The organism is Gemmatimonadaceae bacterium (assembly GCA_016720905.1).
GTDB lineage: Bacteria > Gemmatimonadota > Gemmatimonadetes > Gemmatimonadales > Gemmatimonadaceae > Gemmatimonas.
Map to the genome: position 1 here is coordinate 1 of JADKJT010000002.1, position 57671 is coordinate 57671.

Consider the following 57671-nt stretch of genomic DNA (forward strand, 5'->3'; position numbering starts at 1 on the left):
GGCGTAGGATCGCCAGGATCTCGCGGACCGTCAGCAGTCCGTCGTTCTTTGCATCGGGTGACAACGCGATGAACGAGTTGCGTGCCAGCGCCTCGCTCGAATACGCATATCCGTGCGACGCTATGTGAATCACGCGCGCCATTGGCAACCGCTGCCGCACCATGCTCTCCGTGGCGGCCATCCCCTTCACCGCGGTGGTGGAAAGTCGTCGCGCAACATCCGCTCCTTCCGCCTCCGCACCTGGAAGCGATCCCAGTTGCACGCGCATTCCCGACGCGCTGGTCGCCTGCGGCATGGTCGGGTTGCTGACGATGAGCATGGACTGCGTCGTTGACAATGCTTGGTTTTCGGCCGCTACCAGCGTAGCGATGCTCGGTGCGTAGCGAATCGCCACCACGTCCGAGAGGACGCCGTCGCCGTTTTCATCCGGGAGAGCCGTGAAAGGCACGACAGCGATGGCGCCAGCCGGAATGATTACGACCTGGCGCCCTTTGGTAAACAGAGCGCTCACCGAATCCGGCAGCAGAAGCTGTCGCAAGCGGCGCCCCGCCGTACGCCAGTCCGCGTTGGCCGCGACGGCCGCTACACTGCCGCGCTCGAGCGCGTCACCCCGTGCCGCGAGCACCCGCGTGGCTTGGTCCACGCCCAGGAGCATGCGAAAGCCGCCGACGAGGAGTGCAAGCGAATCGGGACTGATGAAGATCGTCCGCACCTGCAGCGTACCGTTCTTTTCCATCGTCCACACGGCGATGGCGTCGTCGAAGATTTCATAGGACACCACCACGTCCGCCGTACGAAGCACCTGCGCGACCAACTCGCGGCCCTCGACTGCGAGATCGGCACCCGGTGACACGATACGACTCGAGTCAGTCATCAGGTCGAGCAGCGCCCGGGCGCGGCCGCGCTCACTCGCGGCCAGCGCTGCGAAAGACCGCGCGCTCGCCTAGCGTGGAACGAAGCTGCACCCACGAGTTCGTCCACATCTTGTACATCGTCGCGTCATTGTCACCGAAAGCCACCCGGAAGAAATCACTTCCAGCATTCCGTCCGATGCGAGAGTGAAGCGCGGTCGCCGTATCGGCGTACGCGGAAGATGCAGCAAAGTTGCCGACGGCGTAGTTCACCACCGCGTTGACCGCAATCACCTGATACAACATCTCCGGAGATAGTCCTGCCCGGGGTATGCCAGCCGCAGCTTGGCCGTGGAGCAACGCGGAGTCTCGTTGTTGTAGTCCCGCATGGGCAATCGCGAGCGCGAGCAACGCGTACGCCCGGCTTGTCGTGTTGGCCGCAGTGGTACGGGCGAGCGCGAGGCGTGCGTGTACCAGCGCGGAATCCGGTTGCAGCTTTGCAAAATTGATCCCGATCTCACTCTCCAACGCGGCCTCGGCTTCACTGTTGCGCAGGCGCTTCGCCAGCACCAGCGCCTCGCGCTCGTTCGCAACCGCCGAGTCGTACTGCTGCTTGCGTGTGAAGATGATGGCGCGACCGCGAAAAGAATTCATTAAGGCGGCAAACATCGATCGCGATCGCTGCATGTCGATGGCGAGCCCCGAATAGGTAAGCGCCGAATCGAGCAGGTTCAGTCTATGAAACAGCTGCGATAGCTCGGAGTGCACGGTGCTCAGGCCAACTGAGTCTTTGACGGCTCCGAATACTGTTTGGGCAACTCGGTAGTAGGCGAGCGCCGAATCAAGTCGCCCGGCCTTGCCGTGACCGCCCGCCAGGTATCGGTGCGCATGCGCGTATGCGACGGCGTCCTTTTGTGTTGCCGCGAGTTGGGCACCCTTCACGAGCAGCGCACGCGCCGAATCCGACTTCCCGGCGTTGCCCAGCATCACGCCGTATTTCAGCAGCACTTGGATCTGCTCACTTGGACCCAGGCGGGACTCCGTTAGTGACAGCGAGCGGCCGAGCAGCACGAGCGCGGAATCCCGTTGACCCATGTTGCCCAGTGTCGTGCCAAGTTCGGTGAGTGCGAGCGCCTCGCCGGAGGGATCATCGACACCGTGCGCGAGTGGAATAGCGCGCCGGACGTAGTGGACTGTGGAATCGAGCTGACCGAGAATTCGGTAGCCCATGCCAGTGAAGAGGAACGCACGTCCGGCGATAAGGCGGTCCAGCTCGGGACTGTTGGCGGCAGGAGGCGTTGAACCGCGCACGGCAATGAGCGTGAGCGCAGTGCGGGAGACCCGGATGGCCTCCTGCGCGCTGGCGATGGTTTCCCGGCCGATGGCTGCGTCGGCGTCGCGGAGCAGTGATTGGGCGCGGTCGCGCGGGGATTGTGCGGCGGCGGGCAGGGTCCAGAGCGCGAGGCCAAGCGAAATCGAGATCGCAGTTCCGAGATGGTCACGGCCCATACCACGGCCTTCGTTAGCGACGGCGAGGCATCTACCAATAGGGGCATACGAAGTGTTGGTCACGATCCGGACGCCTCCTGAGAGCTGTGTGTCCGTCACACGCAGATGGAGCAGTTCCTGTTACCCCGCAGTGTACGCGCATGGAGCTGGTGGCCGCGCGATAAGCGCTCCAATTACGGAGTCCGGACACGGCGCTCACGGAATCTTGTACAGGGCGATCTCCGAGATATAGAGAGGGACTCCCAAGGGGCCGAGCACCTTGCTGATGGCGGCATACGGATAGGCAGTGCTTGGAGTTGGAATCACCAAAACGCTTGCGTAGTCCCACCAACCGTGGCTAGGCGGCTGAGGGATCAACGAACGCCCCCCGAACAAAGTCTGAAATCGAGGCCACATAGTGACATGGCTTGCTTCGGCAGTTCCGAGCACGTGGCGTCCCCACGCACGGATATTGAGCACGTATGTGCCGACGTCCAAGTTGCGCATCAATACCACGATTTCCGGTTGAACGATCGACACCCGGTTCGTGAAACAGTCAGAAGGGCTGGAGGCCGCCGTCGGGGCGCCGTAAACGAGGTACTTCTGGCCGATATCCTGTAGAAGACTGCTCGAAACGGTTGAATACTGTTGCCCCATCGTGGTTGTGGGGTCTGGCGAGAACGAACAAACGCTCTCGACATCAACTGTCCAGGAATCGCGATTGGCGGGTGTATGAACGGCAGGTGCGATCCTCACGAGCCCCATTGCCGGACCCGTACTGCTTGGCGCGTATACAGTGTTCATGTTGTACAACGGGCCGCCGGTGTAATCACCGCGACTGGCGTGGTGGTCTGGTTATTCACGATCGCGAGTCGCGCGATGCCCGCGTCGCTGTCTTCCACTCGGTCCTCGAACGCGCCTCCATCGGCGGCTTTGAACCCAGCGCGCCGCGAATGGCGCCCGCCCGTCGCAGCGAGTCCAGCATTCGCATTCCCTCCGGGCGCCGCTCGATCTCAACCAGCAACTCCTCCACGTGCTTGCGTCGCGGTGCCGCAGTGCGCGGCGGCTCATCCGCCGGCCCAGTGGCCATGGCAGCCGACGGCGCGCTGCCCGTGGCTGGAGGCGATGCCATCGCCTTCGGCGGGCGCAACGTGTCGGGGCGGATCTTGAGCTGCTGCAACAACTGCCTGCGCCGTTGCCCGGGGCGGCGGTGGCGTCTTCGGCGGACCTTGATCAACCTGCGTCTGCGTAAGCATCGAGGAAACGAGCATTGCGAAGATCATATGGTGACCTCTCGGATTGGTGTGATACTTTTGATCTGTGGGCTACGGCCAACCGCGCTTCGGCAGCGGCGTAGTTCCTCCGATCGGAAGTCCTTTAGCGCCAGGAGCGATCAGTGAGATGTCGAAGTCCGTACGCAATTCGTCTCCCAGACACATGGCTCGGTAGTCCGTGCAGACATTTGAGAAGCGCGACCGCGCATCAGCGCGCGCTCGGTCACGCAAGGTGACCACGGTTGAGCGGTCAGCATAGCTACAATCAGCTCCCGTGCCGTCTTCTCCCGCGTGTCGTAGTCCGGTAGCTAGTGAGCAGAGAGTATTCTGATAACTCTTGAAGGCGCTTCCGCTCATCAGGGCGGTCACCACAGCGATAGTGCTTGCGGCGTCGCAGGAGGAAGACGTCGACTCCGGACTCGGGGTGACGATGTTTGGATTGGCCTTGGTGCGAATCTCCTGTCTGCACTCCCACGTCATGCCCTTCTGCTTGAGACCACTGATCTGCGCCGCCGCAATGCCGCCACGATTGCAGCCGTCGCCGCCGCTGGAGCACGACTGACCGTCGATGCAGTATCCCCTTCCGCCAGTGACCGCGTTGCCGGTGTATGGACCAACGAAAATCTGTTCGTCCGATGCACCAAACAACTTGGCGACGGAATACATGATCTTTCCTGACCAATACTTCACCTCAGAACTCGCGCTTCGCGACGCTCGAACTGTCTTGGTTGTCTCCGTACCAGCCGCAGGATCGGTTGCCTTCGTAGTTACCGTGGTTGTGGACCCATCCGCACTATTCGTGACAGCAACCGTCGTGCTGTTTCCTGTGGCAGTATACGTCTCCGCACCCGGATCACCCGTCTCCATCATCCCCGTTCCGGGATTCCCGCCTTGGCCACGCGTCGCCATGCACTGCGCGAACGACTGGTAGCCCGCACTCCACGCCGCGACCGCATCGCTACCTTCCGAGTGCAGCCCATCGAGCGCCGTCTTGAGCGACTCGCGCGCCGCTGATGCCGCTGTCGACAGGTTCGCGCCGCTGCAGGTTGCGCCAAGCGTGCGCGCACCGGAAATGCTGGTCTGCACACTGACCCTGAACTGGCTCGGTCCTACGTCTCCCACTCCGCCAAACGAGCCACAGCCGAGGTCGATACCGCCCCCAATCACTGACGTCAGATATTCACTAGACGTGGGATTGATGCGCGAACCGAGCTGCTGAGCCCGATCAATGAAGAGGTCGGCAAACGCCACGCCCGTGCTAATGGCGAGATCGTTTGACACATAGGCCACCTGCCAGAGCGGGTAGCACACCAAGCGGCCGTCCGACGTGCGCGCGAGGCAGGCGAGTACGGTCTTGCTACCCTTCTTCAAGGCCGTCAGCACCATCCGCCGTGCGGTGGTGTCCTGAACGACCCGTGTCACTGGAGCCAGCTCAGAAACATTTCGTGTCGGAGCCGAAGCGAGCGCGAGGACAAGGAGCATACCGACCATGAGAACCACCTCCGATCAGGTTGAGACTTCCATCGCGGTTCCACCTGACAATGCGGCCATTTGACAGTGTGTCAAGCGACTTCCAATCAACCTCTGCTGTAATGATATCCGACATAAGTACTCATAGATCCCATTCACGCTGAGGCACTGCACAGAGGACTGCCCTCGCTTCACGCAGCGATCAGTGCGCGCGTAAGGTCAACCATCCGCGCATACGAGGTTACCTGCAAATCGAGCAACGCGAGCGCCAGCGCATCTTCGGCTGGGCTCACGGGGGCATTCAACGTGCTTGGCACGACGACAGCGCTGTCCATCTTTTCCGAGAGCGCATCGCCGCCATCGACCCGATCGTCAGTCGTCGTCAGGCCGGCCCACGCAGGAATTGAGAACGCATGAGCAAACGGATGTCGGCCCGTCAGCGCTTGATAGTACAGCACGCCAATGGCGAGCAGATCCGCGGGGTGAGGTTCGCCCGCCGTTGTCACTTCGTCGGCGAGGAATCGACCGCGCGTTCGCGACATCGCGCGGCCGATCACGTTGGTGCCGGCGCGAAATGGACGAGCTTGGTCCGACAACGTCATGCTGCGTACGAATCCCTCCCAGTGTTCGCGCAGTGTCAGTCCCGCCGACAGCGAACAATGCGGCAAATAGTACGGAGGCAGAACTGGGTAGACCTCGGGTGTGGTGACGAACGTAAGCGCGTCGGCGCCTTCGCTCGCGCCTGCGCGCCCGCGCTGGCGAAGTACGCGCGCACCGGGGTCGATCAGCGCTACGCTCGTCTGGTCCGGCGCAACGATAAGGTTCGAGCCATGCAGATCGCCGTGCAGCGTGTCGGCGAGCAGGCGCCACAACATTGGTAACAAGCGTGGGATCAGCGCGCGTTGGTTGTTCGGCGTGAGTGCGTCCAGTTGCACCCCGTGCTGCCAACTCGTCACCAACGCCGGAATCGATCCGTACCGCGCAATCTGCTGGTGGCGAAACGACACGAATCCTGCATGCCAGCGCGCACCGTATGCCTCGAGCTGCTGAGCCTCGCTGCGCAGCAGTTCTTCACTACTCACCGGCGTCGGCCACGCCGCGGATTGATCCGCTGCTGCCGCGAGTGCCCGCTCACCCGCAGTGCAGGTCACGTTCCAGACGGTCGAAACGCCGCCAAGAGTTCGTGATGCGACAAACGCTCCGTCGTCCGACCTCGGACTCGCCAAGGGCACCTTGAGAGCGAACAACTGGCCTGCCGCGTTGAGAAGGTACACATCGAAGTACCTCCCCGCGTGCACACGTCCAGCAACCACCGCCACGCCCGCGTGGCCGAGATCCCAGATCCCCCAGATTTCATCTGTGTTCATGTGCATACGTCCGTGACCCGTATTCATTGGGTAGGCCTTCACGATCATTCGTCCTTGTTCTCGCGTACCCGTTCATCCGGCTCCGAGGTCCGGTTCAGAGTCCGTGTTTTCGGTTAGCACTGGATTAGCAGTGTCCTACGAATCGGTGACGGAACGATTACGGTCACCCCTTCCACCTTGCGCACCCCATTGAATGAGGCCCAAGTTCTGCTCAACGTGGTGGCATCAGCTGACCCAGGAGAACTCAATGGTATGCCTCCGTAGTGCGGTCGCCGGACTTCTGATTGCACCTGCCTGCCTGATCTTCCCGCGCGAGTCGGCGGCGCAAGAACCAAAGCCTGCGACGCGGATGGCGGTGGGATCAAGGTCGGCGTATCGTATCGTGACTGATGCCCTTAGCGGCAGTGTGGAAGTGCGGGGACCCACCGGCACGCTCACTCAGTCGTGGAGCGCCGCCGCGCGCAACGTGGGTCGAGCGCCTCTGGTCACGATACCGGTGGGAAGCCCGGTTGACGTGGAAGTCGTGAACGCGAATCCGCTGCTGTATCGGTACGATGTGCAAACCACAGTGGTGGCGCGCAAACCATTGCCCTCCTGCAATTCGTTGGGCAGCCGACTGGCCGCTACCGGATTTCTCACCAGCTTTGCCGGCATTGCGTCCATAGCACAGCCCGTGCTCGGCCAAAGTATGGGACAGCTCTTTCAGGTACCACCCGCAATCGTGGAAGCGGCTACGCGCGGCGATGCGCTCATCACGGCGGGAGCCGCCGAGGCCGTCCTCACCGCCCACCGGAACGGCGTAGAGCGATACGTCGGCTTTCTCAATTCCGTGCGCAAGCTGTCCACCACGCTCGACGATTCATTGGCGGTCATCGCGGAACTAGGCGAATCACAGCCGACCGATTCGTTGCTCGACGGTCTCGTGCGATCACTTGAACGCACATACACGGGACTCAGCCAATCGGCGCGCGTTCCGCTGACGATTCGGCGGGAACAGGACGAGGCTCGCCCACATCTGAGTGCACTTGCCGGCGTGGCGAAGGGAATCGCGCGTGGCAACTACGAGGGGGACGCGGCCACGGGAGCGGCGGCGGAGGTCAGTCGACTCACCGCGACGGTAAGCGCTGCCCAGGACAACCTCACCACGTCGTATCGAACGCTGCAAGCCCTGCTGCTGCGCATTGAGAACGCCAAGGTGCGAACGCGGCAAGTGTTCAGCTTCGATGCCAGCACCGACATTCGCCGGCTGACGCTGGATGTACAGCCGACGGCGGAGTTTCCGGAGGTGTTCCGAGGCCGCGTCGGGAGACAGGATCTGTACGCCGAACCATCGGTGTCGCTGCTCTGCCAGATTTCCGTCGGCGTGGGATTTGTGAATCAACCACCCGAATACGTCATCGGCAACGGCGTGATCGACAACCGGCAAACTGACCAGCGGTTCGCTGTGGCGGTCATGCTGCACGTTGCGCAGCAGAAATTTCCCATCCTCGGCGGCCTGGTCGGTTTCGGGTTTGGCCTCGGGGGCGCCAGATCTCTATGCCGGTGGCAGCCTTCGCGTGCTTGACCCGATGATGATCAACATCGGCGTGGCGTGGCAGCGATCGCAGACACTCCCAGCGGGTTTTGTCGAAGGACAACCGCCGCCAAGCCCGGAACGCATGTCTGACCTACCCAAACGGTATCGTCCATCGCTCTTCTGGGGCGTAAGCATCGCTCGTTGACTCGGAGTCACGCATGCAGCAACGCTCGCTCGTCCTCGCGGTATTCAGGGCCCTGCTGCTCACCACGGTGGCCGCGGTCGGTCGTGCCCAGGGAGGCAGACTTCCGCCTAAGCGCGCTCTCATCATCGCCATCGGGGATTACCCAGTCGAGCAAGGTTATGCAAAGATCCACGTGTCGCGTGACGTGGAGTTGATGCGCGCGACGCTCGTCGCACAGGGCTTCGATTCGTCGTCGGTGCGAGTCATCGAGAATGCCGCTGCCACGCGGGAAGGTATCCTCGGCGCACTCGATCAACTGATCGCCAGCGCCGCGGTGAGTGCCGCCGTGGTCGTTCATTATTCGGGGCATGGTCATCGTATTAGTGATGACAATGGCGATGAACTCGATGGCTATGACGAGGTCCTGGTTCCGTATGGTGCGCCCGCCTCGGTTCGGGCCGCCGGGTATCGTGGAGAACGTCACATCCGCGACGAGGAATTCGGCGCGCGACTCGATCTGCTTCGTAAGAAGATTGGACGGACCGGTTCTCTGACTGTACTCATCGACGCTTGCTTTTCGGGATCCGGCACGCGCGGCGCACCTGAGGACGCTGCCGTTCGGGGCGTCTCACAGCCGATCATTGTGGCCGGAGCGCGGGCGGTGTCTTCGGTTGGCCTCGACGAGGGAAGCGGACTGATCGACCGCTCGCCGCTGGCTCGCGGGGACGATGGGGGCGCGCTGGCCGCTAGCGGAATGGCGCCCATGGTTGTGATCTCGGCATCGCGCCACGACCAAGTCGCGCGCGAAGCGTACGACGAACAGCGGACTCCTGTCGGTTCCCTCTCGCTCGCTATTAGTCGCTTGCTACCGCGTCTGGAACCGGGCGCAACGTACCGCGACCTGTTCGATCGTGTCGGGATCGCGATGGCCGGGATGAATCTCGGCGATCAGAGTCCACAGCTTGAGGGCGTCGTCGATGCGCAGGTGTTCAGCGGTCCGGATCGTCGCGCAGCAGTCTTTCTGCGCGTGGTGGCGACCGCATCGGATTCCGCCGTTGAAGTTTCCGGAGGGGGCCTGTTTGGATTGCTGCCGGGGACTCACGTCACGTTCCACAAGCGCGGTACCTCCGATCCCACCGCGAGTACGCCACTCACGTCCGGGATAGTGAGCACGTCTTCCGAGAACCGCGCAGTAGTCGTGCTGCAGGCGAAAACGGAACCCGCCGTGCTCCGAGATAGCTGGGTGTTCGTCACAGCCTATGCCTACGGTGACTTGCGAGTCCGCGTCGCGGTCGATGAGGCACTGAACACCACGATGGCCTCCAGGATTCGAGAGGCACTGCGTCCGATCTCCATTGTCGAGATGGTGCGTGTCAAGCCCGACCTGCGAATCGCTGCGACGCCGACCGGTCGCGGCGGAGCGCAGGTCGCTCTCTTCGATGCGCTGGGAACCATTCGATTGACGGCTCCGCTCACCACTTCGTCTCCGGCATTCTCAGACCAGCTGCGCCTGGCTGTGCATGGCGTTGCGCGCGCGGATTACCTTCGCCGGCTCACACTGAGCAGTCCACGCCTGCGAGTGCGCATGGACCTCGTGCGCACCCAACCTCGACTCACCTGGTCGGGCACCAGCGCCAGCTGTTCGGGTGCTGCGCCTGCGCCATTGCCAAGTGTGCCGACGACCGAAGGCGTGCGATTGTCGCCCGGCGATGAATACACGTTGCGGTTGATCAACGACGGGCCGGAGCCCGCCTATATAGTGGTGCTTGATCTGCAGCCCGACGGCCGCGTCTCCCAGATATTTCCGCTTCCACAGTCGTCAGGCAGTGACAATATGCTTCTGGCGGGAAAGAGCTTTCTGATTCCGGATATCTGCTACTACGCGGAGGAACCGTACGGCCCGGAACTGCTCAAGCTGTTCGCGACCAGAGAACGCATTGACTTCTCGCCGGTGTTGTCCGGGGCAACGAGTGCCACGCGCAGCGCCGCCTCACCACTGGAGCAGCTGTTCAGCGATGTCTACGCAGGAACTCGCGGGGCTGCCGTCGCGCCGGTTGGTGAGGCAACAACCTACGGGGTGACCATCAGTGTTGTTCCGCGCCGGCCGGCGCGCCGCCCGGGAGGCTGAATGACTGCACGCGTTCGTACTATGGCAAGGCTGCTGCTGGTGCTGACCTTCACGACGGCGGTCGGCCTGCCCGCGCAGACCGTATCGAGGGGACCTTCGCACGCACCCAAGCGTTATGCAGTCCTGCTCGGGATCAATGAATACCCGGCTGGAGTGCCAACGCTCAAGGGGTCGCCACTCAACGACGTCGAGTTGATGCGTGATTTGCTCGTCAAGCGACTCGGGTTTCCGGTGACAAACATCATTACCCTGATGGATCGACAGGTCACGCGCACCAATGTGATCGCCACGATTCGTCAACACCTCGGTCAAGCGGGAGTGAATGATGTGGCGTTGCTGTACTACTCCGGTCACGGCATCCAAGTCAACGACTCATTGAAGCCCAGATCAGATGGCGCCACCGAGCCTGATAGTCTCGACGAAGCGCTCCTCTTGTGGGACAGCGACGAGGCACGCGCAACATACCTGTTGGACGATGAATTGGGTTTGCTGCTCGACGAGTTGCCTGCGCGAAGAACGATTGCGATCATCGACGCCTGTCACTCGGGATCAGCGACCCGGGCGAGCGGGGATGACGAGGTGTTCTGGTCCACGCTCGGCAAGGGTGCGGCCCCGCGGCTTCCCGAACGCATCGACGATGCGCGGGCCGCATTCCTGCCGAGGCGGGTGCTGCTGGCCGATACGCGCAACGTCATTGTCGCACCGGAAACTCTTCTGACCACGGGCGCCAGCGTTCCGCAACGCGGGCACTTGCTGCTCTCGGCGGCCCTCGACGGCGAGGTGGCGCTCGGCGGACCCATAACGATGCCGGATGGAACGCGTAGACCCCTCGGCCTGTTTACCACGGCCCTCAATCTGGCCATTCAGGCGTCCAATCAGCGAACGACGATGCAGGAGATCATTGTAGCCGTTCGGCGCGCAGTGTCACCTGTCGCGCGTCGGATACAAGGTGCGCCACAGACGCCCGGCGCGACCGGCGCGTGGACGATGGAGACACTTCACCAAGTGCTCGAAATTCCAGCGCCACCTCGTATTCGCCGCCCTGGTGGACGCCGAGTGCGTAGAGTATAGCGAGTCGAAACATCTGAACGACCACGATCATCAACGGAGGTCACCATGTTGGACACCATTCTGCTACGCGCGTCATGCCGCGTTGGCCTCTTTCTCGCCTTGTCGGCCGGGTCTGCAGGAGTCATTCTCGCGCAATCAGGCGTGGATCTTGCCCCGGCGCGTGTGATCGTGCCGGTCTCCGCAATGGTGGGCGATTCGATTGTCGTGAGCGTGGTAACAAAGAACTCCGGAACGATAGCGTTGTCGACAGCGTGGTCCATTCGCGTCGTGCTCTCGACCGACAGCCTGATCACTGCCGCGGATCCCGTATTGCGGGAGATTCCAGTATCCCGGATCGTCCGAGTCTCTGCTCGCGATTCCGCAGTGATCACAGTTCGCATCCCGGTGGCCACCGCACCGGGCACCTATTTCATCGGCGCCGTGGCGGATCCCACGAACGTGGTCGCCGAACTCAATGAGCGTAACAACTTGCGGTGGGCAGAGAACACGACACTGGTCGCTTCTCGCTTTGACTTAGCGGTGACCGCGATCGACAAGCCGGCAGCTGTGCAAATCGGTACCGCCATGGCGCTAGGCATTCGCATCACCAATCTCGGAACAGCTCAAACACCTCCCGGTTGGGTTGGTCGAGTTTACCTCTCCACGGATCGTGCATTTTCCTCCGATGATCACTACCTCGGCGACTTCGTCTTCCAGCAGGCGCTCGGTGCGTCGGCAACATCGACAGTGAGCTTGAGCTACCAGGCTGCCAAGCTCGGTGATTTCTACCTCGTGGCCATTGTCGACGGCGCAAACGAGGTTGGGGAAAGTGCGGAAGGGAATAACGTCGCTGCGTCGACCAGCCTGATCCACTTCTGGGAGGCATACATTGACCTCACGGCGGCGTTCGCGAGCGTACCGTCAACGGTGTTCAGCGCGCCGGCCTCGGGCGAAACGTTTCCGATCGTGCTTGAACTGCGCAATCTTGGCACTCTAAAGGCATCACCGGCAAATTGGACGACACAAGTATTCCTCTCGGACAACTCCACGATTGACGGCTTTTTGGAGACGACGAAGGATGTGCTCCTCACATCTCACACCGAGGCCAGCGAGATCCCGGCGGGAGGCTCGGTGACCCGGACACTGAACGTGACGCTACCCCCCGGCCTCACCCCCTCCGGGACGCTCCAACCATCTGGTACCCGCACGTTCTGGTATCTCGGTCTCAAGGTCGATGCAACCAGCCTCGTATCGGAGGCCAGGGATCCGGTCACCGGCAACAACAACACACTCGCCTGGGGTTTGCAGGTGACTGCCGCTCCGGACCTCGAGGTGATTTCGGCAACGGTGGCACCGCGCTCGGGATCGTCCGCCCCGATCATCGCGACCATACGTAACAATGGACCTGGCGCGGCGCCGTCCGGTTGGTCGAGCGTGACCACCATCAGTGGTCCGAATGCGTCTCGCGTTCCGGGCGCCATTGTTCGCACGATCGGCCCTTCGCCGACCCGGTTCGACCAGCGACTCCCCGGGGGCACCACCACGACGCTCGCCGCCGCCTCGCTGCCCAGTGACGCGGCACCTGGCGCCTACACGCTTGTCATTGCACTCAATTCGACGCCACAGATGTTCTCCGAGGAATTCCCGACAGCGACCCTTCGCCTCGAAAACAACACCCGTCAGCTAACGGTTCAGCTCTCCACGCAGTGGGACATCATGGTGGATTCACTAGCGGCCACTTCTGACGGCCACTGGTTTGCGTACCTTAAGAACGTCGGCGGAGGAACGGTGCCTGGGAACTGGCAAGTCAACCTCTTTGCCAGTGGGACGCCGGCCGACGCGTCGACCTGGCGCACCGTCGGTTCAGCGACGATGGTGGATCCGCTCGTCGCGGGGATTGAATGCGCGCTGCTGCTGGATTCCCGGATCAACATGACGACCGTTCGCAACGATGACTTCCTCATTGCCGTGATCGACGTGACAGACGTGATCCCGGAAACCAACGAGCAAAACAATCGAGGTGTATCAACGAAGCCGCTCAAACCGTAACCCAGTATTTCAGCTGATGCGGGTCTACTACCTACTGTGTTAATACCCTGCTCGGAACCCGAGCGTCAGCGTGCGCCCGGCTGTGACGGTCGCGTTGTCCGGCGCGCCGCGTTGCACGTTGAGCAGGTTGTCGCCCCCAAGCAGCACGGACCACTCGCGCACCAGACGATAGCTGATATTCCCGCGCAGTCGCGTCACGCCGCCATAGTTCAACCAGAAGCTCCGCAGCTGCCGGCCGTTCAACGGCTGCTCGCGGCTGGTATCCGACAACGCCGCGCCAACACCCACGCGGTCGTAGCCAATCCAGTCTTCGGCGCGTGTCATCATGGCGCTGGCGCTCCAACGCGACGCCACCCAGGTCGCACTGAGACTGTACGTGCGCGCTGGCACGTCCAGCATGCGGTCGCCCACGCGCAGGTCACCGCCGTACAAGCGGGCCAACTGATCGACCCGACTGTCCACCACGGTCATGGATCCCGCCAGCATCAGCCGATTGACAGTGGAACGCGCCTGCAGTTCCCAACCGCGATTCGTGATCGCCCCGATATTCTCCAGCGTATACGACATCCGCCGCACCAACGCCCCGTTGGCCGTGGCGTAGGTGGAGGTGCCGGCAACGGGCTGAATGAGTCCCGATGCGCGCTGATCGAAGCGCGTCACGTGCAGTGACAGCGCGCGGCTGAACAGCGCATCGATACCCGCCTCGATGCCGGTTTGTGATTCCGGCTGCAGCGAGGTGGCGCTGGCATTCACCACGCGCCCCATCCATGTCGCTCCGCGCGCAATGCTGGACGCGGGTCGAATGCCGGTACCGTACGCGGAGCGCAGCTTGACGACCACGCCGTTGACGTCGCCAACATACGCGACGCCAAGCATCGGCAGCAGCGCGTTCTGCGGCGTGTCAGTAAATCCGACCGTCCGTTCCGCACGACCGCCCGCCACCAGGTAGAGCTGGTCTCGCCAGGCCAGATTCGCCTGTGCCGTGAGTCCGCCACTGTTACCCCACCGGGTCACCAACGCCTGCGGCGTGGCGCCGCGCGCAAAGGCCTGCGCCGAGGAACCAAAACCGAGATTGACGCGAGCCACTTGTGTCAGTCCCTCGCCGTCGATCAACTCGCGCGTGAAGGCCTGCTCTCCGGCAAAGGTGAGCGCCAGCATCGTGCGCGGCGACAAGTCGTAGCGACCCACGGCGCGCAGCCGCAGCGTGCCACGGTCGGCACCGCCTTGTCCGTCCACCAATGCACTGCCAAAGGTTGACGGCATTGGCAGCCCCGCCGTCGACAACCCCTGCATGCGATAGCCGTCGATACCGACAATGACGGTGTTCGTCCAACGGAGCGATGGCATCATCGTTGCCGTGCCACCAAGCGTGTACTGGGTCATGTCCTGTCCCGTCGCGCTGTCGCCCGCCACGCCGGTCGAGTCAATCGCCGGCCGACGGACGGCCACGGAGTCTGACGGCCCCGGCGGTCGAGCGACGACGCTGTTGGCGCGCGCGGTCGTCTCGAACGACGGTGCCGCGCCGCCGAACACGAATCCCGTACTGGCGTTCGCTTTTTGCAGCGACAGGCGCCCCGTGCCCGTGAGCACCGCGCGCGATAGCACAAAGCGTACATCGCCATCGGCCAGTACGCGACGTTCCGACGCGCCTGGCAGATACGCACCAACGGTGCCGACATTGAGGCCCAGACCGAATGTGCGACGACTGCCGCCGCCACGCAGCGCGATGGCGTGCTCCTGCACGAATGCATCTCTCGGCGCGTAGTCGGTGGCGGCAACACCCGCCACACTGCTCAGCTGGATGGACGTGTTGCCGGAAGCCGTGCCATCGTGCCGCGTGAGGATGTTCACGACACCGCTGATGGCATCGGCGCCGTACAGCGCCGCACCCTGCGGACCACGAATGACTTCCACGCGCTCGACACGGGCCGGATCGAGTTGCGTGACCAACAGCGGATTCGCCACTTCAATGCCGTCCAGATACACCTTGGGCGCGCTGGTGCCAAACGAACTGGCCCCGCGAATGCTGCCGTAGCGGGCGGACAACGTGCCGGCGGTGCTGCTCCAGGTCCAGACGCCTGGCACCGCCAGATCGAGTGCCTCGCCCAGCGACGTCGCGCGCTGACGCGCCAACGTGGCCCCGTCGATGACCTCAAGCGCAAACGGTGACCCGCGTTGCGGCGCGCCATCGGGGGTTCCCGTCACCACCACACGATCCAGCACACTGGCTCGTCGAATGAGCGGCGCAATGGAGAGGCCTGATGCCACCGGCCGCGACGGCGCGAGCACGACCTGCGTACTGCCCACCACGATGGCCCGCAACGTGGTGCCCGCCAGCAGCGTCTCGAGTACGGCACCTACGGGCACGCGGTCGAGGGTCAGGCACACGCGACGGCCAGGCGGCAGCAATTCGTTGCTGTACGACAGCTCGACCTTGGACAGCCCAGCGACGCGATCGAGCGCATCGCGCAGTGCGGCATCCGGCATGCGTACGCTGACAATCCGATCCAACGGCGCCGCCCACTGTGACGAGCGATCGGTCACGGTGACACGCGAGGCACAGACGGGTTCGTCGATGGCGACGAGTCCGACGCCGGTTCGCGGCGCGTTGGAGAGCGCTCGCGCTGACGCGGCGGGCGCGATCGAGAATCCGAGCGCGCCCGCGACAATCCACCGTCGCATCCCGTGTCGTGACTGCATGCGCCTCAGGGTATCGTGCCGCGTCCCACCGAACGAAGGATGACGGTATCACCACGCTGCTCGGCGTCGGCACCAAGCAGTGCGGCAATCGTGCTCACCACGCGCGCCGAGTCCTGCTGAACCGGCATCGTCACGGTGAGACGCAACAACGCCGAGTCCGCGACCAGCATATTGATGCCATACCACCGCTTCAAATCCGCCTGCACTTCGGACAACGGCGCATCCCGGTAGGTCAGTTGACCGCGGGTCCACGCCATTTCGTCTTCCGTCACTGTACCGCGAGTGACCGCCACGGTTCCGGCACTCACGACGCCGCGGTCTCCGGCCCGCAACTCGACGGCCGGCCTCGCCGACGGCGACGATTCGCGCACGGCCACGATGCCGTGGGTGACAGACACTGAAACGCCACCCCTGGCGTCGGTCTTCACCACAAAACTGGTGCCGATGTCGCGGATTTCTGCATCCCGGGCGCGCACGGTGAACGGATGCGCATCATCGTGCTTGACATCGAAGTAGGCTGCCCCATCGAGCACCACGGATCGGTCACCGTCGGCATACCCGACCGCAACCGTCAGACGGCTTCCCGGCGCCAGCACGATCCGACTGCCGTCCGGCAACGTGAGCGAGTCGCGTTGACCGACTTGTGTGGCCAGCACCTGCGCCTGCTGCACCACCGCGCCGGCACTCCGCCAGGCGCGAAGCCCGACAAACGCCACCATCACAGCGGCGGCCGCAAAGGTGACGCGCCTCCACGAGCCCTTCGAAACGCCGTTGGCTCCCCAACCCCGCGTCGCGCGAGAACCGTCAGGCGCCCCGCCGCGAACCACCGACAGAGGCGCGGACTCGGACCGTCGAGCCCGGACCATCCTCAGCGCGGCTTCAACATCGATAGGCCGATCCATGCCGGCTTCCGCGCGATCACTGTGGGCCTTAACAGTGCGGACCAACGCGGCGTCAACAGGATGTGAGGCCAACCAGGCCTCCATGGTCTCTTCCTCGGCTGGGTCACTTTCCCCCGCCACAAGGCGAGCGAGAGCATCCCAGTCGGGCTCTTGAGCGTTCGTATCCGGCTGACGGGAATCGTCGTGCATGTCCAGTGAACACGGAAAGGAGGCGGCACCCTACCCCCACGCGAAATCGGGGCGGTCTGCTATAGTATACCCGGATGCCGCTCCCTCCGTGCTCCCCCACGGGGAGACGTCTTCCGCCGTGCCGTGGAGGCTTGCTTCGCGGTTTTCCCTGGCCTTTCCAGCGCTCGACGTGACCGATAGCCCGAATGACCGCGATCTGCTCGCACGTCTGCGCGAAGGCGACCATCAGGCGTTCGAGTCGATATTTCGGCAGTGGTATGAGCCGGTTGTCCGATCCGCCAGTCGGGTGTTGCGCGACGTCGGTGTCGCCGAGGAACTGTCGCAGGATGTGTTTCTGGAACTGTGGCGTCGTCGGGAATCGCTGGCCCCCGACAGCAGTGTCGCGGGCTACTTGATGCAAGCGGTTCGCAATCGCGCGCTCAATCATTTGCGACATCTGGCCGTCCAGAAGAAGAGTGTGGTGTACGTCGAGGCGATGAGCGAACCGACCGAGGCGGCGGATGCGCAGGTGCAGGCCACCGAATTGCAGTCGGCCCTCACGCAGGCCATCGCGGAGCTGCCGCCACGCACCCGGGAAGTGTTCGTCATGAGTCGCGAGCGCGGACTGCGCTACAGCGAGATCGCCGATGCACTCGGCGTATCCGTGAAAGCGGTGGAGGCGAACATGAGTCGCGCGCTGCGTATCCTGCGCGATCGACTGGCGGCGTTTCTGCCGGAGCATTCCGCCGAGTAACAGTGTGCACCGGTGCGGTGAGACCGCCGTCCGGGCATAGGGTGCCGCCATGTTCGTGTGTTGATGTCACGAACGCCGGATGCAATGCCACGACTCGCGCGGCCACTCGCACCGACGGCACCGAGGAACCATTCATGTCCCGTATGCGACCAATCGCCATCGCGCTGACCATGACGCTTGTTGGTTTGGCAGCGTGCAATGATTCGACGAGCCCGCAGATGCTCTCGCTGGGCAGCGCGTTCAACACGGCCCCGGCCGGATTCAACGAAGTGTCCAGTAGCGTGGCGGGCGGCGATGCCTCCGCCGGATTGCCCTGGCAGCCCGAGCGCGGCCGCGGTGGCCCCATGGGCGGACCGGGCATGGGCGGCTTCATGGGCGGCAACATGGATGTGAATTTCCTTGGTGGTGTGGCCGCCGGACGCGGACCCGATCGCGGTCCATTCGCGACCGGCGACGCCGGCAACTGCACGTTCTCGGCGGCCACCGGTGACGTGACCTGCGCACCAGTCATTCGCGGCGGTCTCACCATCACGCGCATCCTGACGTTCAAGACGGCCAATGGCACGGCGCAGGCGACGCACGACAGCACCACCAATTCAGTGCGCACACGCATGACAGCCAATGGCACGGTGCAACGCCGTGACAGCGTGACGGCGACCGTGCAGAACAGCTCGGACCGCACGGTCACCGGACTCGCCGTCGGCAGCACGCTGCGTACGGTCAACGGGACGGCTCAAGGGTCGGAGAGTGCCACTGGCAAAACCCGTGACGGCAAGGCGTTTTCGGCGCAACGCACGATGGGCGACACCACGACCGGTCTGACCATTCCCGTGGAGAACGGCCGACCGACGTACCCGACCGCCGGCACGGTCATTCGCTCAATGAAAGTGGTGATGACCGTGGACGGCACGACACATACCTCGCTGCGCCGGGAGGTGATCACCTACAATGGCACCGCCACCGCGTCGCTCGTCATCACGCACGACGGAACGACCAAGACGTGCGCGTTGCCGTTGCCGATGGGCCGCCCGACCTGTCAGTAAGGAGTGCAGGACCACCGCGGAGGGGCGGTGGGTGGGGAAGACGGGAGAATGGAGGGAGACGGGAGACGTCCAGTCAGCGCGAATTGTCGCCGGCTGGACGTCTCCCGTCTCCATTCTCCCGTCTCCCGTCTTAAGAAACCGCCCTACCGAATGCGCAATCCCACCCGATGCGCCACTGGTCGACCACCGCGCATCGGCTCCATGGCATAGTCAATCGCAATGCGATCGATCGTCACGCCGAGGCCGGCCGTCACCAACGACTCGTCGCGCTCACGCGGGAGACGAAAGCCCTGGCGCAACGTGATCGCCACGCCTTCAATGGGCACATAAGCCACTTCGGCGCCACCGGCCGGACGCACGAACAGATCGCCCTCGAGAGTCAGCGCCATTTGCGCGCCCACATCCCAGTGTCCAGCGACTGATTGGTAGCCGCCGAATCCGACGCCGATGCGTCTGGGCAGCGTGCCCTTGATGCCATTGAGTCGCGGACCCGCACCGAGGTTCTGCATCACCACGGCCAGGGTGCCCGGTCCCAGCGCACGATTCATCCCGATGTCGAACGCAACCGTGCCATCATGCGCGGCCCCCAGGCGATCCTCCGCGTACTTGACGCTGGCTCCGAGCCGCAGGCCCTTGATGGTGCGAGCCAGACCGAATGTGAACGCGGTGCTTGACGCCGACACCTCACCACCGTCTGCGAGGTGCGTGGCACCCGTCTTCACCACGTCGCCGTAGGAGGCGCCCGCCGGTGCGAGATAGGTCACGAACTGGGCACCGATTCCCACAGTGAGCGAGCCGGCCGTTGACGTGGTCCCCATCGATCCGGATGTCGCCGCAGCGCCATAGCGTTGCATCGAAATCACCGAACCGCGCGAGCTCGCCAGCATGCCGGGGTTGTAGAACATGGCGTCACCATCGGTCGAGGCCACGCCGGCATTGGCCATCGCGGCAATGCGTGCGCTCGCCGGGAGCCGAAGGACAAGCGGTCCCTCGCCAACGGGTTGCGCGGGGGCATTCGTGGCGGCGAGTGTGCCGATTACGGAGAGGCCCAGCAGACTGGAAAAGGCCTGCCTCACGTGGCGGCCCCTGGGGAGGTCTTGCGGATCGTGTGAGTCATGAGTCAAATGAACGCCATGATCCATTCCCTCGCCAGCACATCGGGACCCGACGCGTCGCAGGCACCTGTACCCACGTCCTCAGGGACAAGTGGAGTGGCGGACTGGCGCCTTGGCCCGCAAACACCCCAAACGAAAGGCTGGCTGCTCCGCCGAGTCGGCCTGTGGATACTGACGCGCGCCGGATGGCGATTCGAGGGGGCCATGCCGGACATCCCGAAATTTGTCGCGATTGTCGCACCGCACACATCGAATTGGGATTTCCCGATCGGCCTCGCCGCGAAATGGGCGCTGGGATTCGACACGCATTGGTGGGGCAAGGACTCGCTGTTCGCGCCGCCGTTGGGGTGGTTCATGCGCGCAAACGGCGGCATTCCCGTGCAACGGAAACAGAGTTCCAAGGTGGTGGAAACCACCATCGACGCGTTTCGCGCGAACGACCGGTTCGCCCTGGCGCTGGCCCCCGAGGGCACGCGCAAGAAGGTGACCAAGTGGCGGACCGGATTCTGGCATGTCGCCAAGGGCGCTCAGGTGCCGATCTGCTGCGTGGCCTTCGACTGGCCCCGCAAGGTGATTCGTCTGGGACCAACCACCATGCCGGACGAGGACGATCAGGCGGCCGGCATTGCGCGCATCCGCAGCTACTTCGCCAACGTGCGCGGCTACAATCCGGCGCAACAGGCCTAGTGCGCGCATCGAGGTGATCGTCGACAGGGCGTTGTCGACCCTCGTAGCTTTCACCATGCCTTTTCCCCGCCCCGCCATCCACGCCCGCGCGGCGCAGTTCGTCGCGCGGGTTGCCTGTGCACTGTGTCTCGCCACATCGCTGAACGCCCAGAGTGCCAGGGAGACGCCGGCACCATTCCCCGCGCCGGACTCACAGACGGTCGGACGCGCCGTGCGCGCCGCCACGGCTCCGGTCATTGACGGACGTGACGACGACGCGGTATGGCGTTCCGCGCCGGCCATGACCGATTTCCGGCAGTTCGATCCGGGCGAAAATCTGCCCGCCACGTTTCGATCCGAAGCGCGGGTCGCCTACGACGATCGCAACCTGTACGTGCTGGTCCGCGCCTTCGATCCGCATCCCGACAGCATTGTGTCGCTGCTCAGCCGTCGCGACGTGAAGACGGCCAGCGATCAACTCAAGATCATCGTCGATGCCTACAAGGATCGTCGCAGTGGCATCGAGTTGGCGGTGAACCCTGCCGGTGTGAAGCGCGATTTCTCGATGTACGGCGACGTCACCGAGGATGCCACCTGGGATGGGGTCTGGGATGTCGGCACCAGCATCGACAGCCTGGGGTGGGTGGCCGAATTCCGCGTGCCGCTCAGTCAACTGCGCTTCACCGCCAAGGACATTCACGAATTCGGATTCGGCGTGTGGCGCGATGTGGCGCGCCTGAATCAACGGGATGCGTGGCCGGCCTATCGACCCTCACGACGCACGCTGGTGTCACAGTTGGGCACGATTATGGGGATCGAGCGCATCGGCACGCCGCGTCGCCTCGAACTGCTGCCCTACACGGTCACCAAGAGCGTACCCAATCCAGCTGCGCGCGCCGGTGGCGACCACGGCGAGCTCACCGGAGGGCTCGATCTCAAAGCCGGACTGGGTTCGCATGTGACGGTCGACGCAACGGTCAATCCCGACTTCGGCCAGGTGGAGGCCGATCCCGCCGTGCTCAATCTGAGCGCCTTTGAAATCCGTTTCGACGAACGGCGACCGTTCTTCCAGGAAGGGGCCGGCCTGTATCGCTGCAACGGACCGTGCGAAGGCATCTTCTACACGCGCCGCATTGGGCGAACCCCGCAGCTACGCAGCGCCACGGCGGATCCGGTGTTCACCAACATCACCGCCGCCGCAAAGATCACCGGTCGCTTCGACAACGGGGTCGCGTTTGGCCTCGTCAACGCATCCACGGAGCGCGTGCGTGGCGTGAACGGCAACACCATTGAACCGCAGACCAACTATCTGGTGGCGCGCGCGCTGCGGGAGTTGCGCGGCGGACGTTCGCAGCTGGGCGTGCAACTCACCGATGTGCGCCGTCAACGTGATGTGGGCACGGACGCCTTCCTGCGGCGGTCGGCGACGACGCTGCTGCTGCAGGGCTTCCACCGGTTCGCGCATGACCGGTGGGAGTGGTCGGGCTACACGGGGCTGAATGACGTGCGCGGCTCGGCCAGGTCGATCGCGTTGACCCAGCGCAACAGTGTGCACCTCTATCAGCGACCGGATCACGAACAGACCTACGACTCCACGCGCACGGCGATGGGCGGACTCGTATTTTCCACCGGCATCAAACAAGTGGGCGGGCGGACGCGATACGAGAACGTGTTTCGTTACGCGTCAGCCGGCGTGGAATTCAACGATCTCGGATTCGTCAATCTGGTCAACGACGCGTCGTTCAGACAGCAGGTCGACCTGCGCCAATTGCGTCCATCGCGGGTGTTTCGCTCCGCCTTTTCCACCGCGTCGCTGGAGTCACACTGGACCACTGGCGGCGTGCTGTCGGCACAAGTCCTGTCCGTGCACACCAGCGGTGGATTTCACAACAACTGGGGTGGAGCGATCACCACCAGCCTGAGCGATTTCGGCGGCACCTATTGTGTCAGCTGCGCGCGGGGAGGACCGGCGCTCCGACAATCGTCCAAGCAAGGCATCCGTTTCGATCTGGTCGGTGATCCCCGACCGTCGGTGGTCCCGAAGTTTGCGTATCGCATCGGCAACAGCGATGGCGGCCGCTCCTGGTACCGCGGCGCCGATGCCGGTGTGGATCTGCGCGTGGCCAGTCGCTTCTCCACATCGCTGAACGTGTCGACCGACGAGATCACCAACGACCAGCAGTGGGTCGGCAACTTCGGCGCGTTTCTCAGCGACACCACCCACTTCACGTTTGCGCGCTTGCACCAGCACATCCTCGCCGTCACGGCACGGGGCAATTGGACCGCCACGCCCACGCTCTCGTTGCAGATCTATGCGCAACCGTTCGTGAGCACCGGCGACTACGCGGACTGGCGCGCATTGGGCAACGTCCGCGACGCGAACTATGACGCGCGCTTTTCCACCTACCGTACCACCGCGCCCCGTGGATTCAACGTCAAGCAGTTCAATTCGAATGCGGTGCTGCGATGGGAATACCGGCCGGCCAGCACGCTGTTCCTGGTCTGGCAGCAAGGACGCGCGCCGGACGAGCTCAACCCGGGAAGCTTCGCGCCGCGACGGGACCTCCAGAACCTCTTCGACGCGCGCCCGTTGAACACCGTGCTGCTCAAAATCAGCTACTGGTTCAACCCGTAGTAGCACGCCCCGTCTCCCGTCTCCCGTCTCTCGTCTCCCGTCTCCCAAAACATGACGGAAACGTCGCATTTCCTGCCCCCACCCCCCTTCCCTCGGACGGGGTTCCGGCGGAGTTTTCCGTATCCCTTCTTCGGAGCGATTCCCGAATGCGCGTGACGACCGTCGGCGTGGTGGGCGCTGGTGCGATGGGGAGCGGCATTGCCGCCCTCGCCGCCTCGGCGGGCTGCCGCGTCGTGCTGCTGGATATTCCTGGCGACCCGGACCCGACGTCGCCCAATCGCAGCGCCCCCGCGCGTTCGGGTCTCGCCAAATCGGTCAAATCAAAGCCGGCCTCGTTCATGGAGGCGGCCGCCGCCCAGCGCGTGCAAATCGGCAATATCGAGGATGATCTGGGTCTGCTCGCCGCGTGCGACTGGATCGTCGAAGCGATCATCGAACTGCCCGAACCGAAACAACAACTGTTCGCGCGCATCGAAGCGCTGATGAAACCCACCGCGATCATTTCATCGAACACGTCCGGCATTCCCATGTCGGTCTTGCTCGCCGGTCGCTCGGAGAAGTTCCGTCGCCGTTTTCTCGGCACGCACTTCTTCAATCCGCCGCGCTACATGCACCTCCTTGAACTCATCCCCACGCCGGAGACCGACCCGGCAGTGATCGGTGCCATCCGGGAGTTCGCCGAACGCACGCTTGGCAAGGGCATCGTGATGTGCAAGGATGTGCCGGGATTTGTCGCCAACCGACTTGGCGTCTACGGCATGGTCGGCACGATGCGCCGTATGGAGCAGCACGGTCTCACCATCGATGAGGTTGACGGACTCACCGGATCGCTGGTCGGGCGCGCCCGCACGGCAACGTTTCGGACCGGGGATCTCACCGGCATCGATGTGCTGGCGCATGTCACCAAGGGAATTGGCAGTGCGACGGGTGAAGACTTCGCGCTGCCGCCCTGGATTCTGGAACTCGTGGCCAGCGGGAAGTTGGGCGACAAGACCGGCGGCGGGTTCTACACGAAGACCAAGACCGGCACGTTGACGTTTGATTGGCAGACGAAGTCGTATGTGCCGCAGCAGCGGCTTGAGGGTGGCGACATCGGTCAGGCCATTCGGCCGCCGATTGCCCAGCGGTTGCCGGCTGCCAAGTCCATCCCCGGCGCGCAGGGCGCGTTTCTCCGCGATCACCTGCTCGATGCCGCGCACTATACGCTCACGCTCGCCTCGCAACTCGCCTACGACATTGTCGCGATCGATCGCGCGATGGAATGGGGCTACGGATGGGAAGCGGGACCGTTCCGCATCATGGATGCGCTCGGACTCGAGTGGCTGCGACAGGAATTCGATGCCCGTGGCGATGCCCGCCCTGCGTTGCTGGAGGCGGCACATGGCAGCTTCTACAAGGGTGGTGAGTACCTGACATTCGACGGCACGTATGAGCCGGTACCCGACATTCCCGGACGCATCTCCCTGGCGGGACTCGCGCGAAGTGGCCGTGTCCTTGAGGACAACGGGCTGTCGCGCCTGATCGATCTGGGAGACGGTGTCGCGTGTTTCGAGTTCCGCAGCAAGATGAACTCGTTGGGCGACGGGGTCCTGAAGGGCCTTGAGAGCGCCATCGCAAAGGTCGAAAAACTCGGCTTCAACGGTCTCGTCATCGGCAATGAAGATCCACGGGCATTCAGTGTCGGCGCCGATCTCTCGTTGGTGTCATTTGCGATATCGGCCGGGGCGTGGGATGACATCGCCGAGTCGTGCAAGGTGTTTCAGGATCGCGTCATGTCCATCCGCCGGGCACCATTCCCGGTGGTCGTGGCACCGGCCGGCATGACCCTCGGTGGTGGTGCGGAATTCACGCTGCACGCGGACGCCGTGCAGGCCCACGCGGAAACGTACATGGGCCTTGTGGAAGCCGGCGTGGGACTGCTTCCGGGGGGAGGCGGCACCAAGGAACTGCTGATGCGGTTCACTGGCGAACTCGCCAACTACGACGACGTCGATTATTTCGCGGCTGTCAAACGCGCGTTCAAGCTGATCGCGTTCGCCACCACCACCACGTCGGGGTTTGAAGCGCGGGCGTTCGGATTCCTCCGGCCCAGCGACCGTATCAGCATGAACCGTGACCAGCAACTCGCGGATGCCAAGCGCCGCGTGCTGGATCTGGCACCGGGTTACCTGCCGCCGCTGGAGCGGACGGTGCGGGCGCTGGGCCGCGAGGGCCTGGGCAATCTGGAGTATGCCCTGTGGGCAGCGAAGGAAGCAGGACAGGCATCAGCGCATGATGTGCGTGTTGGGCGCGCCATTGCCTATGTCCTCTGCGGCGGTGACGGGACACCACGCGATGTCACCGAGCAGGATATCCTCGACCTCGAGCGCGAACAGTTCCTGAGCCTCCTTGGCACCAAGGAAACGCAGGAGCGCATCGCCTACACCCTCAAGACCGGCAAGCCGCTGCGCAATTGAGCGCGCGTTCGCATACGGAGAGACTGCAATGACCGAGGTCGTGATCGTCAGTGCCGTGCGTAGCGCCGTGGGCCGTGGCAAGGCCGATGGATCGCTGGCCGGTGTGCATCCGGTGGATCTTTCATCCACCGTCATGAAGGAAGCCATCGCGCGCGCCGGCATCGACCCGGCGGGCATCGAAGATGTGCAGTGGGGTTGTGCCATGCCGGAAGCGTCGCAGGGACTCAACCACGCCCGTCTGGCCTGGTTACGCGGTGGCTTGCCCGTGGAGACGTCGGCCGCGACGGTCAACCGCTTCTGCTCGTCAGGGCTGCAGTCGGTGGCCTATGCGGCACAGGCCATCATCGCCGGCATGGGGGACACGGTCATGGCCGGCGGCATCGAGATGATGTCACAGGTACCGATGTCCGGATACAACGCGCGACTCTCACCGGAGATCACGGAGAGTTACATCGGCATGGGCTTCACGGCGGAGCGCGTGGCCAAGCGGTGGGGCATCACCCGCGAACAGCAGGACCAGTTTGCGTTTGAGAGCCAGCAGAAAGCCGCCGTGGCATTGGCGAACAAGGTGTTTGCGCCCGAGATCGTGCCGATTCAGGTCAAACGGTATGCATGGACGGGAGCGACGAAGACCGTCACCGACGTCGCCTTCGACACCGACGAATGCCCGCGCGCCGACACCACGCTGGACGGCCTCGCGAAACTGCGTCCGGCGTTCGTGCCGACCGGCAGCGTGACCGCCGGCAACGCGAGTCCGTTTTCAGACGGCGCCGCCGCCGTGCTGGTGATGAGCGCCGACAAAGCGAAGGCGCTGGGACTCACGCCGTTGGCGCGCTTTGTCAGTTTCGCCACGGGTGGCGTGGATCCGGACATCATGGGAGTCGGCCCGATCAAGGCCGTGCCCAAGGCGCTCGCCCGTGCCGGGCTGACGATGTCCGATCTCAAGCTCATCGAGTTCAATGAAGCGTTCTCGGCGCAGGCGTTGGCCGTCATCAAGGAGCTCAACATGGACACGTCAATCATCAACGTGAACGGCGGGGCCATTGCCCTGGGGCATCCGTTGGGCGCGACGGGCGCGAAACTCACGACGCAGCTGGTGCATGCACTGCGGCGCCGTGGCGGCGGTTACGGCATGGTCACGATGTGCATCGGCGGTGGCATGGGTGCCGCCGGCATTTTCGAGGTCTATCCGGGCTGACGCGCGAGGTCCGGTTCCGTCGTGAAGGTGACTTCCACACGCGGCCCATCCACGCCCAGTTGCACGACATCGCCCGAGACAAGTTCCACGGCGTCTGTCACTCGCCTGCCGTTGACGAATGTCCCGTTTCGCGTCTCCAGATCGCTCAAGGCAAATCGCCCCAGTGTCTGGTCGACCGGGACGATGCGCGCGTGCTGTCGACCCACCGCGCGATCCTCCCGGGCATCAAAGCGCACGGCTGCCGACTGCGCCCGACCAAGAATCAGTTCCCGGTGCGCGCCGAGACGGACGCTGTCCACCTGGGTTGCGCGCGACCCGGTCAAATGCTTGAAGGTCAAGAGGGCCATATCCAACAAGGCGCAAAATCGGGGGGCCATGGATCACGGTGCGCCCTGCCTTGGGGGCGTCAGACGCTTCCGGAACTGGGCCGCGCGATCCGGTTTCCCCCACGCGTCGTAGAGCGCGACGAGACGCGCGAGGGCCAACTGCGTTCGCGGAGACGCATCACTCATTTGCTCGGCCAGCACGGCCGCGGCTGGCAACAGGTGACGCTCCGCCGTCGCGAAGTCCTTCACGTTGGTGAAGTGCTCACCCAATACGCTTTCGGAGCTCGCCACCAGCCAACTGCCTGCCGGCAGGTGCTTCCGGCGCAACGCCAGACTTTCTTCCAGCGCCTCCCGGCCACCTGTGGTATCGCCCAACTGATCCCTGGCGCGCCCCATGGTCTGCAAACAGGACGCCACCGACGGGTGCGCCTCGGGTATCGTCTTGCCGCGGAATGCCAGCACTTGCCCGCAGGCCGAAATCGCACTCTGATACTTCTTCAAGTCCATCTGATTCATCGCGTAACTGAACAACGTGTACGCGTAGTCCGGATGCTGGTCTCCCAGCAGTGATTTGCGCTGTGCGAGCACGCGAACGAACACGCTCTCGGCGGCGGCGGTCTTGCCCTGCATGTCGAGCACACCAGCCAGTTGGTTTTCCGCGTCCGCCACCAGCGTGTTGGGTTCCGGGTGATTGCGACGCACGATCCCGACCACCTCGCGATGCAGCGACTCGGCGACGACAAAGTCATTCAGATCGCCTCGCGCCACGGCCACGTTGTTCAACGCAATGGCCACCCTGTCGTCCGTCGGACCCAGCAGTCGCTGCAACTCGGCCAGCGCGATGCCATGCAGTCGCGCGGCTGCCTGCAGGTCGCCACGGTCGTGCGCCACCGTTCCCATGTTGTCATAGATCAGGGCACGGATGGTGTCGGGTGCGGACGAGATGGAGTCATGCAACGACAGCGCAATGCGAAAGACCGAGTCGGCGCCCGGCAAGTCACGACGACTCAGGAATACGCCACCGAGATCGTTCAGGATGGCCACGACACCGTCGCGGCCGCGCGCGCGGCGCAGCGCCAACGCCTCGCGCAGATGACGGTCCGCATCGTCATAGCGCCCCAGCGACTGATAGCTCGCCGCGATGACGCGCTCAAGGTCCACCCGGGCCAGCGGTTGATCGGCCAGGTCGACCTTCAGTCGCGTCGCCGCCGAGTCGAGGATCTCCGAGACCGGGACATCGCGACCGCCAGTGGCCGGCTTCACCGAGCTCAGGATCGCGCGCAGGAAACCACTCACCTGCTCGGCCTGCAGCTGCGCCAACCGGGCACGCCGCGCCTGCGCGGTGGTCGTGGCCACACCGCCGATCAGCGCCAGGACCACCAGCGCCGACGCTGCGACTGCCGCGACATTGCGTCGCAGGAACTTGCCCAGGCGATAGCCGGCCCAGTCGTGCTGCGCGCGCACGGGCAGGTTGTCGAGGAACCGGCGCAGATCATCGGCGATGGCTTCAACCGACGCATATCGGCGCGTGACTTCCGGGGCGAGCGCCCGCAGCGCAATCGCGTCCAGGTCACCCTGCAGTCGCCGACGCAGGCGATCAGCCGACCGTTCGCCGCGCGCGAACACTACCTCGTCGGCAATGACGCTGCTGGGGCGTGGGGATGGCGTTTCCAGCACGGCGCGCTCGAGATCGATCAGCGCGCGGCTGCTCACCAGATGCGGTCGCCGCCCCGTGAGCAGTTCGAACAACACGACGCCCAGCGAGTACACATCGCTGGCGGTGGAAAGGACGTCGCCGCGCAGTTGCTCCGGGCTCGCGTATTCCGGGGTGAAGGCGCGTGCGGCGCCTCGCGTGATCGGCATGTCGGGATCCTCATCAACCGTGAGGAGGGTCGCAATCCCGAAATCCAGCAGCTTGACGGTACCGTCGTCGGTCACCAGGATGTTGCCGGGTTTGATGTCCCGATGCACGACCAGATTCTTGTGTGCGTGTTGCACGGCCGCGCACACCTGTCGAAACAGCGACACGCGCTCACGGATCGTCGCCTGGCGCTGATCGCACCAACTCGTCAGTGGAGCGCCTTGTACAAACTCCATCACCAGAAACGGCCGACCATCGGCCGTCACACCCCCGTCAAGCAGCGTCGCAATATTCCGATGTTCGAGATTCGCGAGGATCTGTCGCTCGCGTCGGAACCGCGTCAGCGCCAACGCGGAATCCAGTCCCTGCTGGACGAGTTTGACGGCCACCCGCTTGCGGTACTGATCATCCACCCGCACCGCTTCATAGACCGTCCCCATGCCGCCACGACCAACCAATCGCACCAACTCGTAGGCGCCAAGCCGCGCGCCCACCATGTCGTCCGCGGCTGACATCGACGCGGACAACGACCGTGCCAGCGCGCTGTCCAGCGGCGACGCCAATCGCACGTCCGTCGCGCTATCGGCGTGCAGCAAGTCCATCACCTCGGCGTGCAACGCCGCATCGCCCGGTGCAAGTTGCGCCAACAGGTCGGCGTGCTCGCTGACATCCCGATCCACCGCGGCATCGAACAACTCGCGAATCCGACGAAGGCGTGCCGCCCCGGTGGTGGCACTTGCCGACTCCGCACCGTGCGGGTTCGACGCGTCACTCATCCGGGCGATCCGGGGACACCGGCGCCCCGTCCAGCGCGCGCGCCAGCCACGCGCGAGCGAAGCGCCAGTCCCGTTTCACGGTGGCGGTCGAGATCTCCATCGTCTCGGCGATCTCCGTGATCTCGAGCCCCGCGAAGAACCGCAATGCCACGACCTCAGCCCATCGTGGCTCGGCCTCGGCGAGACGCGTGAGCGCATCGTCGAGCGCCAGCAGGTCGAGCAGTGGCGTCTCGTGCCCGGCGGCCGATTCGTCCAACGTGACCAGCAACATGCCACCACGCTTGGCCGCCTGACGCGCACGGGCGTGATCAACCAGCACGCGTCGCATCACTTGTGACGCGAGGCGCAGGAAATGCAGCCGACCGCTCGCATCGATCGCCGCCCCGTGCGCCAGACGCACATACGCCTCATGCACCAGCGCCGTTGGCTGCAGGGTGTGGTCGTCGCGTTCGCGCGCCATGTGACGTTCCGCGATGACATGCAGCTCCGCATACACCAGCGGCAGCAGTTGGTCGATCGCCGCGCGATCACCATGACGCGCCTGGTCGAGCAGTCGCGTGACCACATGATCCGTGACGGGTGCGTCGCTCATGGGGATCAGATGACCCGCGTGGTGGTGACATCCGCCGCGGCGCCGCCCAGCGCGGCGACCACGGTGCCCAACGTGGCGAAGCGCGGATCGGCCGTCAAACCCTGCACATGGCGCGCATAGATCTGTTGCGCGATGACGGCCACCTTGAACAGGCCGAACGCATAGTAGAACGCCGCATCGCTCACATCGCGACTACTCGCGGCCCCGTACGCTTCAACCACCCTCGCGCGCGAAAGGGCCCCAGGGAGCGCGGTCACTCCCAGCCCCAGCATCTTGAACACCGGCGCGTCGCCGGCCTCGACCCAGTAGGCCAGCGCCGTGCCGAGGTCCATCAGGGGATCACCGATGGTGGCCATTTCCCAATCGAGAATGGCCACGACGCGACGCATCGTCGCGCGGTCGAGCACGAGATTGTCGAACTTGAAATCGTTGTGAATCAGCGTGGCCCCGCGATCCGGCGGTCGATGGGCGGCCAGCCAGTGCGCCACGCGATCGAGGTCCGGCACGTGGTCGGTACGCGAGGCATGCCAGCGCCGCGTCCATCCATCCACCTGACGCTGTACGTAGCCCTCGGGGCGTCCCAGCGCCGCAAGCGGTCCGCTGCTCACGTCCACCGCGTGCACGAGCGACAGAGTCGCGACGAACGTGTGCGAGAGCTGCGCCAGGGTGGCCGACGCCGCATCGGCATCGCGCGGCAAATCGGACGGCACGGCACCGCGCAGGATGACCCCATCGACGAACTCCATCAGGTAGAACGGTGCCCCAATGACGTCCGGCCGGTCGCAGCGCGCGATGGCCCGCGGCACCGGCACACCCAGCGGATGCAGCGCCGCCAGTAAGTCGTGTTCCCGACCGACATCGTGGGCACTGCCGGCCTTCACTCCGCGTGGCGGTCGACGCAGGACATAGGCGCGCGCGCCGTCTTCGGCGCGGAGCGTGACGCGATACGTCAAATTGGAGAATCCCGACGGGAACTGACGCACCTCAAGCTGCGCGCCCGCCGGAACGATCTCAGGCACCACAGCGGCCAGCCACGTGCGCAACGCGTCGCGATCGATGGCTTCCTCCACGCGAACGTCAATCGTGTCCTCGTCGTGGTCAACCATGCGCGGGTGCGTCGCGACTCAGCCGCGCGGTCCGCGCGCCGACGCGTACGGCTTCAGCGCGCGTCGGGCGATCACCGTCTTGTGCACTTCGTCAGCACCGTCGTAAATGCGCGCCGCCCGCTCGTGACGATACCACCATGCCAGCGGCGTATCATCGGTCATGCCAAGCGCGCCGTGCGCCTGAATGGCACGGTCGAGCACTCGTTGCAGGGTATTGGCGACGAACACCTTGATATAGGCGATCTCCTCGCGTGCCGCCTCCTGCCCGGCCCGCGCGATCTTTGCGGCGGCGTCGAGTACCATGAGTCGCGCGGCATGGATCTCGATACGCGAGTCCGCAATCCAGAACTGGACCGCCTGCTTGCTGGCCAGCGCTTCACCGGCGCCAAGCTCGCGCGAGACGGCGTGTCGACACATCAGGTCGAATGCGCGTTCGCAGATGCCGATCCAGCGCATGCAATGATGGATGCGCCCTGGACCGAGCCGTTCCTGCGCCAGGGCGAAGCCGGCACCTTGCGGCCCCAGCAGGTTGGTCGCCGGCACACGCACCTCGTCGAATCGCACTTCGGCGTGGCTGGCCCAACCGCCACCGGCCTCGCCCATTACGGAGATATTGCGAACAAGCGTGTAGCCAGGCGATGGCAGCGGCACGAGTAGCTGACTCGCTCGTTGATGCGGCGCCGTGGCGTCCGGATCGGTCACGGCCATGACGACCGCGAAGGACGCACCGTCCGCGCTTGAGGTGAACCACTTGTGTCCGCTGATCACGAACTCATCGCCATCACGGACGGCGCGGGTCGACATCACGGTGGGGTTCGAACCGGCATGTTCCGGCTCGGTCATCGCAAAACAGCTGCGAATGGCACCGCGCGCCAGCGGCGCGAGAAACTGCGCCTGCTGTGCGTCCGTGCCGAACTGCAGCAGCAGCTCCATGTTGCCCACGTCCGGTGCCTGACAATTGCAGACGTAGTGCCCGAACGGGGTCCATCCGAGCACTTCCAACAGGCGCGCATACGCGTCCAGCGGCAGATCGACGCCCCCGAATGCCTCGGGCAGAAACGGCGCCCAGAGCCCCAGCGCGCGCGCCTGCTCCCGAAGCCCCTCAAGGATCGGCTCCGCCGTGCTCCACGAGGCGCGAAACAATTCCGCTTCCCGCGGCACGAGTTCATTGCGCACGAACGCCCGCGCCGTGGCCAGCAGCAACTCAAGCTCCTCGGGAGCCACGACGGTGCCGTGACTCATGAGAGATACCCGCCATCGGCCATGTACACGCTGCCCGTGCAGTACGCCGCGGCGTCCGAGGCAAGAAACAGCGCCAGGCCGGACACATCCGATGGCGTGCCGATGCGTCGAATCGGCTGGTGGCCCAAGACTTGATTCGAGATGTGCGCGTCCTGCCAGAGCGCCTGGCTGAACTTCGTCTTGATCAGCCCGGGGCAAATGACGTTGGCGCGAATGCCATCGGCGCCCCACTCCTGCGCCATCACCTTGGTGAGCGAAATCAGCGCCGCCTTGCTCATGCTATACAGGCCGAGGCCGGCCTCGGGCGAAACGCCGCCGATGCTGGCGATGTTGACGATGGCGCCGCCACCGCGCTGCGCCATGACCGTGTGCGCCGTCCGGCACAGTTCGAGCGGACCCTTCACGTTCACACTGAAGATCTTGTCAAACGCTTCGTCGCCGGCCTGCTGCAAGGGGCCGAAGATGGGATTGGTTGCCGCATTGTTCACGATGATGTCGATCCCATCGAAATGCTCGACGGTGCGCGCCGCCACCGCATGGGCATCGGCCGCCTTGCCTATATGGGCCACGATGCCGATCACATCATGCCCCTCGGCTTTCAGCGCTTTCACCGCGGCGTCCACATGCTCCGGCTTGCGGCTGGAAATGGCGACTTTGGCACCAGCGCGGGCCAATGTGGTCGCGATGGCCAGACCGATCCCGCGGGTACCGCCGGTCACGATGGCCACCTTGCCATCGAGTCGCAGCCGGGCGAGCGCATCAGCGTTGGGAGGGACAAGCGGTTCGTGCATCGACACGATCTATCCTGGTAGGAGTGTTGAACTCACAAGAACATGCAGGAGACACCCGGCGTCGGCTACCGGTCCAGGCGGGTTACTCGTCCGATTGGTGGCGCCACGATGCGTCCGTTCATCGCGTCCAGATGTCGAATGACCAGGTCGGCCGTGCGCGGTGACGACGTCGGGTTGCGTTCGATCGCGGCGCAGGCCGCCGCCGCTTCAGGAATTCGGTACCCGTCACCGCCACGACACGCGGGATACGTCACGAACGTCAGCTGCACGATATCGGTGGCGGTCAGCACACGCCCGTCGGTTCGCCGCAGTTCACCCACAATGCGCGCCCCACTCGGCCGTCCGGCATCAAACCCGAACTGCACCCCGCTCACCTGCGGATACGGCCCATTCGCCAATCCGCCGAGACCGACACCCACCTCGAGCAGCGCGCGCAGTCGCGCGCCGGAGATCGGAAACGTTACGGCCCGCGTTTCATCGGCGAAAAGGAAGATGCCCTCGATCATGAGCGAGGTGATCGGCCCGGCCGGCATGATATCATCGAAGCGCAGCGCACCGGAATTGATCATGGCCACGTCGGCGCGCGTGCCAAGACGCATCGCGTCGGCAATCAGATTTCCAAAGGGACTCTCGCGTTTGGAGATGGAATCGATCGCATTGATGGCGACCGGGGCCACTCCCAGCATGCGGTCGGGCCCGAGGCGACGCGACAATGAATCGCGCCAGCGCGCAACGACAGCCGCCGTTTTCGGTTCGTCACGCATGCCCGGCCCGATCAGGAAGACGCGGTCGCGCGCAACCCAGCGCGTGCCGGCGCGCGTGAAGGTCACGAGGACCGCCGTCCGGGAATTCGAAACCGCCTTGACCAAGACCCGGCCGTCGCGCACCAGATGCCGGCCATCGTGATCATGCCCCCCAAGAATGGCCGCGATGCGCGGCTCCGTTTCCAGCGTGAGCGAATCCTCTCGCATGAAGCGGTGCGTCAGCGCGACGATCAACTCCGCCCCGGCGGCCGTCGCCGTGTCCACCAGCGCCGTCGTCGCGCTGTCGGCGTTGCGGCATCGCACATACGACGGGTAGGTCACCTGCACCGTCGTGCCGATGATGCCGATCTTCACGCCGCCCAGATGCAACGTATCCCATCCGCGTACCGACGCGAACGGTGCCCCGCTCGACTCACCGCAGTTGCCCGACAGCCAACGGAATTTCGACTCACCAACGCGGGCCACCAGATTGGACCGCGACCCGTCGAACTCATGGTTGCCCAGTGTCGCATAGTCCAGGCGCGCCGCGTTGAACGCTTCCACCATCTGGGCGCCGCCGTACCATTTGCCCAGCACGCTGGGCGAGAGCACGTCGCCCGCCAGCACGAACAGCACCGGCGCGCCGGTCGCCTGCTCGATGGAATCGCGGATGGCCGCCACGCGCGCCAAGCCGCCGCTTCCATCTCGCAGCGTGTCGGTGACATACACGTCATTCACCAGCAGCATCCGCACCGTGGTCGGTGCCACACCAAGTGTCTGGCCCGGGCGAGCCGCGCCACGGCTCCGCCCGCACGCCGCCATCCACACGACCGCGATGCCGACGATGACGAAGGGCATCCACTGCCGGGGACATCGTCGGAGCGGCGTCATCGGTCGCTACACGATGGACGTCGGATCGATCCCGCGGATGGCGAACACGCGTGCCACCGCTTCTCCGATCTTGTTGTTCGGCGTGCTCGCGCCCGCCGTGATCCCCACGCGAAGTGGCCCGGTGGTCGCGAGCCACTGGTCCTGCTCCGCTTCGACATGGTGCGGACCGATGAGACGGTGCCGCACGCGATTCTGCGGCACGTCGATCTCATCAGGATCGGCGATGTGGAAGGTCGGCACCCGTTCGGCGCACAACGCCGCGAGGGAGATCGTGTTGCTGGAATTGTAGCCACCCACCACGATCATCAAGTCCAGTTTCTCTTCCAGGAGTTCAACCACCGCGTCCTGTCGATCCTGCGTGGCACTGCAGATCGTGTCAAACGTGCGAAAATGCTCGCTGCGATGCGATGGGCCGTAGGCGCGGGACATCGCCTCACCCACGGCCGCACCGATGGCCAGCGACTCTCGCGCCAGCATGGTGGTCTGGTTGGCGACGCCGATGCGATCCAGATGCAGGTCCGGATCGAAATGGTCGGATGCGGCCTTCGCAAAACGTTCCAGAAACGCCTCGCGGCTCAGCGCCCGACGCGTCGGCTCCCGGCCCGCTTTCGCCTCGATGAAATCCATGACCATCTCGGCTTCCGTCATGTCCCGCACGATGAGATACTGGCCACCCTGATACTTCTCGACTTGTGACGCGGTCGCGCGCGTCTCTTCGTGATAGTACTTGCCGTGAATCAGTGACGTGAAGCCGTCCCGCGCGTACACCTCAACGCGCTTCCACACGTTCAACACCGATCCGCAGGTCGTGTCCACCACCACGCATCCCAGTTCACGCAACGCCTGAAAATCCTGGATGGTCACACCAAACGCGGGGAGGATGACGACATCCGGCGTGCGCACCGCCGAATAGTCGAACCCCTTGCCACTTGGGGGCAGGAACACCACCCCCATCTCGCGGAGCTTGGCATTCACATGCGGGTTGTGAATGATCTCACCCGCCAGGAAAATGCGGCGGTCGGGAAACTTGCGGCGAGTCTGGTACGCGTAGTCGACGGCGCGTTCGACGCCGTAGCAAAACCCGAACTCGCGCGCCAGACGCACAGTCGTCTCGCCCGATGCGAGCGTGAAGTCGCGTGCGCGGAGCAGGTCCACCAGCGCACCGGTGTAGTCCGCCGCGAGGGTGTCCTGAACCTCGGCCTTGAGACCGAAGCCTTTGCGCACATAGGCGCCATCGCCAGTGGCAGCGCCTGTCGGCGCGGGTGCGGTATCAGCCATGCAGCAATCTAGTCCAACGACGGCGCGTGAGGCGTCGATTTCACACGGCGGGACGCATCCAGGCGCGTGCCGCCTCGGTCGAGCAGACCCACGGTGCCACCGCGTCGCGAATCGCATCCGGCAGGCGCTGCTTGGCGAAGGTCTCCACGGCGACGCAAACGACCACCATCGACGCCGACGCGATCAGCGTCCCGTGTGCCGAGGCCCACACATCGACGTTGAACGTCAACGAGCTCTCGCCCACCCGTGACACAAACGTGACCAGCGACAGCTCGTCATCGAGTCGCGCCGGCGCAAAATATTCGATGCTCAACTGCCGTCGGGGCAGGTAGATCGCCGGCGCGTCGAAGATGGTCGTGTAGGGCAACCCGGCTGCGCGCATCAGTTCCTGCTCCGCCACCTCAATCAATCGCGTGAACGCGCTGAAGCGCATGATGCGCACGAAGTCGACGTCGGCCCAACGCACGCGGTCGGACACCAGAAACGGCTGGGGAGAGGGCATGACGCAGTATGTAAAGCCCTGGCGGTCGGCGAAAGTGCCGAATGCCCCACCGCTGTCGGTGGATCCCCTCTAGCCGCACGGCATGTGCCGACGCAGGATTCATCCATGTACAAGACCATTCTCGTTCCGGTGGACGGCTCTGACTTCAGCGCTCGCGCGTTGCCGGTGGCCGTCGAACTCGCGCGCCGAACCGGCGCCATGGTGCATCTCGCGCTGGTGCATGATCCCAGCGCGTTTATCCCGTTCGTTCCCGGCGAAGTCGCCGTGCCCCTCTACGATTCGGCCATGGTGCGCGAGCGGCGTGAGGCGGATCAGGCCATTCTCGATCGAACGGTCGCCGCACTGACCGCGTCGGGAGTGCGGGTCACCGGCGTTCTGCTTGAAGGCACCGTGATCGAGTCGCTCGTTGAATACGGACAGCAGGTGGCGTCGGAACTCACCGTGATGACCACCCATGGTCGCGGCGGATTTGCCCGCCTCCGTCTGGGAAGTGTGGCGACGGCGTATCTCACCCGGTCCACCACGCCGGTGCTGCTCGTGCATGGCGCAGGCGGCGACGCCGGGAACCCCTCCCTGCCCGCCCTTCCGAGCGGCACCTTGCTGTGCCCGCTTGATGGTTCGCCGTTTGCCGAACAGATCCTGCCCCATGCCGCTGGCTTTGCCGACGCGTGCGGGATGCGCCTCAAGCTCTTCAGCGTGACGACCCCGCACGCCGTGGCGATGGCACCGTTTGCGACCGAGTCGCTGTTGGCCGACCCAACCGTGCTCGAACAGGAAGAACATGACCGCGCAGCGTATCTCACGCGTCTCGCCGCCGGGACTGCCCCGGGAACTTTGACCAATGCGGTCACCGACATGGCCGTCGGGCGTGCCATTCTCGAGGAAGCGGCGGCCAGTCACGCGGGTGCCATCGCCATGGCCACGCACGGGCGCAGTGGGATCGCCCGGGTGGTATTGGGAAGCGTGGCGGACGAGGTGATTCGACACTCGTCGTTGCCACTCCTGGTCTATCGACCCGGAGCGTCGAAGTAGTCAGGCGCCAGCCACGGAGCGATCGCATAGGTCACCAGGGGTTCGTACGCCTGCTGTCGATTCATCAGACCGGCAGTGAGGATGCCGACCGCTCCGCGCCCGAACTTGGTGTCGATGGTCTGCGCCACGACGTCCATCGCGTGCCCGAGTTCTGCGCCGGCCCGCACGCGAGTGGCGACCGCCTCCGGGAGCGGCATCGCCAGGGAGCCACCAATTCCCTCCTGGCCGTGACGGTCAATGGCGACCGCCCAAGCGCAGGTGCGCATCGCTCCGTGCGGCGCAACCACCACGCCGCCTTCGAGACCGATGGCCAGATCCGCATCGGCACTGGCCGCCAGCGCGTGATGCGCCCGCGTCCGGGCACCACGCTGGGTTTCCTCGTCGCCAAAGGGTTGCGGGGGCACGCCACTGTCGGCATGCACGCCGCGCACCTCACAGGCCTCCCATCGACGCCGGATCACGGCTTGCACGGCGGCGATTTTCACCGGGTTGGTGGATCCAACAAGTACGAGTCGCATCGGCGTAAGCCTGTATGATGGGATTTGCTGGTTACCAGTATCTTCAGGAATCTTGCTCGCTGGCACGTATCCATGTAACGTGAGCCGCCGAGATGCCCGTCTCCACACCCGATTCGCGGCGGGCCGATGCTCCCGACCGGCCGCCGTCTCAAACCTCTGCACGATCGCGCCTTTGGCTCGATTTCGTGAACACGGACGCCGCCGCGCAAGCGTCGCTGGGCGACCGTTTTCGCGACCTCGACAGCCTCCTCAGCTGGCTGACGGCCTTCGGCGCACTTGACGAAGAACGCGCGGCGGGGATTCGCAGGCGAGCTCTGCTGCAGCCAGCCGCTGCCGCCGCCACCGTGGTCGAGGCGCGACGCGTGAGGGCGTCGCTTCGGGTGTTGGCGGAACGGGGGCTCTCCTCTGACCGCATCTGTGATGATGCGGTTGCGGAGATCAACCGGGTGCTTGGCCGGAGCGCCGGCACCCGTCGAGTCGATCGACAGGATGACGGCGGTTTTGCGCGGGCGTTTGTTCCGACCGGCGATGCGTTCGCCGGCCTGATGATCCCCATCGTGGACTCCGCCGCCGATGCACTCGTGACCGGTGAACTCACCCGGGTGCGCCAGTGCGCCGATATCCGTTGCCATCGCGTGTTCCTGGACACCACCAAGAATGGCCTGCGCCGGTGGTGCGATATGGGCACGTGTGGCAACCGCGCGAAGGCCGCGCGGCACCGCGCCAAGCGCATCGGTCGACCCGGCCGCGTGCGTCCTCGCGACCCCGACCGCGGCTAGTCGATGGACACGCCGCGCACCCCGATCACGCCGGCCCGCGCCGTCGATCGCATCGAGCCCACGGGCGACATGACGCTCGAGCGCGGTTTTGTCGCGTCGCTGCGATGGTTGGTGGCCGAAGGTGACGCGCGCGGCGTACGCCGCATCGCCGTCGAGTTGCGGGCGTTGCGTGATGCGCTGGCCACGCTCGACGAAACGCGCGCCGCGCGCGACGAGCACGCGCGCCGGGCGACGGAACTCGATCGTGAACTGCAGGCCGCCTTGGCCGTGCTGGGACCCGGGACCGCGGTCAACGGCAACGGGACGCTGGTCCAGCGCCTGGCGCGCTTGCGCGAGCGTCTGGCGGAGGACACCGCGTCGCGTCGGCAACTCACCCTGGAGCGGGATGCCTGGCGCGCCATGTGCACCCTGTTGACGCAAACACGCGCGCGCGTCCATGAACTGCTCGACGACACCGAGCGTGAACGCGACAGCCTCTCGACGTCGCTCGAGGTGACGCGGGCCCGCATTGTGGAACTGATGGCGTTGCACGACGACGCGGCGCGCGATGCCACGCAGACACGGGCAGAACTCGCGTCCCTGCGTGAACGCCTGCAGCAGTGGAGCGGCACGGTCGAGCGTGCGCTGGAAGAACTGGTGCGCGGTTCGCGCGCGCTCACCGACGAAGGCTGAGCGCCAACGGTCAGACCGTCGAGACTACGGCCAGATGGCCGGTGGCCGGCGCCAGTGCGGCACGCACCACTGACTCCTTGAGATATCCCATCTCGACCGCGTAACCAGCCAACTTGCGCTGGAGCTGACGGCGACCGCGAAACAGGCGCGACTTGACCGTCCCCTCCGGAACGCCCAGCAGGTCGGCGATCTCGGCGTAGCGCAGACCCTGCAAGTCACTGAGCACGACCGCCGAGCGGTATTCCTCCGGTAGCGCGTGGATGGCGCGCGTCACTTCCTCGTCGAGGAAGGAATCATAGAAGCGGCCTTCAGGATCCGCCTCCCCGACGGCCTCGAACATCGCCCAGCCTTCGGTGTCTTCCGGCTGCTGCACCTCGCGCGCGTCGAGGCGACGCTTCCGGCTGACGAACACATGGTAGAGAATCGTGAACAGCCACGCGCGGATGTTGGTGCCGAGATGATACTGCTCCCAGCGTTCCAGCGCGCGCAACATGGTGTCGGACACGAGGTCCTCCGCGTCGTCGCGACTGCGCGACAATTTCAGCGCGAAGGAGAACAGGGCATCGAGGTGCACGAGGGCTTCGCGCTCGAACTGCGCGCGACGCCTGTCGTGGTCCGCGCTGGCACCCGATCGCGGGTGCAGGGCCTGTCGCATCGTCTCGTCGTTCGTCCGGACCATGATTCCTCGCGTGGATTTGTTGCCTGTCACCGAAGACTTCGCCGCGACCGCGATCATGGATGCACGCGCACGTGCATCGCGATGAACCGCTTGAGATCCTCGGCGATGCCCTCCAGCACCGACATGTCGCGTTTCACCCGCGTCATCAGCACGGCGCCCTCCAGCGCGGCGATGATGAAGCGCGACAGACGGACCGCATCGACATCGTCCTGCAGCTGCGGCCGGGCCTCCCACAGCAGTGAGCGGATCTGACTGGCCCACCGCTCGAAGACCGCCTCGATGCGAACGCGAAAGCCTTCGTGCGCATCGGCCAGCTCGGCGGCCAGGTTCCCAAAGGGTGAGCCGCGCCGACCGCCACTTTCCGCCTGAAGCGCCACCACGCCGTCGATGAAGAGGTTCAGCCGCTCCAGCGGGTCGATCATCGGCTCACGGAGAATGGCCAGCCCCCGCTCGGCAAACCGCTCAAACTGTCGATTGAGCACCTCGTATCCGAGTTCCTCCTTCGACTTGAAGTAGTGGTAGAAATGACTCTTCCCACTGAGCTTCGCGGCCTTGATGACGTCATCCACCGACGTAGCGGTATAGCCACGTTCAGCAATCAGCGTCGAGGCGAAATCCAGAATCTTTGTGCGCCGCTCTGTCATCGTGCACCGAATATAGGACCGTACGGTCCTAACTGCAATGGACTCACTGCATGCGCCGCAAACGCTTACTTGACAATGCTTTATGGTGCTTGTTGATTTCTCTTATGCCCGTGGAGTCTACCAGACAGTCTTCAGATATAGGACCGAACAGTCTTCCTTCTGGTCGTGGTCAGGTGACGGTGACGCGCACCTATCTGGCGATGACCCGCCCCGATCAGCTGCGCTGTGGCGATCCACCCGCACTTCCAACGCAGCTCATCGCGCTCGATCCGTGTACCATCGACGCCTGGCGCATGCTGTACACGCACATCGGCAGTCAGTGGCACTGGCACGACCGCGATGCTTGGAGCGATGCGGATCTGCAGGCGCGACTCGATACCGGCCGCGTGTCGGTGTTCCGCGTGCGCGCCGAATTGCCCCACGGCGTGATCGACGACGCCGGTTTTCTGGAGCTCGAACACCATCCTGATGGATCGATCGAACTCGCGTATGTCGGCTTGGATTCGCGGGTGTTCGGTCACGGAATCGGCCGATGGCTGGTCGCCGAAGCCACCGCGCTGGCGTGGTCGCGCGGGGCGACGCACGTCTGGCTGCATACCTGCACCCTCGATAGCGAGTCGGCGTTGCCCAACTACCTCGCCCGCGGCTTTCAGCCGACGCGACAAGAGCAGTATGTCACCGAGATCGCAAACCGCTGACGGGGCAGCGGCGGCGACGCCCTAGCGTCCTCGCCCGCCGCCACGACGGCCACCGCCGCGACCTCCCCCGCCGCCGCGACTTCCATCACCGCGTCGTCCATCATCGCGATGGCCGCCACCGCGGTGCCCGCCGGGCCGACCGTCTCGCTTGGGCGCGCTGCGCGCGTCACCGCGCCGAGGGCGCGTGGCTTGTTCGTCGCGCAACCGCTGCGCCGTCTCGCGCTCCTCGTCCGTATACGGATCGTCAAGCCGATGCTGGAGCGTCGCCAGATCGGCGGCACGCACGGCGCCACGCTGGCCGCGTGTCACGGCGAAACGGAGGGGGCGATCCAGCGTTGGCAGCTCTTCCGCCACCAGTGTGCGCGCAACCTTCTCCGGCAAGCGCAAGCGCACTACCGGCCGCAACGTGCCGTCGGCCTCCTCCACGTCGTACTCCAGCGGCACGCGCCGTTCACGGATCTCGACGTCGTCGGGCAACGCCTGTGCAGCGGCCAATTGCGCATCAGTGACAAACCCCTGGCGATCAAGACGCAACGGCAGGGCGCGCAGCGATTCCCAGTCCCACACGTCCTGCATCCGGGACTCGTACCACGATGTCAGCTCCGCCTGCCCCAACCGTGGCGTGCTTCCTCCCAGACGACGCCACACACCGCGAATGTCATCGATCACCGGCTGATTGCGTCGAACGGCCGGATGGCGCAACTCGCCGCGCGCCAGCGCCTCGGCCAGCAGATGTCGCGCGGCAGGTGCCAGCGTCGGCGTGAAGGTGGCCAACGGTTCACGTTCATGCGACAACTCGAATCCGTGATACGTGACCCGTCGCCGCAATTGCACCGGCGCGTGTTTATGCTCGACGTTCAGCGCCAGCTCGGGCGGATGACGCTCCGCATACCGCGTGATCACCTCCATCGACAATTGCGTGCCTTCGATCGACGCCCGGGGCACCCCAAACCGGTCGGCGAAATAGCGCAGCGTGCCCGCCACCGCGCCCCAGCTGCCGCACATGCTGGTCTTCGATACCCGCGCCTCGTGACCGTCCACCGTCTGCTCTTCGATGACCAGGTCGAACGGCATGAACCGCGCGAGCAAGTCGGCAAATCGTTTGACGGTGCCGTCACGGGCCAGCGGCAGCGTGATGGGCAGCGGCATCCCGACGCTGCGATACACACTCGCCATCGCCAGCGCCGCGTCTTCGAGCGACTTGACGAGCACGCCGCGCTGTTCCGCCCAATGCGGAATCCGCTCCGGATCGAACATGTGCCGGGACAGCCCGTACACCTCGCCTACATAGCCCGCTACGCGGAAGCCCTCGGCATACACGTTGTAGGCCGTCAGGTGATCACTGCCGCGCACGGCAAGACCCTCCAGATCCCGTCCCTCGCGTGTCATGCGATGCAACGACTCGATGCCACTCATCACCGCCAGCGCCGGCAGCAGTTCATCGTCACCATTGACGATCAACTCGCCCCACTCCCGCTCCACTGGCAAGGCCTCGACCGCGCGACCATACGCGGTCAACGCGCCGTTCTCCACCAGTCCGCGTGACTCCAGCAAGGCCACGGCCTTGCGATACGCCACACGATCGAGCGGCACCGGGAGATCAAGCGTGTCCGCCTGCACGCCGAGGTCCGCGCACGTGAGCGCCACCCGCTCCGAGTCGCCCGCCAGCTGGAACTCCGGCTCCGTCGGACGCAGCGCCTCAAACCGGATGTCGCGATCGCTCAGAATGAACACGCGCCCGTGTTCCACGCGCCCGTGTACCCGACCCGCCATCTGCAAGATCTCGTTCGATCCCAGGTGCACACGCGTCAGCACGTTGCGTCCGCGATCGATCCGATTGGTGAACCGGGTATCGTCGATGATGACCGTATCCAACCCCGGCACGTTCAGCGCGCTCTGCCCCGCCGCGGTCATGGCCAGGAAATACGGTTTGGATACGGACCCTTCGAGAAACGGCCGGATCACGCGTATGGGCTCGCCCCCATGATAGTGGGCGGCGGCGATGCGCGGATAGCGCGTGCGCACCCATTCCGCAGCGTCTTCGACTGCGGCGCGCGTAGGCAGGAACATCGCCACACCACGCTCCGAACGGGCCAGCTTCTGCAGGAATTTGTCGTCGAGGAACTCCAGCGGTTGCGCGCGTTTCACCTCGACCTTGGCGGCCTTGGCGGCATCAAACGCCGACACCTGCAACACATCGGCGCTGTGCAGATAGCGCGCGTAGAACGTCGGATCGACGGTGGCGGACAGCCAGATGAAACGACATCCGACTCGCTTGCCCAACGCCAGGCACAGTTCCAGTTCCGCACTGGTCTGGTGAATCTCGTCGACGATCAGGGTATCCTGCAGCTGGATATCGCCATCCTGAAACCAGCGACGCGCAATGCCGGTGGTCACGATCACCACGTTCCACGTCGGCGTTTCCGGCGTGGCCTCCCGCTCCCGATTGACGACGCCCACGCGCAGCGTCGTGGTGCCGAGTATGGTTTCCGCGATGGGACGAATCGCCAGCGTCTTGCCCGTGCCGGTGCCGGCCACGATCCCGAAGCCGTTGCCGCTGGCGGCCAGCGAACGAACTTCCTCGCCGCGGGTACGCTCGAGGAACGTTTCGAGATGCAGGCCAACCGCGAGTTCGATTGTCTCACAGGCGGCGCGAGTCGGCGCGATCACGATCACCCGACCGGTGGGCGGCTTGGCGGCGACAAAAGCGTCGCGATCTGGCGGGAGGTAACGGTCGCGGGTTGTGCGCACCCTGCAAAATAGCACATTGCGTTCGAACATTCGCTGCGCGATGGTCGCGCGGCCTCACACACAGGTCAGGTGGCATGACGGACGAACGTACCGGTCAGGCGGAATGGATCGACATCGGCACATTCAGCACAGGTCTCGAGGCTGACATGGCGCGTCAGGTACTCGATGCCTCGGGAATTCCCGTGCTGGTCAAAAGCAATGCGCCTGGAATCTTCGGGATGAGCTTTCAGGGAGCCGTCACCGGCGGTATCACGCTGCTGGTGCCAAGCCCCGAGGCGGACCGTGCCCGCGAACTGATGGCTCCGGAGCCCTGAGCCGATGCCTTCAGCGCGTGAAGATTACCTGCTGCGGATGATCCAGCAGATGGCGGCGGCGCGGCGGCGCATGCGCGAGAAACTGGAGGGCGGCGGGGCGGCCGAGGAGGTGGCCCGTGACGCGCAAGCGGCGATCGCCAGCGTGCTCGGCGCGCGTCACACGCTGTTCGAACGACTCGACGCGCGCACGGCCGCTCAGCTCATGGGCGACTCGGAACGGGTGCACCTGTGGAGCGATCTGCTCCACGTGCAGGCCGACAGCGTGGACGCCCTGGGCGAGACCGAGCATGGAAAGCAGCTTCGGGCACGCGCCGATGCTTTGCGCGCCGAGGCGCCACGCATGGCGGTGAACGCGTGACCGACCTGCGTTGCCCGTGGCCGACCAAGCCGCTCGACATCGAATATCATGACACGGAGTGGGGCGTTCCCGTCCACGACGATCGCGTGCGCTTTGAGTTCCTCACCCTGGAAGGCGCGCAGGCGGGACTCAGTTGGTCCACCGTACTGGCGCGACGAACCCAGTACGCGCGCGCATTCGCCAACTGGGACATTGCGGCGATCGCGCAGTTCGCGCCCTCCGACATTGAGCGCCTGGTAACAGACGCGGGCCTCATACGCCATCGTGGCAAGATCGAAAGCACCGTGACGAACGCGCAGGCGTTCCGGCGCGTGCAGGCGGAATTCGGCACGTTCGACACCTACGTGTGGCGCTTCGTCGACGGCACTCCGCGCGTCAATCGGTGGCGGGCCATGCGCGACGTGCCCACCAAGACCGCCGAATCGGACGCGCTCAGCAAGGACCTCATCAAACGCGGTTTCAAATTCGTCGGATCAACCATCTGCTACGCGTACATGCAGGCCACCGGCATGGTCAACGACCATCTGGTGAGCTGTCCGCGACATGCCGAGCTCACCGAACCCCATCACCGCTGAATCAACTTCACCCGTTGCCCGTTCCGAAAGATCTCCACCCGATCCGCGCGCCCGTCGCGATTCGTGTCCGTCCACACCTGCAGCAGTTCGTTGCTCTGATCCAGGAACAGTGCGCGCCATGGTACACCGCCGCGCCCCTGATCAGGAACCCGCACCGTGAATTCATTGGTGCCCAACCACGTCATCACTTCGCTGCTCGGTCGTCCTTGAATCACGTCGAGCGCCGACCGCATGGACGGCAGGACCTGTGGATAGGCCTGCGAGGCAAACGCCGGCAGATCATCGCACCGGCCGTCTGAATCCTTGTCCAGACACGCCGGCGGTCCGTAGCGCGAATCGTCGCACCACCCGTCGCCGTCTCGATCGAGGCATACCGACGAACCGGTTCCCGGTGGACGCTGACCCGGATTGGCCGAGAAGTAGCGCGGGTCGTTCATCGCACCCTGACCAACCACCACGCCACCGGGTGTCACGTACCCGCTGTATGACCCCAGCGGCCCCTGCTGTGACGGTGGCCCTCCCGGATACGACGAAGCCGGCGCGGAGGCCGGCTGTTGATCGCCATAGAGTTGGGCATCGGTAATGCGTTTGCTTTCTCGCTCCGCGCGTGCCTCTCGCGGATCGACCGGGATGATGTCCGGTGGAATCAGTGGAGGGCGCTTCTCAAGGCCCGGCTTGGCAAAGCCTTTGACCGGCACCTTGTCGGTCGGCTTCCCCTTTTCCTCGCCATAGATAACGCGCCCGTTGGCTGGCTTCTTCTGGATGGCCGTAGGACAGTCGGTGGGCGCCGGCTGCTGGGCCGGCGGAACGCCGTCAATCCACACCCGGCACATCTTTGCGGGAGGCAGATACGCACGCGGAATACTGTCCTGCTTCTGGCGTGCGCCCAGCGCACCAGCGGCGGCCGGAGAGATCCCAGCGGCCGTCAGACTCATGCCCATGGCGCCAAAAACTGTCAGTAACGTGCGTCGATTCATGACTTCCTCCCGCGGGGTGCTTCAGGCTTGACCCTGTCACCAATGCCTGGCAACCGGATGCGCACTGCCATACAAGGCACGGACCGTGCCATGGGGCTGATACCCCTCTCTGAGAGGTAAGTATCGGCAGCAGGGACCAATTCGACCAGCGAAGCGGCCTGGAAGCCGGACAGGGGCGTCATAAAGAGGGGACAGTACAGAAGTACCAAGTACCAAGTACCAAGTACCAGGTACCAGGTACTCGGTACTGAGTACTGAGTCCTAATCCCCAAAAGAGATCCCGGTCATCCTCGCCGCCTGCACCACGTCATGGCGAGGGTCGACGCGCTTGGTCTCGCGAAGCACCTCGTCGATGGGGATGCACACCAGATGCGGCGACTGCAGCGCCACCATGTGGCCCCACTGCTTGTCGGCGACCGCCTGCACCGCCGCCGCCCCGAATCTGGTCGCCAGCAGCCGATCGTAGCCGGTGGGCGAGCCGCCACGCTGGAGGTGGCCGAGCACCATCGACCGCACCTCCTTGCCGGTGCGCTTCTGGATTTCAAAGCCCAGCCGCTCGGCGATTCCACCCAGTCGACGCTCCTGACCGGGCAACGACGCGCCGATGATCGACTCTTTCCCGCCCTTGGGCTTCGCGCCCTCGGCCACCACCACGATGCTGAAGCGTCGTCCCGATTCGTCCCGGGCGCGGATCTTCTCACACACTTTTTCGATGTCCCAGGCGATCTCAGGGATCAGGATCACGTCGGCGGTGCCGGCCACGCCCGCATGCAGCGCAATGAACCCGGCTTCCCGACCCATGACCTCAAGCACCATGACCCGGTCGTGCGACTCCGCGGTCGTGTGCAGCTTGTCGATCGCTTCCATCGCGGTGTTGACGGCCGTGTCGAAGCCGAACGTCGTGACAGTGCCCGGGACATCGTTGTCGATCGTTTTCGGCACACTGATGATGCGCATCCCTTTCGCCGCCAGTTGCGACGCGATCTTGAGCGATCCATCGCCGCCGATGGAGATGAGCGCCTCAATGCCGAGATTGCGTGCATTGGCAATCAGTTCGTCCGAACGATCGACCTCGATCCACGTGCCGTCGGCCTGCCGAACCGGATAGGCCAGCGGACTGCCCCGATTGGTCGTGCCCAGGATTGTTCCCCCCAGACCGCCGATTCCCTTGACGGTGTCGGCAGTCATCGGAATCACGTCATCATCGCCCATGAGGCCGGCGTATCCACGTTTGATACCCAGCACGTCCCAGCCGCGCGTACGCGCGGAGAGCACGGCGGCACGAATGACGGCGTTCAGGCCGGGGGCGTCGCCACCACCGGTGGAAAGCGCGATGCGCATAGCAGAGGGGTGTTTGGTCAATGACACGTCAGGGAACGGTCAAACCCGGCGGACGCATGGTGACGTTCGACAGGGTCGCCAGCTGACGAAGGATAGTGTCCTGATACGCGGTCACGGCGCCCAGTGAGTCGATTTGTGCCTGCAACAGCGCGTTGTCCTCGCGCAATTGCAGGACCGCCGACTCAAGGTCCATGATCGCCTGTCCCGAGTTTAAACCAGCGCTCGTCGTCGGGATACCGATGGAACAACTGGTGACCAGAATTCCCGTGATCGCAATCGTTTGCAGTGCCACCAGACGGGCGATGGCCCGGCGGCGATGACGCGCACTGGGGAGGCGGGATGGCAGGGCAGGCTCGGACATCGGCATCGCGGGTTGAAGACACGCGCTGGAAAGACGGATGGTGCGTCACGAAGGTTATGTACCTGTCGCGGTCCCGCACAATGTTGCCGCATGCGTTTACGACGTGGCAGCACCCTCATCGAGCAGGTCGTCGTGCTGACCATACTCGGCCTCCTTTTGTCGGTCGCCGGCGTCGGCGGCGCGCGTCTGATCGACAGCGCGACCGTGCATGGCGCATCGCGGGAAGTGGCCGAGTTGTTCGCGCTTGCCCGGGACCGCGCCATGGCGACTGGCACGCGAACCGCCGTGAAACTCGACGCGGCGAAGTCCCGAATCATCGTGTATGCCGACACCGATACCCTCGCGCGCCTCGACCTGCACGCCAGTCGTTCCGTGCAGCTCAATGCCACGCGCGACTCAATGGCCTATCTGCCGTCCGGGCTTGGCTACGGCTCGGCCAACCTGCGCGTCATCCTTTCCCGGGGAGCCAGCCACGACACCATCACGGTATCGCGACTCGGGCGCGTCAAACGATGATCAGCTGGCGGCCGTCGTGCCGAAGTCGAATCCCGGCACACTCACGCGCGGGATCTCCTGTCCGATCATGCGTTCAATCGTGCGCACCATGCCGATCTCTTCGGCCGACATGAACGTGTAGGCGTCGCCCGTCGACGCCGCGCGACCGGTTCGGCCAATGCGGTGCACATAGTCCTCAGGCTGCTGCGGCACGTCGTAGTTGATCACGTGCGTGATGCCGGAAATGTCGAGGCCGCGCTGGGCGATGTCGGTCGCCACCAGCACCCGCAGCTTGCCGCTCCGAAAATCCTCGAGCGCCTTGATCCGGTCCTTCTGGGACTTGTCGGCGTGCATCGCGCCAGCGTCAATCCCGGCCCGCTGCAGGTCATGCACCACGCGATCCGCACCGCTCTTCGTCCGCGAGAATACCAGCACCGACTCGTGGTCGCGCTCCTTGAGCAGGTGCACCAGCAGTTCGTTCTTGCGCTGCCGCGGCACCGGGTACACCGCGTGCGTGACCGTAGTGGCCGCCGAAGACCGTCGTCCCACCTGCACGACGACCGGCTTGCGAAGGTACTTTCGGGCCAGCGCCTCAACCTCCGGCAGCATGGTGGCGCTGAACAGCAACGTCTGGCGATACCGCGGGATCTGTTCGATGATCCGATTGATCTGCGGTGCAAAGCCCATGTCCAGCATGCGATCGGCTTCGTCCAGGACCAGCGTTTCGAGATACGAGAAATCGACGTTGCGCTTTTCGAGATGATCGAGCAGTCGTCCGGGCGTGGCCACCACCGCGTCAACGCCACGGCGCAACGCCTTCTCCTGCGGCTCATACCCGACGCCGCCAAACACCGGAATCACGTCCACCGGCGCGTACTTGGAGTACTTCCGGAAGCTCTCCTCAACCTGCAGGCACAACTCGCGCGTCGGCGTCAGGATCAGCACGCGCGTGCGGCGCGGGCCGCCCAGCAGCCGATTGACGATCGGGAGCGTGAAACTCGCCGTCTTGCCCGTGCCGGTTTGGGCCAGACCAATCAGGTCGCGCCCCTTCAGCGCAATCGGGATCGCATCACGTTGAATGGGCGTCGGGCGCTCATAGCCGGCATCATGCAGGGCGTCGAGCAGCGGTTGGGCCAGGCCCAGTTCGGCGAACGTCGGTTCGGCGAGGGAGATTTCGAGGTCTATTGCGGTCATGTGTTTGGCCGAAAGCTAATCGGCCCATGGCCCGCGCGGGCAATCTCCCCTCAGATCAGCTCGACGCCCCTGCCGGACAGTCGGGCAATCAGCCCCAGTCGGAACGTGACATCCACCGACGCGGCCTGCGTGAAGTCCGCGTGATCGTCCAGCGGCATCACCGGCCACGACCACGATGGCACGTGCTCGGGCATGACCACCGACCGCGGCGCATGCCAGATCCCCTTGCGGTCCCGATCATCCAGCAAGCGATCAAACAGGCGGAGCCAGCCCTCGTGCTTCTTGAGGAAGCCGAGTCGGGCCATGATTTCGAGCCACGCCAGCGCCGACGGCATGTCGGCGTCCATGGTGTTGCGCGTGGCGAGGAAGTCGCCCATCACCAATTGCGGCTGCTCCACCAGATGAGCGCCCACCTGCTGCACCACCACCTGCCTGGGCCAGGGCTGCATGAGGTAGGTGAACAGCCGATCCATCACTTCGTGATTTTCACTGCGAAACAGCGGCATATGCGCCAGCATCAGCAACGTGTGGAACGATGGCGCCGCCACTTCCGCCGGCAATACATGCTGGTTACCCAGTCGCATCCAGGGTTTCTGCGCGAGCGGTGACTTGAGATAGCTCCCGACGCGATCAATCAACCGACGCGCCGCACCGCGCAGTCGCGGATCGTTCTCGTAGCCTGCCTGCGCCAGCGCCGCCGCTGCCGCTTCGCGCAACAGCAGGCGACCGCGCCGAATCAAATCCTCGTCCATCTCGGCCGGCATCAATTCCGCCAGCAGGCTCGGATCCTCGTCTTCGGCCAGCAGGCGAAAGAGCAATCGCTTGGTGGCCGACATGCCCGGACTTTCCGGGTCCCATCCCAGCTCGATAAGACGGCGATAGGCCGGGATGGTCCCCACCCCGACCAATTCCAGCCCCTTGGGCACGGTCAGCATTCCCGACGGCCACGTCCCGTCGGAATCCTGCATCAGCAGGAGGTGCCAGCCCTGCTTGGATGCATATGGCACGCGCAGAAGGGAGGCACGCCTCTCCGGATCCGCCACGTCAACGATCGCGCGGTATTGAACCGGTGGCGACGCCTTGTCGAGCAACCACCCGATCGCGAACGACGCTGGCGGAGGGGGCGGGGGGGGCGGCGGCGGCGCGGGAAGCGAACCTACCAACGATTCCCCGGCTGACAGTCCGGCAGCAGGACCGAGCGCTCCCACAGCGGCAGGGGCCGAGGGGAGCGGATTCAGGGGTGAGTCGGGAGCCGGAGTCGAAGAGGGGGCCGTCACAGCGGGCTATCTTACAAGCGAACCTGCGTTCCGCTAGAGTCTGGCGCGTCATTTTCCATTGCTTTGTAACGGACTCTGCCATACGCTCTTTCGCGAGGTGACGGAGATCACCACAATTCCGTTACTGAACGTTTTGCCGGGGTATTGCGTCTCACTTCCGAAGCACGTGCTCCCACGCGACCGCGTGGGTATCCGTGCCGGACGACCCGACCATAGGATCAAACCGATGAAGACTTCCCTTCGCATTCTCGTGGCCGCAGCTTCGCTTGCGATCGCAGCTCCCGTGTACGCGCAGGGCGGCGGTGGTGGCGGCGGCGGCGGGCAGCAGATGACGCCTGAGCAGCGTTTGGCTCGTACGAAGGATCAGCTGTTCAAGGAGATCACGCTGACGCCGGCACAGTCGGCAAAGGCTGACACCATCCTGATGAGCTTCACCACGAAGCAGACGGAAATGATGACGGCAGCCCGTGCGGGCGGCGGTGACATGGCCGCCATGGGCGAGCAGCGGGCGAAGTTGACGGCTGAGCGCAATGCGGCGCTCAAGGCCCTGCTCTCAACCGACGCGGACAAGGCGAAGTTTGATGCGAACGTGGCCGCGATGCCGCAGGGTCGCGGACGCGGCGGACTCTGAGTCGGCGGGCGACTTCGCGTCGCGAGGTCGAAACAACGGGGACGCCACAAGGCGTCCCCGTTGTCGTTTGTGGTTGCCGCCCGCGGTTGGTGGCGCTCGCTTGTCAGCACCGGGTCGTGTTCCGAGATTGCGTCATCCTATGCCCGCCAAATCCCGGCACCATGCCCAACGCTCGTCGGTCGCCCGCTGATGCGCGGTGAGTTTGTCGATCTCGACGGGGTACGGGTGTATTGCTACGCCTTCGGATCGCGAGGTGTAGGCGAACCGATTGTCCTGGTGCACGGGGCGTTCACGACATCGCACCTGTGGCAGGATGTGCTTCCGCGCCTGCCGAAGGGGCATCGAGTTCTGGTCCTTGACTTGCTGGGACACGGCCGCAGCGATCCGCCGGGGCGTGTGCCAATGACCGTCGCGGCGCATGCCACGCGTCTGGCGCAGCTGCTCGATGTCATGGGTGTTCCGATTGCCTCGGTGGTCGGGCACGGCATGGGCGCCGCCGTCGCCGCCCGTGTTGCGCAACAGCTGCCTCACCGCGTGGCCCGTCTGGCACTGGTCAATCCCACCCTGCTCGCGGCCACCGCTCGAGACGCCGTGGTCACCGCGCGCCTTTCGCGTGTGGCGGCGCTCGTGCCGTTGTGGCGGCATTTGTCCCCGGGATGGATTGCGTCGGCCTTGCACGCGGCGCTGCTGCCCGCATACGCGCACCGCGACATCGGTGCGCGATCGCTCGATTTGTACCTCAAGGGCTTTCGCTCTCGCGAAGGGCGCGACTCGGCGTGCGCTCAGCTGGTCGCGCTGAAGGCGTCACGCGGCGATTGCGCCCTCGCGCTCCAACCCGGCGCCATTCGGTGCCCTGTCACGCTGGCTGTTGGCAGCCTCGATCCCTGGCTGTCCACGGCGCGTACCGACCGTCTCGTTGCATCGCTCGATGCCGCCACCGACGGCAAGCTGGTGGTCGAGCGAATTCCCGGTGCCGCCCATGTGGCGCCCGAGGAAGCGCCAGACCGACTGGGCACACTGGTCGCTGAACTACTGACGCGATGAAGGCCTTTGCCTCGCGCGCCCGCGCGCACCCTCACCACGAGACCGCCTGATGGTCGATCGCCTCAGTGCCATGCGCGCCATGGCCGCCAAACAACCCGACAACCCCCTGGCCCGTTTCGGCCTCGCCAACGAACTGCTCAAGGCGGGCCTGCACGCGGAAGCCGAGGTCGAGCTGGCCGCGTATCTCGACCGGCATGATGACGAGGGAAACGCCTGGATGCGCTACGCCGATGTCCTTCACCATCTTGGACGCGTGGAAGCGGCGCGCGCGGCCGCCAACCGCGGCATCGTCGCCGCTCAACAGCACGGTCACGGTGGCATGGTGAGCGAACTGGAGGCACGACTCGACGAGTGGGCGGCGGACTAACCGCCGTCGCTCGCCCGGTCTACAGCTTTCGCACTTCCTCGGCGGCATAGAGCGCCCGACCGATATCGAGGGACAGGGCGCGCGCCTCCTGCGTGGCACTCGTCACGTCGCCGATGGCGGCACCGACACCCAGCGTTCGCAATTTCACCATGTCGAAGCGCAACGAGCGGAGCGCCATTGAGGCGCTCTCCAATTGGCGCTGCATCGTCACCCGCCGATCAACGAGTTCCTGCAGCGACGCGCGCTGCCGCGTCAGCAGCGCGAGGCGTCGTTCGTGATCCGGGGCGGTCTCCGGCTCTGCCTGGGCCACGGCAATGCGTGCATCCAACTGGGCAATGGCATCGCCGGGAACATCCCGCTCCAGTCGCTCAAGTCCGCTGGCCAGCGCGCCGATGCGCTCGAGCAGGGCATCCGCCGTCGGCTCGACGTCGGGCACCATCGCCTTGTCGGCATCCGACAGGCGCGACGCGGTGTCCTTGATCGTCATCCGATCATCGACGGCACTGCGCACAGTTTCACCGTGCGACGACATCAGCACAGCCGGTCCGGCGATGCGCTCGAGGACTTCATTGAGCTGCATGTACCGCGGTCGATCGTCGGCGACGGCGGCAATCTCCTTCCAGCCATCGCCCAGCGCTTCCGTGGGACTCACACCGAATCGACGCAGCCGCACGTAGTCCACAATGAGCAGTTGCGCACTCACGAGGCTGCCGATCAAGCCGGCAACGAACGGCGCGATCATGGGATTGAGATGGAACGCGCCCCCGATGGCAAAGCTTCCCACGGCCACGGCGGCGCTGCCAGCCAACCACTTGAGATGCCGTTTGAACGCTCGCGCCGCGCGCGCAATGCGTTTGGGCTTGGGCAGCAATCCCGCCGCATCGGTGGGCTCGCGCTGTGCGTCGGGATCGTCGTCCCAGATGCGTGACCAGGTAATGCCCCGGGCACGCAACCTCGCATAGCGGCCAATCACGCCCATGGTCATGCCCATCGCCGGAAAGACCGCCCATGGGAAATGCCGGCTGGTGATGGCGTTGATGACGCCCAGGAACACGATCATCCCGGCGGTCCAGGCCATCTGCCCCTTGAAGCGACCGATCAACTCTTCATCGGAACGGCCGGGGAACGCCGTTTCACCATACGACGCGACCCCGAACTCCAGGCCGTCGCGCCATTGATCGCGGGTCGCGCGTCGCTGGTCTTTCACCGCGTGGCGCCAGTCCCGCAGCGCATCGCGGCGTGCCGCCTTCCACTCGCGCTGCTCTTCGCGGTCGGCCAGTGGTGATAACGGCGGGAAGTGCGGCATGGGGGGCAACGCGGCCGGTGCCGGCAGCTGTCGGGGGGCCGGCGCGGGCTCAAAGACCCCGCGCGGCGACCAATCCTCCGACCGATGTCCCGCCTTGTCGGCATACTCACTGGCGACCCGGTCACGCGGTGTGTTCGACGCACGATCGGCCGAACGCGACGGTCCACCTCCGAGAACTTTCAATGACCCGTCACGCTGCACGCGCCGCAAGGCATCGCGCATGACCAGCGCGCTATCCCATCGATCGGCGGGGCGCTTGGCCAGACACCGCTCGAGAATGCCGACGAGTGAGCCCGGCGCGTCAGGGCGCACGAAGTGAATCGGCGGCGGCGTCTCGCTGACGTGCTTGACCAGCATCGCCGGTGTGGTTGTCGCCTCAAACGGCAGTCGACCGGCCAGCATGAGATAGCCAACCACTCCCAACGAATACAGATCGCTGCGTCCATCAACATCCCGATCACCGGTTGCCTGTTCCGGACTCATGAAGGCCGGTGTGCCGACGGCGATACCGGTTTGCGTTAGCCGTGATCCGCTTTCCGCGGCCCGCGCGATGCCGAAGTCCGTCACCATCGCGCGACCTGAGTCGCGATCGAGGAGAATGTTGTCCGGCTTGACATCGCGATGCACCACGCCGCACGCATGCGCATACGCGAGCGCATCGGCCGTCTGCTCGAGCACGCTGGCGATGAACTCCACGGGTGGTCGCGGATCGCGGGCCAATCGGGCCGCGACGCTCTCACCGGTCACCAGTCCCATCGCGAAACACACCATGCCGGCCTGTTCGTGGACCGCGTAGATCGGCACGATGTGCGGGTGATTCAAGCGCGCCGCCGTCTGCGCTTCACGAACAAATCGCTCACGCACGTCCGAGCGAAACGCCAGATCGGGGGGCAACACCTTGAGCGCCACCTGTCGCTGAAGCCGGAGGTCTTCCGCTGAATAGACCACCGCCATGCCGCCGCGACCGATCTCGGGGCCGATGAGGTACTGCTCACCGAAGGCCGCGGTGACCCGGTCGCGCAGCATATTGGCGTCAGCCGCGTTGGCCGCGGCCCGCGTGGCGTCGCTCATGGAACGCTAGGCGGGTGTCGCGGCGCGACCACGCGTCGCGTCGCGGACGTCGCTGGCGGCACCCACCGCAATGTCGACGTCCCGCGCCAAGGCCATGGCTTGCTCGGCAATCAACGTCACGCTCTGCACGGAACTGTTCCCCGTGCGCAGACGCACGAGATCGAGGCGCATGTTCTCCAGCGCCAGCCGGCAGCTCTCCACCTGCGCCTTGCGCACTTCGCGCTTGCGCTCGACGTCGGCCACCGCGCGGCGATCTCGACGCAGCTGGGCCAGTCGACGCACCCGGGCCTCGCTCTTCGCCGTCTCCAATGGATTGGCCTCGGATTCCAGCGTGGCGATCTCCTTGTCGATCACCACCGCGCGATCGGCGCCGAACTCGCGCGCGCTCAACGTCAGATCCACCACCATCGACTCGATGCGATTCACCAAATCGATGGCGGTCGCAGAAACGTCAGGAATGCGACCGCGTTCCGCCGGCGGGATGGTGGCCAGCAAGCGGCCGATCTCCTCGCGGTCGGCCCGCGCCTGCCGCACCAGGCCCACGTATTCGCCCATGGCATCATCACGCGCTGGCGCCGTCGGCAGCATGGCCCCACGACCTGCGGATTCCGATCGGGAGAACGAGCGCGGAATTGCCGCCGACCCAGCGGCCGGCGTCGGTGCCTGCGGCGCCAACACCCCGCGCAACGCGTTGTTGTTCAATCGCCCCTGCAAACGCAGTTCATCGCGCTTCTTGCGGCTGAACGTCGCGTGCACCGAGTCGACAACGTCCGAGATGACCTCGCCCAGCATGCGGTCTCTATGCTGACGCAGCACATCGTGCCAATCGTAGCCCGCGCTCCAGAGCTTGGCGTACTTCCAGGCCATGATCACCGTCCAGATGGTGGTCACGCCAAAGAAATCGCTATTGCCGAAGATGCTCACCAGCAGCAGCGCGCCGTTCACAAAGAGGTACGGGCCGAGCATCTTCCGGAACTTGCGCACGAGGGGCGCTTCCCATCGCGCGCGCTCCTCCATGCCGGGCGAGTACGTGTCCGTTCCCAGCGCGGGGTACGACGCGCCCACGGTGCCAACCAGCGGCGCGGGCACCGATGAGGCCACGCCCGTGCGCGAGGAATACGCCGGTGCCGAGTACCCGGGATTGCCCGCCGTTCCGCTCTGGCCAGCCACGCGCATGCCGCCAATCGGGGCACCGTTGAACATGATCGGCGATGACGAGCCGGACGTGCCGGCAGGAATTGGCGTCTGTGGGACGACACCACTCTTCATCGCCTGGACCAGTTCTCCGGCGGTCTGGAAGCGCTGTTCAGGCGCCTTCTCCAGCAGTCGCATGACGATTCGCGCCAAATCCGGGGGCACGTCCTGACGGCGCTGGTCCACCGGCACCGGCATCTCTGCCAAATGCTTCACCAGCAACGCCGGCGTGGTGTTCCCGATGAATGGTGGTTCACCAACCAACATCTGA

Annotated in this window: 50 protein-coding genes (1 of these 50 running past the window's edge); 21 read left to right on the plus strand and 29 right to left on the minus strand. The window is 64.8% G+C overall.

The window, feature by feature from the left end; translation table 11 throughout:
* The 6 genes from IPP90_02300 to IPP90_02325 all read right to left on the minus strand — a co-directional run.
* A partial coding sequence (locus IPP90_02300; protein MBL0169547.1) for a CHAT domain-containing protein occupies window positions 1–874 on the minus strand: 874 nt, incomplete at its 3' end.
* Between the two features lie 31 nt (window positions 875–905).
* Window positions 906–2360: a hypothetical protein gene (locus IPP90_02305; protein MBL0169548.1), complete on the minus strand. Its 1455-nt coding sequence runs from the start codon at window positions 2358–2360 to the stop codon at window positions 906–908.
* Between the two features lie 195 nt (window positions 2361–2555).
* Window positions 2556–3143: a hypothetical protein gene (locus IPP90_02310; GenBank protein MBL0169549.1), complete on the minus strand. Its 588-nt coding sequence runs from the start codon at window positions 3141–3143 to the stop codon at window positions 2556–2558.
* Between the two features lie 55 nt (window positions 3144–3198).
* Entirely contained in the window at window positions 3199–3471 is a 273-nt protein-coding gene (locus IPP90_02315) for a hypothetical protein (GenBank protein MBL0169550.1), read from the minus strand.
* Window positions 3472–3664: 193 nt separating this feature from the next.
* Entirely contained in the window at window positions 3665–5035 is a 1371-nt protein-coding gene (locus tag IPP90_02320) for a hypothetical protein (GenBank protein ID MBL0169551.1), read from the minus strand.
* 239 nt (window positions 5036–5274) lie between these two features.
* A complete protein-coding gene (locus IPP90_02325; GenBank protein MBL0169552.1) occupies window positions 5275–6450 on the minus strand; it encodes a hypothetical protein in 1176 nt (391 codons plus the stop codon).
* Between the two features lie 382 nt (window positions 6451–6832).
* Here IPP90_02325 and IPP90_02330 point away from each other — a divergent pair, with 382 nt between their 5' ends.
* From IPP90_02330 to IPP90_02345, 4 genes are all read left to right on the plus strand, one after another.
* Window positions 6833–8014, plus strand: a complete 1182-nt coding sequence (locus tag IPP90_02330) for a hypothetical protein (protein MBL0169553.1) — start codon at window positions 6833–6835, stop codon at window positions 8012–8014.
* Between the two features lie 170 nt (window positions 8015–8184).
* Window positions 8185–10278 carry a caspase family protein gene (locus tag IPP90_02335; GenBank protein MBL0169554.1) on the plus strand — a complete coding sequence of 698 codons (2094 nt, stop codon included), beginning with the start codon at window positions 8185–8187 and terminating at the stop codon, window positions 10276–10278.
* Window positions 10279–10299: 21 nt separating this feature from the next.
* Complete coding sequence (locus IPP90_02340) at window positions 10300–11349, plus strand: caspase family protein (protein ID MBL0169555.1); 1050 nt, start codon at window positions 10300–10302, stop codon at window positions 11347–11349.
* Window positions 11350–11397: 48 nt separating this feature from the next.
* A complete protein-coding gene (locus tag IPP90_02345) occupies window positions 11398–13377 on the plus strand; it encodes a hypothetical protein (GenBank protein ID MBL0169556.1) in 1980 nt (659 codons plus the stop codon).
* A gap of 39 nt (window positions 13378–13416) precedes the next feature.
* Here IPP90_02345 and IPP90_02350 read toward each other — a convergent pair whose 3' ends face one another.
* Both IPP90_02350 and IPP90_02355 read right to left on the minus strand, forming a co-directional pair.
* Complete coding sequence (locus IPP90_02350) at window positions 13417–16077, minus strand: TonB-dependent receptor (GenBank protein ID MBL0169557.1); 2661 nt, start codon at window positions 16075–16077, stop codon at window positions 13417–13419.
* 5 nt (window positions 16078–16082) lie between these two features.
* The gene (locus IPP90_02355; GenBank protein MBL0169558.1) at window positions 16083–16796 is read right to left on the minus strand and encodes a FecR domain-containing protein; all 714 of its coding nucleotides are present in this window, start codon (window positions 16794–16796) and stop codon (window positions 16083–16085) included.
* Window positions 16797–17337: 541 nt separating this feature from the next.
* On the opposite strand from IPP90_02355, the gene IPP90_02360 reads away from it, so the two are divergent.
* Window positions 17338–17901, plus strand: a complete 564-nt coding sequence (locus IPP90_02360) for an RNA polymerase sigma-70 factor (GenBank protein MBL0169559.1) — start codon at window positions 17338–17340, stop codon at window positions 17899–17901.
* 134 nt (window positions 17902–18035) lie between these two features.
* Window positions 18036–18944, plus strand: a complete 909-nt coding sequence (locus tag IPP90_02365; protein ID MBL0169560.1) for a hypothetical protein — start codon at window positions 18036–18038, stop codon at window positions 18942–18944.
* A gap of 143 nt (window positions 18945–19087) precedes the next feature.
* On the opposite strand, the gene IPP90_02370 is transcribed toward IPP90_02365, so the two are convergent.
* Complete coding sequence (locus IPP90_02370) at window positions 19088–20020, minus strand: hypothetical protein (GenBank protein MBL0169561.1); 933 nt, start codon at window positions 20018–20020, stop codon at window positions 19088–19090.
* Window positions 20021–20077: 57 nt separating this feature from the next.
* Here IPP90_02370 and IPP90_02375 point away from each other — a divergent pair, with 57 nt between their 5' ends.
* The 4 genes from IPP90_02375 to IPP90_02390 all read left to right on the plus strand — a co-directional run bounded on the left by IPP90_02375 (window position 20078) and on the right by IPP90_02390 (window position 27014).
* Window positions 20078–20746: a lysophospholipid acyltransferase family protein gene (locus IPP90_02375; GenBank protein ID MBL0169562.1), complete on the plus strand. Its 669-nt coding sequence runs from the start codon at window positions 20078–20080 to the stop codon at window positions 20744–20746.
* Between the two features lie 55 nt (window positions 20747–20801).
* Window positions 20802–23360 carry a carbohydrate binding family 9 domain-containing protein gene (locus IPP90_02380; GenBank protein ID MBL0169563.1) on the plus strand — a complete coding sequence of 853 codons (2559 nt, stop codon included), beginning with the start codon at window positions 20802–20804 and terminating at the stop codon, window positions 23358–23360.
* Between the two features lie 146 nt (window positions 23361–23506).
* Window positions 23507–25816 (plus strand): 3-hydroxyacyl-CoA dehydrogenase/enoyl-CoA hydratase family protein, encoded by a 2310-nt coding sequence (locus tag IPP90_02385; GenBank protein MBL0169564.1) that lies wholly within the window; start codon window positions 23507–23509, stop codon window positions 25814–25816.
* Between the two features lie 28 nt (window positions 25817–25844).
* A complete protein-coding gene (locus IPP90_02390; protein ID MBL0169565.1) occupies window positions 25845–27014 on the plus strand; it encodes a thiolase family protein in 1170 nt (389 codons plus the stop codon).
* Here IPP90_02390 and IPP90_02395 read toward each other — a convergent pair.
* From IPP90_02395 to IPP90_02435, 9 genes are all read right to left on the minus strand, one after another.
* Window positions 27002–27361, minus strand: coding sequence for an FHA domain-containing protein (locus IPP90_02395; GenBank protein MBL0169566.1), 360 nt, complete (start codon window positions 27359–27361; stop codon window positions 27002–27004). The genes IPP90_02390 and IPP90_02395 overlap by 13 nt on opposite strands.
* Before the next feature lie 33 nt (window positions 27362–27394).
* The gene (locus tag IPP90_02400; GenBank protein MBL0169567.1) at window positions 27395–29977 is read right to left on the minus strand and encodes a serine/threonine protein kinase; all 2583 of its coding nucleotides are present in this window, start codon (window positions 29975–29977) and stop codon (window positions 27395–27397) included.
* Complete coding sequence (locus tag IPP90_02405) at window positions 29970–30569, minus strand: sigma-70 family RNA polymerase sigma factor (protein MBL0169568.1); 600 nt, start codon at window positions 30567–30569, stop codon at window positions 29970–29972. Before IPP90_02405 ends, IPP90_02400 begins: the two co-directional genes overlap by 8 nt.
* Window positions 30570–30574: 5 nt before the next feature.
* Window positions 30575–31675, minus strand: a complete 1101-nt coding sequence (locus IPP90_02410; protein MBL0169569.1) for a phosphotransferase family protein — start codon at window positions 31673–31675, stop codon at window positions 30575–30577.
* Window positions 31676–31693: 18 nt separating this feature from the next.
* Window positions 31694–32917, minus strand: a complete 1224-nt coding sequence (locus IPP90_02415) for an acyl-CoA dehydrogenase family protein (GenBank protein MBL0169570.1) — start codon at window positions 32915–32917, stop codon at window positions 31694–31696.
* Window positions 32914–33708, minus strand: a complete 795-nt coding sequence (locus IPP90_02420; protein MBL0169571.1) for an SDR family oxidoreductase — start codon at window positions 33706–33708, stop codon at window positions 32914–32916. Before IPP90_02420 ends, IPP90_02415 begins: the two co-directional genes overlap by 4 nt.
* Window positions 33709–33773: 65 nt before the next feature.
* The gene (locus IPP90_02425; GenBank protein ID MBL0169572.1) at window positions 33774–35342 is read right to left on the minus strand and encodes a bifunctional metallophosphatase/5'-nucleotidase; all 1569 of its coding nucleotides are present in this window, start codon (window positions 35340–35342) and stop codon (window positions 33774–33776) included.
* Between the two features lie 6 nt (window positions 35343–35348).
* Entirely contained in the window at window positions 35349–36620 is a 1272-nt protein-coding gene (locus tag IPP90_02430) for a 4-hydroxy-3-methylbut-2-enyl diphosphate reductase (protein MBL0169573.1), read from the minus strand.
* 40 nt (window positions 36621–36660) lie between these two features.
* Window positions 36661–37122, minus strand: coding sequence for an acyl-CoA thioesterase (locus IPP90_02435; GenBank protein ID MBL0169574.1), 462 nt, complete (start codon window positions 37120–37122; stop codon window positions 36661–36663).
* A gap of 105 nt (window positions 37123–37227) precedes the next feature.
* Between IPP90_02435 and IPP90_02440 the strand changes: the two genes are divergently transcribed.
* Window positions 37228–38154, plus strand: a complete 927-nt coding sequence (locus IPP90_02440; GenBank protein MBL0169575.1) for a universal stress protein — start codon at window positions 37228–37230, stop codon at window positions 38152–38154.
* On the opposite strand, the gene yjjX is transcribed toward IPP90_02440, so the two are convergent.
* Window positions 38130–38672 (minus strand): inosine/xanthosine triphosphatase, encoded by a 543-nt coding sequence (gene yjjX, locus IPP90_02445; protein ID MBL0169576.1) that lies wholly within the window; start codon window positions 38670–38672, stop codon window positions 38130–38132. The two genes, IPP90_02440 and yjjX, sit on opposite strands and share 25 nt — an antisense overlap.
* A gap of 185 nt (window positions 38673–38857) precedes the next feature.
* Between yjjX and IPP90_02450 the strand changes: the two genes are divergently transcribed.
* Both IPP90_02450 and IPP90_02455 read left to right on the plus strand, forming a co-directional pair.
* Window positions 38858–39451: a CGNR zinc finger domain-containing protein gene (locus tag IPP90_02450; protein MBL0169577.1), complete on the plus strand. Its 594-nt coding sequence runs from the start codon at window positions 38858–38860 to the stop codon at window positions 39449–39451.
* Window positions 39452–39454: 3 nt separating this feature from the next.
* Window positions 39455–40123, plus strand: a complete 669-nt coding sequence (locus IPP90_02455; protein MBL0169578.1) for a hypothetical protein — start codon at window positions 39455–39457, stop codon at window positions 40121–40123.
* A gap of 10 nt (window positions 40124–40133) precedes the next feature.
* On the opposite strand, the gene IPP90_02460 is transcribed toward IPP90_02455, so the two are convergent.
* Complete coding sequence (locus IPP90_02460; GenBank protein ID MBL0169579.1) at window positions 40134–40802, minus strand: sigma-70 family RNA polymerase sigma factor; 669 nt, start codon at window positions 40800–40802, stop codon at window positions 40134–40136.
* A gap of 53 nt (window positions 40803–40855) precedes the next feature.
* Window positions 40856–41446 carry a TetR family transcriptional regulator C-terminal domain-containing protein gene (locus tag IPP90_02465; GenBank protein MBL0169580.1) on the minus strand — a complete coding sequence of 197 codons (591 nt, stop codon included), beginning with the start codon at window positions 41444–41446 and terminating at the stop codon, window positions 40856–40858.
* 50 nt (window positions 41447–41496) lie between these two features.
* Here IPP90_02465 and IPP90_02470 point away from each other — a divergent pair, with 50 nt between their 5' ends.
* A complete protein-coding gene (locus tag IPP90_02470; protein MBL0169581.1) occupies window positions 41497–42144 on the plus strand; it encodes a GNAT family N-acetyltransferase in 648 nt (215 codons plus the stop codon).
* 21 nt (window positions 42145–42165) lie between these two features.
* Here IPP90_02470 and IPP90_02475 read toward each other — a convergent pair whose 3' ends face one another.
* Complete coding sequence (locus IPP90_02475) at window positions 42166–44895, minus strand: DEAD/DEAH box helicase (protein ID MBL0169582.1); 2730 nt, start codon at window positions 44893–44895, stop codon at window positions 42166–42168.
* Between the two features lie 74 nt (window positions 44896–44969).
* Between IPP90_02475 and IPP90_02480 the strand changes: the two genes are divergently transcribed.
* The 3 genes from IPP90_02480 to IPP90_02490 are packed head-to-tail and all read left to right on the plus strand — an operon-like array spanning window position 44970 to window position 46142.
* A complete protein-coding gene (locus tag IPP90_02480) occupies window positions 44970–45209 on the plus strand; it encodes a DUF2007 domain-containing protein (protein ID MBL0169583.1) in 240 nt (79 codons plus the stop codon).
* 4 nt (window positions 45210–45213) lie between these two features.
* Entirely contained in the window at window positions 45214–45567 is a 354-nt protein-coding gene (locus tag IPP90_02485) for a hypothetical protein (GenBank protein ID MBL0169584.1), read from the plus strand.
* Window positions 45564–46142 carry a DNA-3-methyladenine glycosylase I gene (locus IPP90_02490; protein ID MBL0169585.1) on the plus strand — a complete coding sequence of 193 codons (579 nt, stop codon included), beginning with the start codon at window positions 45564–45566 and terminating at the stop codon, window positions 46140–46142. Before IPP90_02485 ends, IPP90_02490 begins: the two co-directional genes overlap by 4 nt.
* Here the strand turns inward: IPP90_02490 and IPP90_02495 are convergent.
* From IPP90_02495 to IPP90_02505, 3 genes are all read right to left on the minus strand, one after another.
* On the minus strand, window positions 46133–47119 hold the full coding sequence (locus IPP90_02495; protein MBL0169586.1) for a hypothetical protein: 987 nt from the start codon (window positions 47117–47119) through the stop codon (window positions 46133–46135). The genes IPP90_02490 and IPP90_02495 overlap by 10 nt on opposite strands.
* A 261-nt stretch (window positions 47120–47380) precedes the next feature.
* Window positions 47381–48460, minus strand: a complete 1080-nt coding sequence (locus IPP90_02500) for an ATP-dependent 6-phosphofructokinase (GenBank protein ID MBL0169587.1) — start codon at window positions 48458–48460, stop codon at window positions 47381–47383.
* Between the two features lie 28 nt (window positions 48461–48488).
* Window positions 48489–48821, minus strand: coding sequence for a hypothetical protein (locus IPP90_02505; protein MBL0169588.1), 333 nt, complete (start codon window positions 48819–48821; stop codon window positions 48489–48491).
* 90 nt (window positions 48822–48911) lie between these two features.
* Here IPP90_02505 and IPP90_02510 point away from each other — a divergent pair, with 90 nt between their 5' ends.
* Complete coding sequence (locus IPP90_02510; protein MBL0169589.1) at window positions 48912–49337, plus strand: GspH/FimT family pseudopilin; 426 nt, start codon at window positions 48912–48914, stop codon at window positions 49335–49337.
* Here the strand turns inward: IPP90_02510 and IPP90_02515 are convergent, their stop codons facing one another.
* Both IPP90_02515 and IPP90_02520 read right to left on the minus strand, forming a co-directional pair.
* Window positions 49338–50510 carry a DEAD/DEAH box helicase gene (locus IPP90_02515; protein ID MBL0169590.1) on the minus strand — a complete coding sequence of 391 codons (1173 nt, stop codon included), beginning with the start codon at window positions 50508–50510 and terminating at the stop codon, window positions 49338–49340. It abuts the gene before it with no gap.
* Window positions 50511–50560: 50 nt separating this feature from the next.
* Complete coding sequence (locus IPP90_02520; protein MBL0169591.1) at window positions 50561–51517, minus strand: hypothetical protein; 957 nt, start codon at window positions 51515–51517, stop codon at window positions 50561–50563.
* Window positions 51518–52013: 496 nt separating this feature from the next.
* Here IPP90_02520 and IPP90_02525 point away from each other — a divergent pair, with 496 nt between their 5' ends.
* From IPP90_02525 to IPP90_02535, 3 genes are all read left to right on the plus strand, one after another.
* Window positions 52014–52418 carry a hypothetical protein gene (locus IPP90_02525; protein MBL0169592.1) on the plus strand — a complete coding sequence of 135 codons (405 nt, stop codon included), beginning with the start codon at window positions 52014–52016 and terminating at the stop codon, window positions 52416–52418.
* A gap of 189 nt (window positions 52419–52607) precedes the next feature.
* Entirely contained in the window at window positions 52608–53462 is an 855-nt protein-coding gene (locus IPP90_02530) for an alpha/beta hydrolase (GenBank protein ID MBL0169593.1), read from the plus strand.
* 49 nt (window positions 53463–53511) lie between these two features.
* Window positions 53512–53829, plus strand: coding sequence for a tetratricopeptide repeat protein (locus tag IPP90_02535; GenBank protein ID MBL0169594.1), 318 nt, complete (start codon window positions 53512–53514; stop codon window positions 53827–53829).
* Between the two features lie 19 nt (window positions 53830–53848).
* Here the strand turns inward: IPP90_02535 and IPP90_02540 are convergent, their stop codons facing one another.
* Complete coding sequence (locus IPP90_02540; protein MBL0169595.1) at window positions 53849–56206, minus strand: protein kinase; 2358 nt, start codon at window positions 56204–56206, stop codon at window positions 53849–53851.
* Between the two features lie 6 nt (window positions 56207–56212).
* A protein-coding gene (locus IPP90_02545) for a serine/threonine protein kinase (GenBank protein MBL0169596.1) crosses the window boundary here: on the minus strand, window positions 56213–57671 show its 3' portion. Its footprint extends 665 nt past the window's final position; 1459 of the gene's 2124 nt are visible here — the last part of the coding sequence; the start codon falls outside the window, past its right edge; its stop codon occupies window positions 56213–56215.

Bases quoted from the DNA above. Each gene is read 5' to 3' on its own strand.
- IPP90_02365 (MBL0169560.1), top strand. From the start codon at position 18,036: ATGTCCCGTATGCGACCAATCGCCATCGCGCTGACCATGACGCTTGTT.
- IPP90_02530 (MBL0169593.1), top strand. From the start codon at position 52,608: ATGCGCGGTGAGTTTGTCGATCTCGACGGGGTACGGGTGTATTGCTAC.
- IPP90_02470 (MBL0169581.1), top strand. From the start codon at position 41,497: ATGCGCCGCAAACGCTTACTTGACAATGCTTTATGGTGCTTGTTGATT.
- IPP90_02400 (MBL0169567.1), bottom strand. From the start codon at position 29,977: ATGAGTGACGCGTCGAACCCGCACGGTGCGGAGTCGGCAAGTGCCACC.
- IPP90_02425 (MBL0169572.1), bottom strand. From the start codon at position 35,342: ATGACGCCGCTCCGACGATGTCCCCGGCAGTGGATGCCCTTCGTCATC.
- IPP90_02535 (MBL0169594.1), top strand. From the start codon at position 53,512: ATGGTCGATCGCCTCAGTGCCATGCGCGCCATGGCCGCCAAACAACCC.
- IPP90_02350 (MBL0169557.1), bottom strand. From the start codon at position 16,077: ATGCAGTCACGACACGGGATGCGACGGTGGATTGTCGCGGGCGCGCTC.
- IPP90_02380 (MBL0169563.1), top strand. From the start codon at position 20,802: ATGCCTTTTCCCCGCCCCGCCATCCACGCCCGCGCGGCGCAGTTCGTC.
- yjjX (MBL0169576.1), bottom strand. From the start codon at position 38,672: ATGCGACTCGTACTTGTTGGATCCACCAACCCGGTGAAAATCGCCGCC.
- IPP90_02405 (MBL0169568.1), bottom strand. From the start codon at position 30,569: ATGAGCGACGCACCCGTCACGGATCATGTGGTCACGCGACTGCTCGAC.
- IPP90_02325 (MBL0169552.1), bottom strand. From the start codon at position 6,450: ATGAACACAGATGAAATCTGGGGGATCTGGGATCTCGGCCACGCGGGC.
- IPP90_02510 (MBL0169589.1), top strand. From the start codon at position 48,912: ATGCGTTTACGACGTGGCAGCACCCTCATCGAGCAGGTCGTCGTGCTG.
- IPP90_02395 (MBL0169566.1), bottom strand. From the start codon at position 27,361: ATGGCCCTCTTGACCTTCAAGCATTTGACCGGGTCGCGCGCAACCCAG.
- IPP90_02515 (MBL0169590.1), bottom strand. From the start codon at position 50,510: ATGACCGCAATAGACCTCGAAATCTCCCTCGCCGAACCGACGTTCGCC.
- IPP90_02355 (MBL0169558.1), bottom strand. From the start codon at position 16,796: ATGGTGGCGTTTGTCGGGCTTCGCGCCTGGCGGAGTGCCGGCGCGGTG.
- IPP90_02410 (MBL0169569.1), bottom strand. From the start codon at position 31,675: ATGGTTGACCACGACGAGGACACGATTGACGTTCGCGTGGAGGAAGCC.
- IPP90_02430 (MBL0169573.1), bottom strand. From the start codon at position 36,620: ATGGCTGATACCGCACCCGCGCCGACAGGCGCTGCCACTGGCGATGGC.
- IPP90_02465 (MBL0169580.1), bottom strand. From the start codon at position 41,446: ATGACAGAGCGGCGCACAAAGATTCTGGATTTCGCCTCGACGCTGATT.
- IPP90_02420 (MBL0169571.1), bottom strand. From the start codon at position 33,708: ATGCACGAACCGCTTGTCCCTCCCAACGCTGATGCGCTCGCCCGGCTG.
- IPP90_02460 (MBL0169579.1), bottom strand. From the start codon at position 40,802: ATGGTCCGGACGAACGACGAGACGATGCGACAGGCCCTGCACCCGCGA.
- IPP90_02375 (MBL0169562.1), top strand. From the start codon at position 20,078: ATGATCCATTCCCTCGCCAGCACATCGGGACCCGACGCGTCGCAGGCA.
- IPP90_02435 (MBL0169574.1), bottom strand. From the start codon at position 37,122: ATGCCCTCTCCCCAGCCGTTTCTGGTGTCCGACCGCGTGCGTTGGGCC.
- IPP90_02440 (MBL0169575.1), top strand. From the start codon at position 37,228: ATGTACAAGACCATTCTCGTTCCGGTGGACGGCTCTGACTTCAGCGCT.
- IPP90_02525 (MBL0169592.1), top strand. From the start codon at position 52,014: ATGAAGACTTCCCTTCGCATTCTCGTGGCCGCAGCTTCGCTTGCGATC.
- IPP90_02500 (MBL0169587.1), bottom strand. From the start codon at position 48,460: ATGCGCATCGCGCTTTCCACCGGTGGTGGCGACGCCCCCGGCCTGAAC.
- IPP90_02455 (MBL0169578.1), top strand. From the start codon at position 39,455: ATGGACACGCCGCGCACCCCGATCACGCCGGCCCGCGCCGTCGATCGC.
- IPP90_02480 (MBL0169583.1), top strand. From the start codon at position 44,970: ATGACGGACGAACGTACCGGTCAGGCGGAATGGATCGACATCGGCACA.
- IPP90_02310 (MBL0169549.1), bottom strand. From the start codon at position 3,143: ATGAACACTGTATACGCGCCAAGCAGTACGGGTCCGGCAATGGGGCTC.
- IPP90_02390 (MBL0169565.1), top strand. From the start codon at position 25,845: ATGACCGAGGTCGTGATCGTCAGTGCCGTGCGTAGCGCCGTGGGCCGT.
- IPP90_02335 (MBL0169554.1), top strand. From the start codon at position 8,185: ATGCAGCAACGCTCGCTCGTCCTCGCGGTATTCAGGGCCCTGCTGCTC.
- IPP90_02315 (MBL0169550.1), bottom strand. From the start codon at position 3,471: ATGGCATCGCCTCCAGCCACGGGCAGCGCGCCGTCGGCTGCCATGGCC.
- IPP90_02540 (MBL0169595.1), bottom strand. From the start codon at position 56,206: ATGAGCGACGCCACGCGGGCCGCGGCCAACGCGGCTGACGCCAATATG.
- IPP90_02505 (MBL0169588.1), bottom strand. From the start codon at position 48,821: ATGTCCGAGCCTGCCCTGCCATCCCGCCTCCCCAGTGCGCGTCATCGC.
- IPP90_02305 (MBL0169548.1), bottom strand. From the start codon at position 2,360: ATGGGCCGTGACCATCTCGGAACTGCGATCTCGATTTCGCTTGGCCTC.
- IPP90_02385 (MBL0169564.1), top strand. From the start codon at position 23,507: ATGCGCGTGACGACCGTCGGCGTGGTGGGCGCTGGTGCGATGGGGAGC.
- IPP90_02415 (MBL0169570.1), bottom strand. From the start codon at position 32,917: ATGAGTCACGGCACCGTCGTGGCTCCCGAGGAGCTTGAGTTGCTGCTG.
- IPP90_02340 (MBL0169555.1), top strand. From the start codon at position 10,300: ATGGCAAGGCTGCTGCTGGTGCTGACCTTCACGACGGCGGTCGGCCTG.
- IPP90_02485 (MBL0169584.1), top strand. From the start codon at position 45,214: ATGCCTTCAGCGCGTGAAGATTACCTGCTGCGGATGATCCAGCAGATG.
- IPP90_02495 (MBL0169586.1), bottom strand. From the start codon at position 47,119: ATGAATCGACGCACGTTACTGACAGTTTTTGGCGCCATGGGCATGAGT.